Here is a 53,813-nt window from a genome sequence, read left to right on the forward strand (position 1 = left end):
CTGCGGCTGCATTCATCCCCCAGTTTCGGCCTGCTGTGGCTGATGCCGCGCCTCGAACAGTTTCGCCAGGGCCATCCCGACATCCAGCTCAACCTGTCGTGCTCCTACGAATCGCTGCATTTCAGTCGCGACAAGATTGATGTGGACATTCGCCACGGCATGCCCAACTGGCCCAGTTTCGAAGTGCGGACGGTGCGCAATGAGAAAATTGCGGTCATGGCGTCGCCCAAACTCCTGGAGAAACGCCCCATCCGGGCAGTCGCGGATCTACTGGACTGCAATCTGATTCTGTCGGAGGCGACGCTGATCAAATGGCCGCAGTTGTTTGCGCAACATGGTTTGTCGCGCCCTGAGAAGCCTTACACATTGAGTTTTGACCGGTCCTACATGACGCTGGAGGCCGCCAGCCACGGGCTTGGTTTTGCCCTGGAAAGCACGCTGCTTGCGCAGGACTATCTGGCGCGTGGAGCGCTGGTCGAGGTTGCGCCGGAGTTGAGTGCACCCATCACGGCACACCATCTGGTTTTCCCGAGAGCCCATGCGAACTTCCCTCGCGTGAGAAGATTCCTCGAGTGGATGCAGAAGGAGTTGGGGCATGACTTCAACTACTGATCCCGGTTTCGCCACAAGGACTTGAGGGCTCAATGCTGATTTCAGTCATCGCCAACGGCCAATCACTAACGCCTTCGGGGTCATTCGACCCCGTCGTGCCATGGTGGAGTTTTACCAAAACAGTGTTGGCCGCGACCGCCCTGACGCTGGTGCGAGACGGGCGGCTCGATCTGGATGCCCGGCTTCCTGAAAAGGCTTTTACCTTGCGCCAGCTGCTGCGGCATGAGGCCGGTCTCGCGGATTATGGCGAGCTTCCCGAATACCACGACGCCGTTGCCAATCATGAACAGGCATGGTCGCCGGATGAAATGATGCGGCGCCTGGATGGCCACCGGCTTCGGTACAACCCCGGAGAGGGCTGGCGCTACTCGAACGTTGGCTACATGTGGGTAGCCGAGCTGATCGAACGGGCTACAGACCTGCCCCTTGGACAAGCCGTCAGACGCCAGGTCTTTGTTCCGCTCGGCATCGCGACCGCGCGTTTCGCCACGGCGCGCACGGACCTTCACGGCGAGCACCTCGGCGGCTCGCAGAATTACGACCCCGCGTGGGTCTATCACGGATTGCTGATCGGTTCCGTTTCAGACGCCGCGCTGCTGCTGGATCGTCTGTTCAGCGGAACGCTTTTGCCCGCTAGCCTGCTCCAAGACATGCAGGCGACACGGGTCTTGGGTGGCCGAATGGCCGGACGTCCGTGGGTGTCGCCGGGATATGCGCTGGGTCTGATGCGGGGCCCTGTCGAAGGCGGCCTGATGCTGGCGGGACACACTGGCGGTGGGCCGGGAAGTACGGTGGCGGTTTACCGCGCAGCCCTGGGTGACGCCACGGCGTGTTGTGCGGTTTTTACGCCGGGGGCAAATGAGGGCGATGTCGAAACGCGCGTGGTCGAGCAAATACGTGAGGGGCTGGAAGCCTCGCGCTGAGGTCTCACCAGCCTTTCACGCCACTCATGTCGGGCAATTTGTGCGCAATGCCCTTGTGGCAGTCGATGCAAGTGGCCTCGCCATTGGCCAGTGCGGTGGAGTGCATGGCCGCCGCGCGTTTGCCCTGACGGGTAAAGTCCATGAACTCGAAGTTGTGGCAGTTGCGACATTCGCGCGAGTCGTTGGCCTTGAGCCTGGCCCATTCATGTTCCGCCAGTTCACGGCGCAAGGTGAGGAATTTGTCGCGGGTGTCGATGGTGCCGAACAGCTTGCCCCAGACTTCCTTCGATGCCTGCATCTTGCGCGCGATCTTGTGCGTCCATTCGTGGGGGACGTGGCAGTCCGGGCAACTGGCGCGCACGCCGGAACGGTTGGTGTAGTGAATGGTGTCCTGCAACTCGACATAAACGTTGTCGCGCATCTCGTGGCAGGAAATACAGAATTTCTCGGTGTTGGTCAGCTCCAGCGCCGTGTTGAAACCGCCCCAGAAAATGATCCCGGCGATAAAGCCGCCCAGGGTCAGAAACCCCAGGCTGAAGTAGACGCTGGGTCGACGGAGGATGCCCCAGTAATCCTTAAGCAGGGCGAACAGTGCTTTCATGGCGCCTCCTCAAGGTTTTTGCGCGGCGTTGGCATCGTCTTGCAGGATTTTGTCGATGGTTTCAAAGGTGTTGCCCACCAGCGGCAGTACCTCTTTTTGCGGCACGTGGCACTGGGTGCAGAAGTAGCGCCGGGGTGAGACCGCCGCCAGTGGCTGACCGTCACGGTCCATGTAGTGGGTGATGCTGATCATCGTCGCCTGGGTGCGCGCGCTGTTGGCCCGGCTGTGGCACGTCAGGCATTTGTTGCCGTTCTTGTCGATCTGGTAGCCGCGAATGCTGTGGGGAATGGTCGGCGGCTGGTCAGGGTAGTTGCGCTCGCGCTTCAGGTCCTTGTTTTCATCGTTGGCAATCGGTGGCGCGGGCATGCTCTGGGTGAGGGTGCCGCCGGGGCGGCGACCGTCGGGGCCGGACGCATCCAGCGGGTAATCGACCTCGGCGGCCAGCACTGCGCCGATTGTGGCAAGCAGGACCAGGGGCAGGATTCGAAAAGTCATGACGGTTCTCCTCAAGCCGCGCTGATCAACTCGATGCGGATGGCGCATTTCTTGTAGTCGGTCTGCTTGGAGATCGGGTCGGTGGCGTCGAGCGTGACCTTGTTGATCAACTTGTTGGCATCGAAAAACGGTACGAACACCAGGCCGCGGGGTGGTTTGTTGCGCCCACGGGTTTCGATGCGCGCGCGGATTTCGCCGCGGCGGCTGATCAGCTTCACTTCACTGCCACGCCGTGCCTTCAAGGCCCTGGCGTCTTCCGGATGCATGTACACCAGGGCGTCCGGCACCGCTTTGTACAACTCCTCGACTCGCTGGGTCATGCTGCCCGTGTGCCAGTGTTCGAGGACCCGGCCGGTGCTCAGCCAGAACGGGTAGTCAGCATCCGGGATCTCGGCCGGTGGCTCGTAGGGCAGGGCGAAGATGATCGCCTTCTTGTCCGGGTAGCCATAGAACTGCACTTCGCTACCGGCCTCGACGTAAGGGTCGAGGCCCTCGCGGTAACGCCAGCGGGTCTCCTTGCCGTCGACCACCGGCCAGCGCAGGCCACGCTCGCTGTGGTAGCGGTCGAAGGTCGCCAGGTCATGGCCGTGGCCACGCCCGAACTGGGCGTACTCTTCGAACAAGCCTTTTTGCACATAGAAACCAAAGGCCTTGGCTTCGTCGTTCTTGTAGCCGGCCTCGATTTGCTCGACGGGAAACTGGTCGACCTGACCGTTCTTGAACAGCACTTCGAACAGGGTTTTGCCTTTGTAGTGCGGCGCTTTCGCCAGTAACTCGGCGGGCCAGGTTTCGTCGGTGGTGAAGCGTTTGGAAAACTCCATCAGCTGCCACAAGTCCGATTTGGCGTCTCCCGGTGCGCTGACCAATTGATGCCAGAATTGCGTGCGACGTTCGGCGTTGCCGTAGGCGCCTTCCTTTTCCACCCACATGGCGCTGGGCAGGATCAGGTCGGCCGCCTGGGCGGAAACGGTGGGGTAGACGTCCGAGACGATCACGAAGTTTTCCGGGTTGCGCCAGCCAGGCAGGACTTCCTGCATGATGTTCGGCCCCGCGTGCATGTTGTTGCTGGCCTGGGTCCAATACACGTTGAGGACGCCGTCCTTGAGCATGCGGCTCTGTTGCACCGCGTGAAAACCGACTTTCTCCTGAATGGTGCCGGCCGGCAGTTTCCAGATCTGTTCGGCGGTGGCGCGGTGCTTGGGGTTGGTCACCACCATGTCGGCGGGCAGGCGGTGGGAGAAGGTGCCGACCTCCCGTGCAGTGCCACAGGCCGACGGCTGGCCGGTCAACGAGAAGGGGCTGTTGCCCGGCTCGCTGATCTTGCCGGTGAGCAGGTGGATGTTATAGATCAGGTTGTTGGCCCACACCCCGCGTGTGTGCTGGTTGAAACCCATGGTCCAGAACGACACGACCTTGCGTTTGGGGTCCGCATAAAGTTCAGCCAGGGCCTTGAGGCGTTCCGGGGCGACGCCGGATTCTTTCGCGGTACGTTCCAGGGTGTAGGGTTTGACGAACGCGGCGAACTGCTCGAAGGACATGTCGGTCCAGGTATTGGCCTTGTCGGCATTCTTCGCCCGTTTTTCCCGGGGATCATCAGGACGCAAGCCGTAGCCGATGTCATCGGCGCCTTTGGCGAAGCGCGTGTGCTTGCTGATGAAGTCCTTGTCGACCGCACCGTTTTCAATGATGTGGTTGGCGATGTAATTGAGGATCAGCAGGTCGGATTGCGGCTTGAATACCATGGGAATATCGGCCAGTTCGAAGCTGCGATGCTCGAAGGTCGACAGCACGGCGACTTTCACGTGCGGCTGGCTCAGGCGTCGGTCGGTGACCCGGCTCCACAGGATCGGGTGCATCTCCGCCATGTTCGAGCCCCACAGCACAAAGGCGTCGGTGGCTTCGATGTCGTCGTAGCAGCCCATCGGTTCATCCGCGCCAAAAGTGCGCATGAAACCCATCACCGCCGAGGCCATGCAATGGCGGGCATTGGGGTCGATGTTGTTGCTGCGGAAACCGGCTTTCATCAATTTGTTGGCCGCGTAACCTTCCCACACCGTCCATTGCCCGGAACCGAACATGCCGATGGATTCCGGGCCTTTGTTCTTCAGGGCCTGCTTGTATTTTTCTTCCATGATATCGAAGGCCTGGTCCCAGCTGATCGGCTGGAACTCGCCCTGTTTGTCGAACTGGCCGTTGGTCATGCGCAGCAGTGGCTGGGTCAGGCGGTCGATGCCATACATGATCTTGGAGAGAAAATAGCCCTTCACGCAGTTGAGTCCGCGATTGACCTCGGCCTTGATGTCGCCATGGGTGGCGACCACCCGGTTGTCGCGGGTCGCGACCATCACGCTGCACCCGGTGCCGCAGAAACGGCAGGGCGCCTTGTTCCAGTCCAGGGTGACCATGTCCGCTTCGGTAATCAGGTTGCTGGCGGACGTGGCAATCGGCAGGCCCGCAGCGGCGGCTGCGATGGCCGCGGCCTGAGCCTTGACGAACTCTCGGCGGGACATGCTCATTCGGTGTCTCCTGTGGGCTCAAGTAGTTCGTGATAGATCAACGCGGCGTTGAGCACACCCGGCAAGTTGTTGATTTGCTCGATACGTTGCAGGATCTGGTCTTCGTGGCTGGCCTCAAGCACGACCACCAGTTTTCCGGCGGCACTTTCGTGATGCAGTTCCAGGCCGTCCAATAGACGCAAGTTGGCTTTGACGGCGTCGAATAGTTCAGGTCGGGCAAGTACCACCAGGCTGGCTATATGCAGAGCTTCGTCCATGCGCTGACTCCAACAGACTCTGTAAGAGAACTATCAGTTAGGTGGCCCGGGCGGGCCGTAGAGCATTTGGAAAAACCAGATGAGGAAGCCGTAGCCGCCCACTATCGCGACCGACAGCAGCGGAAAAAGGCAGACGACAAGAAACACGAAGAGCCGGGCTTCCTTGCGGCGCTGTGGTTTTTGTTCTTCAGATAACGACATGAAGATCTCCTGTCGAAACTTGCGTTGATACTAGATCACTCGTTCAGGGGAGGACTTCTGCGCTGAGTTTTTCTCGACCAGTGGCTAACCTCATACCCGCTTCCGCGCCTCATACCGAAAAGAATGGCTGAACTATGCTTAGTTGCGCGCTGGTTAAAATCATCACCCAAGGCGCAGCATCGACACTCTCCAGCGCATCCAGCATTAGTTGCTCGTGGTGTCCTCGGCTTCACCTGTTTTTTCACGCCAGACATCACGCTTTCCTGAATCCACCCACGCGCAGGTAGGACCCATGAACGATATCCGGTCCAGGGAAACAGGCCACCCGCCGCGTCAACCCGCCTCAGCCCAACACGGCTGGCAGCGCTGGCTGCCGGGTGTGCGGATGCTGCGGGAATACCAGCTCGGCTGGCTGCCAAAAGATTTGGTCGCCGGGCTGGTACTGACGACCATGCTGGTCCCGGTCGGCATCGCCTACGCGCAGGCTTCGGGCGTGCCCGGCATCTACGGTCTTTACGCCACCATCGTGCCGTTGCTTGCCTATGCGCTGTTCGGCCCCAGCCGGATCCTCGTGCTCGGTCCCGATTCCGCGCTGGCCGCGATCATTCTCGCCGTCGTGCTGCCGCTATCGGGCGGCGACCCGATGCGCGCCATTACCCTGGCCAGTGCGATGGCGCTGGTTTCAGGGCTGGTGTGCTTCTGCGCCGGGCTGTTTCGCCTGGGTTTCGTCACTGAACTGCTGTCCAAACCCATTCGTTACGGTTACATGAACGGCATTGCTCTGACCGTGCTGATCAGTCAGACGCCCAAGTTGTTCGACATCAAGGTCGACAGCGCCGGCCCGCTAAGGGACGTCATTAATCTTGGAAGGGCGCTGCTGGACGGCCAGGCCAACTGGAGCGCCTTCGCCGTCGGCGCCGCTACGCTGGTGGCCATCCTGTTGCTTAAACGCTTCGAGCGTTTGCCCGGGATTCTCATTGCCGTGGTGGCCGCGACTGTGGTCGCGGGTAGCCTCGATCTGGCCGCCAACCACGGGCTCAAGGTGCTGGGCTCGTTGCCTCAGGGGCTGCCGGGATTTGTTGTGCCCTGGTTGCAAGCGGGGGACCTGGTCACTGTCGTGGTAGGCGGATGTGCCGTGGCACTGGTTTCTTTTGCCGACACCAGCGTGCTGTCCCGAACCTACGCGGCCAAGACCCGCAGCCAGGTCGATCCCAATCAGGAAATGATGGGGCTGGGCGTCGCCAACTTCGCAACAGGTCTGTTCCAGGGCTTCCCCATCAGCAGCAGTTCGTCGCGCACGCCCGTCGCCGAAGCGGCCGGTTCCAAAACGCAACTCACCGGCGTTTTCGGCGCGCTGGGTGTGACCTTGCTCCTGCTGCTGACCCCCAATCTGCTCATGCACCTCCCCAGCAGTGCGCTGGCCGCAGTGGTCATCGCTGCCGCCATCGGCCTGTTCGAGTTCAAGGACCTCAAACGCATCTATCGCATCCAGCGCTGGGAGTTTTGGCTGTCGATCACCTGTTTCGTCGGCGTGGCCGTTCTCGGTGCGGTGCCGGGCATCGGCCTTGCGGTGGTGGTGGCGGTGATCGAGTTTCTCTGGGACGGCTGGCGTCCGCATTACGCGGTGCTCGGTCGTGTCGACGGGATTCGTGGCTACCACGACATCAGCCGCTACCCGCACGCTCGCCTTGTACCTGGCCTGGTGCTGTTCCGTTGGGATGCGCCCTTGTTCTTTGCCAACGCCGAGTTCTTCCAGAACTGCATCCAGGAAGCGCTCGGCCAATCACCCACGCCGGTACGCAGGGTGGTGGTCACGGCAGAACCGGTCACCAGCGTGGACGTCACCTCGGCGGACATGCTGATTGAACTCGATCAGGCATTGCGCGCCGCGGGCATCGAATTGCGCTTCGCCGAAATGAAGGACCCGGTGAAGGACAAACTGCTTCGCCTGGGCGTCCTGGAACAGACCGGCAATGACATCTTCCATCCGACGGTGGGGGCGGCTGTTGATGCCTATCTGGATGAACACGGCGTTGACTGGACGCCGTGATCGTTTGCCCTCTAAAGACCAATGCGACCAGGCAATGAACCGGGAGGGTGCTTAGGGAACAGGGGCGATCACGTTGACTGGCTTTGTGCTGCCAAAACTGTGCTAAACCTAATCGTCGAACGGACTCAGAGGTTAGTGCGAGATGACTTCTACCTATGAAAGTAAAAACACTTCAAATGGCCTGACGTTAAAGCTGTACCGCGGCGAGGGTGCAGCACTTCTCGCCTTCGATCTGGCTCCGATTAAGGCAACCCCCGATTTTGTCGGCTTCACAATCGAGGTGCGGTACCCAGGCTCATCGACATGGGGAGCGCTTCGCAATCGGCTGCATTTTACATATCCACCCACCAGCCAGGCAGAACGGACGTTCAAGTCTACCGAGGCACCGTTTCAGAAATTTCGATGGATACATGTGCCCTCCGACACCCCAGAGGGAGACTTCGAGTACCGGGTGACAGCCCGCTACATGTCAGCAGATGGGAAGTTGAGTGAAAATGGGCCACAGGTGACGGGTAAGATTTCTCTCGCGCCGCAAACGATAGATGGCTTTGTGAACGTAGGTTTCACCCGGGGCTTCGCAAGCTCTCAGGCCTACGCCAATACTGCCCGTTTCAAGAACAACACAAAGATTCTTCCGCCGCATGGGTCGCCAGCCAAAAGTAGCCTCAGCCACAATATGGCGCCATTTGAGGAACACTATAAATGGCTGGGTTTTGAGGCCCGACGGTTGATCCTGGACCTGCTCCAAGAGGTTGAAAGTGATCAGACGCTTACCCTCGACGCGTTGGTTTACGAGTGCAAAGAGCCGGACATCCTTCAACGATTGGAGCGACTTAAAGATCGCCTGCGAGTCGTTATAGATGATCATGATGAACAAGGGGAGGATGACTCTTGCGAATCCATCAGTGCCCAGCGTCTCAAGGAAAGCGGGGCACAGGTGCAGCGCATGCACTTCGGCCGGCAACAGCACAATAAGGTCCTGATCGTCCGCAAGCGGGATGGTTCTGCAGTCAAGGTCTTGGCAGGCTCTACCAACTTCGCACTGCGTGGGCTCTACATCCAGGCAAACAATGCCCTGCTGTTCGAAGACCGCATCGTCGCCGAAAAATTTGCCGAAGTATTCGATGCTTACTGGACTGATCCCAAGAAATTCAAAAAGAGCCCGTTATCGAAACAATGGTGGGAGGTTCGCAATGAACCGGAATCCAAAGTGTCTGTGTGCTTTTCCCCACATACGGATAACAGTCTTTCCCTCGGTCCGGTCGCCAAGGCCATCGCAGAAGCCGATAGCTCCGTCCTGTACTCGATCGTGTTTCTGAACCAACTGACTGGGGTCGTACGTCAAGAGCTTGAGGCGCTCATGCATCGCCCGCTGTTCTCTTACGGTGTCGCACAGCGCACAAGCGGGCTATCCGTGACAAAACCTGACGGCAGCATTGGACTTCTGCCGTTCTCCTACCTGGCTGAAAAGGCCCCTGAGCCGTTCAAGTCGGAGTGGAATGGTGATACGACAGAGCGCTCCAACATGGTTCACCATAAATTCGTCGTAACGGATTTCAACGGCAAAAAACCCACGGTGTTCACCGGCTCCTCCAACTTGGCTGCCGGCGGTGAGCTTGATAATGGTGATCATTTGATTCGTATCGAGGATCGGAAAATTGCCATTGCGTATGCCATTGAAGCCCTTCGTCTGTTCGATCACTTCCACTTTCGAGTGAAAATAAAAAGTGGCGAAGTTTCAGGTCCAATTTTCCTGGCTAAACCGCCAACTGATGGAGGGCAACCCTGGTTTGCCTCCTACTACATTGAAGGGCACTACAAGGAGCGAGATCGCAAACTGTTCGTGCAGTAGTCCAAATAGCCGCGAAGCCACTGGCTGAATGTATCCATTACAATTTTTTGAATGTATTGGCTGTTCGATTTTAGGATGGGGCCTCACGACTTTCCTGGCCCGAGGCGCACCATGCACATCGCCATCCTTACTTTCGAAGGGTTCAACGAACTCGATTCGCTCATTGCGTTCGGCATCCTCAACCGGGTTCAAACACCGGGTTGGCGAGTGTCTATCGCCAGCCCCACAGACACGGTGGTGTCGATGAACGGCCTGAAGATTGAGGCGCAGGTGTCGTTGGAGGACGCCTGCGGTGCGGATGCGGTGCTGGTGGGTAGCGGGCGATTGACTCGGGACGTTGTCGCGGACGAGACACTGATGTCTCGCCTGAAACTCGACCCGGCTCGCCAGCTCTTGGGCGCCCAGTGCTCGGGCACGCTCATCCTTGCAAAGCTCGGCCTGCTGGACGACGTTCCGGCGTGCACGGATCTGATCACCAGGCCATGGGTTGAAGAGGCCGGTGTGGCGGTGCTCAATCAGCCGTTCGTGGCCAAGGGCAATGTCGCAACCGCCGGGGGCTGCCTGTCGTCGCAGTACCTGGCCGCCTGGTTCATCGCGCGTCTAGCGGGTGCGGAGGCTGCACGCAATGCGCTTCACTACGTTGCCCCGGTGGGGGAGAAGGACGTGTACATAACGCGTGCGATGGAGAACATTTCGCCGTTTCTTTAAGTCGGGCAATCCGGCCTGTCTCGGCAGCTCAGTGAAGATGCGTGAATCGCAGGTTGATCTCTTGACAGTGTCGGCGGAATCCAACTGACTCAACGACATTCAGGAGGAAAAAGCTTCCGCGCGTTGCGCCGGCATTGTGTACCTGAGCGGTTGCTGACGGGCCAGTTGTGCCCGGACTTCAGTGGCTGCCTGCAAAACTCTCTGCGCCCAGCGCTCATCATCCGGGCGTACGACCACGACGCGAAAACCGTGATCCTGGCCTTCGATCTGCACGCCCTCGGAATCATCGACATGCAAGTCGATATCGAATGCGGTTGGAAGTTTTGAGGGGGCGTTCGTCAGTCCGCGCGCTGTCAGGGCATGGTTGTGCCGAACGCTGTTGACCACACCGTCGACGTGGATGCCGTGCAGTAACAACCAGCGCCTGATGTAAGACGGTGTCCGGCCGGACGAGGTGTAGACCCAGATGCTGCATCCCTGGCGTCGTAGTTCCCGGGTCAGGTCGCGTGTGCCCTTGCGCAACGGCTCGCCCAGCCAGCGATGAACGAAGTCGGGCAGCCTGCTGTGCTCGACGGCGCAGTGATGGGCCTGACAGGCCAGGGTGTCATCGATATCGAACGAAATACGCAGGCGTTGGCGCCTGAACATTTCCGTCGGCACGGAACGCTTGATGGCTTGCCATGCTCGAGCGCTGGAACCCCGGCATCTGTCGAGCATCGGATTGGTTTTCATCGTTGGCCCCCCAGATAGACGGGCACGGGTTTGTCGCTCACAAAGAATTCCTTTGGATCGGGGGCTTGTTCTTCCAGGAAGGCGGCATATTTTTTCTTGATCTTGGGCAATTCGTAGAGCGCCTTGACGCCATGCTTGGCGGAGTTGCGGATGACGGATGACGGGTTGAAGTAACCCTCGGCGTTGTCCAGCGTCAGCACGAACGGCGGCAGCCCCGCGCGCATGAGCAAGTAACTGACGAGCAGCGATCCGGTGCGGTTGTTGCCTTCCAGGAACAATTGCGGCTTGCTGAGGATTCGTACATAGACACCGGCCGCGCGCTTCCAGACGGATTCGCTGCGATACGCGCAGTACCAGTTGTACAAGTCCTTTATCCCGCCTTCGACGTTGTTGAAGAAGTGTTCTTCGGTCGCCGCGAGGTGCTGAGCGTATTCCTCACGGCGTGCCGGGTCCCGCCCGCAGAGAACGGTGGCGTTGATTTCCAGCATCAGGTTCAGTTGCTGAAGATCGAACAGGTCGACGCCACGGGCGACGTACTCGTCAATCAGTGCGTAGCCCTCAACCACATTGCGCAGCACTTCGTCGGTCAACGGATCACGCTGCTCGGTAAAGTGCCTGCTGAGTTCCGCGAAGCGACCTTGCACCTTTCGCAGTGCACGTTCGATCGCTGGCAAGTCAAGACGACGCTTTGCAGACATGGGCAATCCTGATTGGAAGTGTGAGAGGTAAAAAGACCGAAGGCAGGCCAGTGGCGTTTGCCATTGGCTGCTTTCGGTCTAGACCGGACGTTTGTCGATCAGCTGAATTTGCCGCTGATGTAATCGCTGGTCATTTGTTCGCGGGGATTGTCGAAAATCTGGGCGGTAGGGCCCATCTCAACGAGATAGCCAGTACGCGTGCCCTGGGAAATATCCACCGAGAAAAATGCCGTGGTGTCCGCGACACGGATCGCCTGCTGCATGTTGTGAGTGACCAGCGCGATGGTGTAATCCTTCTTCAGCTCGACCATCAATTCCTCGACCCGGCGGGTGGCAATCGGATCGAGTGCGGAGCAGGGCTCATCCAGCAACAGCACTTCCGGCTCGGTCGCGATGGCGCGGGCGATACACAGCCGTTGCTGCTGGCCGCCCGAAAGGGACAGACCGCTGACCTTGAGCTTGTCCTTGACCTCATCCCACAACGCCGCGCCTTGCAGGGCGTGCTTGACGCGGTCGCCCAGGTCGCCCTGGTAGCGATTGAGGCGCAGGCCGAACGCGACGTTATCGAAAATGCTCATCGAGAACGGGTTTGGCTGTTGAAACACCATCCCGATGTAGCGGCGCACGACCACGGGATCAACGCCCTTGCCATAGACGTCTTGGCCGAGGAAATGCACATGACCCTCGAAGCGGAAGCCTTTGACCAGATCATTCATCCGGTTGAGGCTGCGCAGCACCGTACTCTTGCCGCAGCCGGAAGGACCGATGAACCCGGTGATCTTGTTTTTTTCGATCGGCACATGGCTGTCACGTACCGCCATGAAGTTGCCGTAGAAAATCTTGTCCAGCTTGCAGTCCATGACCACGGGTGCCGCGGTCTCGAGCGGGGCGACTTTTTGCGCAGATAATACATTCACACTATGTGCTCCCATTCTTAAAACTTTGGCTTGCCGAAGATACGGCTAACGATATTCACGACCAGCACGATCATCACCAACACCAGCGAGGCCGCCCATGCGAGCTCAAGCTGATTGTCGAACGGCATGCCGGAGAAGTTGTAAATCAGTACGGCGAGCGATGCGGTCGGATTCATCACCGCCAGGCTGCCGTCGTGGTAGATCCAGTAGTTACTGAACAGCGCAGTGAACAACAACGGCGCGGTTTCGCCGGCTGCACGGGCCACCGCCAGCATCACGCCGGTCAGGATCGCCGGCAGGCCGGTAGGCAGTACGATTTTCCAGATCACCTGCGAGCGGGTGCAGCCCATGCCATAGGCGGCATCCTTCATGATCTTGGGCACCATCCTCATCGACTCTTCAGCGGTCAGCACAACGATGGGCAGCATCAGTACCGCCAGCGCCACACCACCTGCCGGTGCCGAGTAGGTACCGGTGGTCATCACCACCAGGGCATAGGCAAACACCCCCGCCAGAATCGAAGGCAACCCGGTGAGCATCTTGGCGGCAAAGCGCGCGGCATTGGCCAGCTTGCTGTCCGGCCCCAGTTCAGCCAGGAAGATCGCCGCCATGATGCCGATCGGAACTGCGATGGCCGCCGCGATACCGACCATGACGAAGGTACCTGCCATGGCGTTGCCGAAGCCGCCGCCCGTCTCGAAGCCAGTCGGTGGCAGTTCGGTGAACACCTCCAGGCTGAGGCGGGCACCGCCACGGGTGATCAGCATGTAAAGCACGGAAATCAGCGGCACGCTGGCCACCAGGGCGCCCGCCCAGACCAGCGTCGTCAGCACCAGGCTGCGCAGGGCACGGCCTTCGAACCGGCGCTGCAGACTTGGCATTGCGGCCGTAGGTGAAGTGAGGTCAGTCATCATTTAGTACCACGCTGGGCATAGACCATGATCATGGAGCCGATGATGTTCACGATCAGGGTGATCAGCATCAGGACCAGTGCGGCATACATCAACACTTCGATCTCGGTCGGTCCCGCTTCGGGGAAGTTCAGCGCCAGCAAAGCCGCGAGAGTGTTGGCGGGGGCGAACAGCGAAAGGGAAATGTTGTTCGAGTTGCCTACCAGCATGGCAAGGGCCATCGTTTCACCCAGGGCCCGGCCCAGACCCAACACCAGCGAGCCAAAAATGCCGGTGGCGGCGGAGGGCACCATGACCTTGAGAATCGCTTCCCAGTGGGTGGTCCCCATGCCATAGGCCGCTTGCTTGGTTTTCATCGGAACGCCGGTGAGCGCATCCTGGGAAACGGCGGCAATGGTCGGCAGAATCATGATGGCCAATACCAGCGCGGCGGGTAGCAGCCCCGGTCCACTCAAGGTGGTGCCGAAAAAGGGGATCCAGCCCAGTTCACTGTTCAGCCAATCCGTGAGGGGGCGAATGGCCGGGATCACCACGTAGATGCCCCACAGGCCATAAACGACGCTGGGGATGGCGGCGAGCAATTCGACGATGGTGCGAAAAACGGCCGCGAGTTTCGCGGGGAGGAAATCCTGGGTCAGGAAAATTGCCATGCTGACGCCGAAAAATCCGGCGATCACCAAGGCGATGAAGGCGCTGTAGAGCGTGCCCCAAATGGCCGGCAGAATGCCGTATTTGCCCTGGTTCACGTCCCACACGGTGCCCAAAAGGACGTCCAGACCGTGCTTCTCCATACCTGGCACAGCCTTGCGTCCTACCTCGAACACCAAGGCAAAGACCAGCGCCAGAACGAGAACCACACCAATGCGCGCAACTGCGCGGAAGGTGCGGTCAACCAGGAAATCCTTGGTAGAGGGCGGACGGCAAGCGGAGTCCGGATTAACCGGTACGACAAATGGCTTGTTCATGGGCTATTCCGGCGTAGGGGAGAGCTCTTCGGCGCGGCTGGAAGCACACACCGAAGAGGCCTCGCGAGCGTCACTGGATATTGGCGGAAGCTTTGCGAACCTGATCGACAACCGATTGCGGCAGTGGGATGTAGCCCATCGAATCGGCAATTTTCTGACCTTCAGTCAGGCTGTACTCGACCATTTCACGCATGGCCTTGGCCTTGGCCGGGCTCTCGTTCTGCTTGCGGAAGATCATCCAGGTGTAGGAAGTGATCGGGTAGGACTTGGCGCCATCCGGATCCGGCAGCCAGGCCACCAGGCTTTCAGGCATCTTCACCGCGGCCAGGGCCTCGGCACCGCTCTCGGCGTTCGGCACTACGTACTGACCGGCCTTGTTCTGCAACTGGGCAAAGTCGACCTTGGCCAGTTTGGCGAAGCCGTACTCGATGTAGCCAATGGCGCCCGGGGTCTGGCGTACGGTGGCGGTCACGCCATCGTTTTTAGGCGATTTGATGAATTTGTCGCTGGCTGGCCAGTTGACGGTGTTGCCTTCGCCCAGGTCTTGCTTGAACGCCGGGTTGATGGCGGCCAAGTGCTTGGTGAATACAGCGGTAGTGCCGCTGGAGTCTGCACGTACGACAACGGTGATCGGCGTAGCAGGCAGTTTCAGCTCAGGGTTGGCGGCGACGATCTGTGGATCGTTCCACTGGGTGATCTTGCCCAGGAAGATGTTGGAGTAAACGTCGCGTGGCAATTTCAGCCCTTTAGGACTGCCTGGCAGGTTATAGGCCAGGACGATTTCACCCGCAGTCATCGGCAGCAGTTGCGCGCCTTCGGCAACCTTGGCGATGTCTTCGTCTTTCATCGCCGAGTCGCTGGCCGCGAAATCAACGGTTTTGTTCAGAAAGTCCTGCACACCTGCGCCGCTGCCCTTGGATTGATAATCCACGGTGACACCAGCGGTTTTCTTGCTGAAATCCTTGAACCAGGTGAGGTAGATCGGAGCCGGGAAGCTGGCGCCGGAACCTGTCAGGCGAACGCTTTCGGCAGCGAACGACACTGAGGTGGCACAAAGAGAAACCGTGATGGCGAGTGCTGCAGATTTCATCAAACTTTTCATCGGAAAAACTCGTTGTGATTACGGGCCCCCGGAACTCTGCAACATTCTTGTTACGGTTTTATGAAAGTCGAATGGCGCAGGATGGCCGGCCATGTAATTACCTCGTAACAAATTACGACTCACACTGAGGCAGACCCTTCCCGACGCGAGTTTCCCCCATGCTCTCAACCGAAGACCGCTTGATACAGCGCATCCACCGTGAACTGCTTGACCACAGTGACGAAGAGCTGGAACTGGAATTGTCCGAAGACGGCACGGACCTGAACGCTCTGTTCGATGAGCAATTGGAGGAGGGCAGTGAGAAGGAAGCTCGGCGGCTTTATTTCAGCGAGCTGTTCCGCCTGCAAGGCGAACTGGTGAAGCTGCAAAGCTGGGTGGTCAAGACTGGCCACAAAGTCGTGATTCTGTTCGAAGGTCGTGATGCCGCCGGCAAGGGGGGCGTCATCAAGCGCATTACTCAACGGCTCAACCCTCGGGTCTGTCGGGTTGCCGCGTTGCCAGCGCCCAATGACCGGGAACAGACGCAGTGGTACTTCCAACGCTACGTCTCGCACCTGCCGGCAGCGGGCGAGATCGTGCTTTTCGACCGCAGCTGGTACAACCGCGCGGGCGTCGAGCAAGTGATGGGCTTTTGCAACGCCGACCAGTACGAAGAGTTCTTCCGCACCGTGCCGGAGTTCGAAAGAATGCTGGCTCGCTCCGGCATCCAGCTGATCAAATACTGGTTCTCCATTTCCGACCAGGAACAGCATCTGCGCTTTCTCAGTCGCATTCACGACCCGCTCAAGCAGTGGAAACTCAGCCCCATGGACCTGGAATCCCGTCGGCGCTGGGAAGCCTATACCAAGGCCAAGGAAGTGATGCTCGACCGCACCCACATCGCCGAAGCGCCATGGTGGGTGGTGCAGGCCGATGACAAGAAGAAGGCCCGACTCAACTGCATCCACCACCTGCTCGGGCAGATGCCCTATGAAGAAGTGGAGATGCCAGTGATCGAGCTGCCGCAGCGCGTCAGGCACGAAGAATACTCCCGCAGCCCGACACCGCCGGAACTCATCGTGCCTCAGGTCTATTAAGACAGGCCGAATCGGGGCGTCTCCCACTTGGCGCCCCATCGGTCGACATGATTCTCGGCCTGTACATCGACGTGACTGAGCGTCAGTTCCATTGCATGGCTCCCTCCCGCCGAGCCGGCACCCATCGCTAAAGCCACGTATTCACGACCCGCCGGTCCAGTTCTTCCCAATCCGCCATGCCCAGCACTCGCGTGGTGTTCAACCCGCGCAAGTAGCCGCGCAACTGATTGGCGGTGGCGCGGACTAGTTCAGGGTCGGGCGTGTGTTCGCCCACTAGTACGCTCTCGTACTGCACCAGGTACTCGGCCACCCGGTCACGGAAGTCGGGCAGAACGGCATCGCGGATCAGGTCAAAAGTTCTCAAAAAGAGATCCTCATCAATCATTTCTAGTGGGGATTGAGTGTGTATCCGCCTGCACGGCGCACAACTATCGTTAGAAGTAATAGTGACCATCAAGAAACGCAAGTTCTCCTTTGTGGGCAATACCCGGAAAATCGCCTCCATCGAACACGCTTTAGCATTCAGGAAGAGAACGATGCGCTTTTTAACAGTGTCAGCCCTGGCGTTCGGATCGTTGTTGCTCGCCGGCTGCGCCTCGGCGCCAAACGACCCGACCCTGACCTTGCAGACCAGCAAGACCCCGGCCCAATACGCGGATTGCGTCGTGCCGAAATTGCAGGGCAGCGAGTTGAACCCAACGGTTTCGCAGACCCAGCGCAGCTACCGGATCGTGGTGCCGAGCAAGGTATCGACGGACAACGTGCTGGAGGCCTACAAGGCCGGAAACGGCGGCAAGGTGTTCATCTACGAGCGCCACCTGCTGGCTTCGAACCTGCTGCCTTCGAGTTTCCAACGCGCCGCACAGGATTGCATCTGACCCCGACCGGTCAACGTTTTTGACAGAGCTCCTTTGGTTGGCCGCAACCAACCAATTTCTTGCCCCGCAGCCCATTTGGTTGCGGGGCTTTTTTTTGTGCGTTATGACAGTCGCGACTCGCCTGTCGCACCGCTCAAACCCTCGGCCCTGACACCGATCCGCGAAAACACCAGCCACGCAAACAGCAGCACACTGCATCCAATCAACAGGGAGGCGGCGGCAATCAACGGTTCGACGGACGCGAAGCCCTTGAGGCGCAACGTCAGTGCGCCGAGCATCACCGGGACGCCAATGTTGTACGTCCAGAACTGTGCGGCGGCAATGCGCCCCTCGGTGATGGAGGGGTATGCGGTGCCGATGATGCCGAACAGGGCCATCGACACCCAGCCCAACAGATTGATGTGGGCATGCACTGCAAACAGGGAGTGGTCGCCAGAGGCGCCCATCGCCACGCCCAGCATGACGCCGATGGCGAAGTAGAGAGCAGCCAGCCGAAACCAGGTCCGCGAACGGGGGTTGTGATTCATGGCATTCACCTCATGCGCCGTGAGGCGCGTTTAGTTGCTGAAAACGACCTCTTGTCGGTGGGTTCCTGTGTGCCTATTATGAGACGCGTGTCTCACGATAGGACGGAGTATCATTTATTCCATGTCAATTCCGAAGTCAAGCCCGTCGATCCCGGATGGCGATCCGCAAGGCCGGGTCAACCAGAAACTGCGCACGCGTCAGGCGTTGATCGATGCCGCCATCGCCATGCGCGACGAGGGCCATCACCCGACGCTCGCGCAAGTGGCCGAGCGTGCGAGGGTGTCCCGTGCCACGGCGTATCGTTACTTTCCTTCGCTAGAGGCGTTGATCAGCGAGACGGCAGCCGATCGCGAGATGAAGCTGTTGGAGAGCTTCTGGCGGCCGGGGGACGATCCGGTCAAAGGCATCGGCCAGGCGGCGAATGCGTTGAACTCACTTTTGCTCGAAGACGAAATCGGCCTGCACGTGATGGAGCGTTCGTTCATGACCGTGTGGCTCGAAAACGAATCACATGAAACGCCCCTGCGGCCGGGCCGGCGGATGAGTTACATCGAGCCGATTGTCGATTCGCTGAAGGACGTGCTCCCGCCGCGTGCGCGCAAGCGATTGAAGCAGGCGCTGTCGATCGTCATCGGCACCGAAGCGCTGATTGCCGTGCGCGATATCAGTCGGGCGAGTGTCGAGGAGTCCCTCGACAGCGCGGCGTGGGCGGCGAGGGCGCTGGTTCGTCAGGCGCTGGCGGAGGAAGAGGAGGCGCGGCGCAAGCGTCACGCCAGGTAAAACGTGCTGGCGTGGCGGCCGGAGCAGGGGCGAGTCACCGTCCAGCGGCAGCATCCGCCAGTGCCGCGACCACTTGCCTCTCGATGTCCTTTTCATCCAGCCCGCGACCGAAATGCTTGAGGTAGCGGCCTTGGCTGTCGAGCAGGAACAGGAGGGTCGAGTGATCCATCATGTACTGGTCCGGTTTATCGCCGGAGGGCACTTTCTTGTAATACACATGGTAGGCGTCGGTAATGCGCACGATGTCCTGTGCCGAACCGGTGAGGCCGACGAAGTTGCTGGCGAAGTAGTTGACGTAGGTCTTGAGCCTGGCGGGCGTGTCGCGTTCCGGGTCAACGGTGACAAAAACCGGTCGCACGGTGATGCCTTGCTGTTGTTGCAGTTGCCGACTGATGCGGGCCATTTTTGCCAGGTCTGTGGGACAAATGGCCGGGCAGGTCATGAAGCCGAAATACAGCAGCGTCGGTTCACCAAAGCTGCGTTCGGTGACCCGCTGACCGTTCTGATTGGTCAACTGGAACGGCCCGCCGATATCGGTGCGGGGGGTGGCCATCGTGCCGGTGGCAACTCCCATTAACATCAGCGCTGCTAACCATTTCATCGCTCAATAACCTCCCGAATAGGTCAACGCCAGGCCTACCAGTTCAGACATCTGCCCGTCTTCTTTCTGGGTGCCGACGGAAAACCCGAGTTTGATCTGGCCGGTGATGTCGTAGGTCACGCTCAGCTCGTTGAGGTAATCCTGCCGGTCCGCGCCTCCCGTCGATTCCCGATGCTTGTCGGTCCGGGTCGCGCCCAGAGACCAGTCACCGAAATCGAAGGTCAGCGAGGTGGTCAGGTAGCGGGTGTCATTGCCCTTGATGCCGTCTTCATTGTCGACATCGGCGAATTCGACGAAGGGCACGATATCGAAGTAACGCCCGTCCAGCGTCGGCTCAAGGTCGGTGCTCGGTTCATAGGCCCAGATGTACCGGGCGGAGGCGATCTTGATGGTTTCGTCGTCTTCGCCGGGGGGAATGGCTTGTGTCGCGTCCTCGGCCTTTTTGTTGGACATGTAGCCCGCCTGCATTTCCAGATAAGGCACCGCCGGAATCGCGATCCAGTTCACCGTCACCGCATAAGAGTCGAGTTTGCCGGTATTCGACGGACCGCCGTCGCTGCGCTGCAGCTTCTCGCCATGGCGCAGATAGGGGCGACCAAGAAACGAATTGTCGGCGGTGTAGACACTCAGGTTGGGCTCGATCATGCCCAGTTGCTGGTCGAAAAACCGGTACGCCACGGTGCCGCCGAGCATGCCGTCGAGGTCGTAGGTGGCGACGTAATCGTTGGTGTAGAGACCGGGCGCCTGATCCTGCGCGCGCCCGAACGGCACATGATACTTGCCCACCGAGAACGCCGAGTTGGCGTTGTTCTGGTAGTAGTTGAGGTCATTGATCACCAGCCCCACGTCTTCGAAAAAGCGCTTTTGTCCGGGCTCCGGTCCGTCGATGGGATTGATCTCGGTGGAGAACCGGATCTGCTGGTCGTGGGAGAAACGGAAGTAGAAGGTGGTGTTGATGTCCGGGTAGGCGTCGGTGCTGTTGCGATTGCCGCCCTGGGGCGAGTCGGCGTGCACGTGGTCATATTGAAAGGTCGCGTCGTAATCCATGCCGACGTTGGGGTATTGCCCGTCATCGGCCAGGGTCGACTCGACGGCACACACCGATCCCACCAACAACACTGCCAAGCGATAGTTGCTCATGGCGCGCCCCCTTCAGTTGGTTCGCGGGATCAACGGGCTGGACGCTTTCGGGTCCTGACCGGTGTTGCGCAGGTAGGAGCACAACTGGTTGTTTTCACCGTACAGCCCGCCGAGCGGTTCGAGCTTGACCGCCTGCTCGTAGTCCTCGGGTTTGACCACCTGGATGGCCTGCATCATGCCGCCGTCTTCGTGTTCGAGGATGTGGCAGTGATAGACGAACTTGCCGAGGATGACCGGGTCGCGAAAAGGGATGCGCACGGTGATCGAGCCGGTAGCGGGGATGAATACGTTGTCCCGATAGCCACTGAACTGCACCGGTTTGCCGTTGATCTCGGTCACCTGGAAATCCACCTGGTGGATATGAAACTGGTGCAATTCCTGGGACGGGTTGAACAGGCGCCATTCCTCCACGTCGCCGAGCTTGACCGTGGTGTTGACCCGGTCCAGTTCGAAGCGCGTGCCGTTGATCAGGAACGCGTTGGGGTCAGTGTCCGAATCCTGAAAGGCGAACTGCCGCGTCTTGTTCACCGCGATCTTGCTGAAGTCCTCTGCGGACGGATAGGCGCTGGTGATCTGTTTGGTCGCGACCCGCTCACCGCTGGAGCGCAATACCGCCAGTCTGGCCGCCGGGTAACTGTCGCCTGCCGGGCCGGTATCCGCGTCACCCATCACCACATCGTGGGAACCAGCCGCAGGCCCCACGACCAGCACGCTGAAGCGCGCGGATGGCCCGATCAACACCTGATCATCGTCGACCCTTCGCGTGACGGTGTTGCCGTCTCGCGATAACACCTGCATCGACTGGCCATCGATGCGAATCCGGAAATACTGGTTGGCGGCAATGTTGATGAAATGCCAGAGCTGGGTTTCCCCCGGCTTGATGTCGATGATCGGTACTTCCTGGCCGTTGATCGTACGAATCGCCGGGGCGCTGGTGATGATTTCACTGGCGACTTTGCCGGTCAGGGTTTTCTGGAAATTGCGCAGGACCAGCACCTGTTCCTTGATGCCCTTGAGTTCGGGAAACGGATCAAGCATGCCGTCGACCAGGATCGGTCCGGCAATCCCGGCGGAGACCTGGCGCTGGGAGCCGCCATGGAAATGACTGTGATACCAGTAGGCGCCGGGGCTGTGATCGAGGGGCAGTTTGACGTTGTATTCGCCCACCTGATGGGGCTGGGTCATGCGGAAAATATTGTCGCCCTGGTCCAGAGGGGATACCTGCATGCCGTGGAAATGCAGGTTGGTGACTTCGTCCATGCGGTTGTCCAGACGGATCGCCATGGTCCCGCCCGGTCGGGTTCGAATCAGCGGCGAATCGTAATCGCCGTTGAACACCAGGGACACGTAGCGCTCGTTGCCGACGTTGACCTGTTGCTCGGCCGCCGTCAGCGTGGCGTGGGTCACGCCGCTGGCATCGTAGGTGAATTCGGGATTCTGCCGCAGTGGCTGGGACGCCGGTTCTGCGGAGTGCTGAGTCGCACAACCGGCCAGCGCAAGTACGAACATGCTTGCGCAGAGTGACAAGGGGCGGACGCTGAAAGCTCTGGGCATGATCGCGACCTTCGTGGCGTAGCGATGAACTGCAAACGCAGTCCGCCTGTGCGCTGCCCAAAGGTGATCAGACGCCACCGCGCAGCGTTACAGGCCACGGCCCGCGTGGCTTTGACAGGTATTGCGCGCAACTTCCGCAGTGTAGGACAGCACGGAAGTTGCGCAAGCCTTTGGATCCATGAAGTAACGTTCAACCGATGAAGTGCACTTAGTTGTTAAACCAGCGCTACAACATCACAGATGTTTCTTCTCTTCCTTATCGAGATGACGGTCTTCTTTGTGCCGTTCTTTATCCAGTTCCTTGGCTTCCTTATCGATATCTTTTGCGTCGCGATCGACATCTTTGTCCGCGTCACGAACGCCATCTCTGACATCTTTTGCAACATCGCCTTCGGCCTGTGTAAAGCCTGCATGACACATCAGGCCCGCTGCTAACAGTGAAGTAACCAGAATGGCTTTGAGGGCTCGCATTTCCAGACTCCTTCTTCATCTACGCTTTCGCGTAATTGCGAGATGAAAAAATAGGCGGGTTAAACGGAAGTTGCCAACCCGCTGGTCGCGCTCACCGACTATCTGATTTTCTTATTCACTGAATAGCGATTTTATTGGCTGGGCCTACGCTTCATCTGACCCAATAAAAGGCTCCTTACGGACTTGAAGACCACTCAATATTCAAAATTGATACGGTCTCCTGTAGGAGCCAGCTTGCTGGCGAAGGTCGTTAACGATAACGCGTACAAACTGGCTCACCACTGCGTACTTGAGTCCATCGCCAGCAAGCTGGCTCCTACAGGTTTTGTGTTTAACGGGATTGCGTGGTGAACCCTGAATTCAATTAGAGGATTCGTAATGAACAGAAAATGTCTGGTGATTGGCAGCGTTCTTTGCACCTCGTTGATCTTTGGCTGCGTCAGCCAGGCCGACCAACCCTTCGTGGACATCGGTGATCGCCACGGCAATCTGCGATCGGCCCAGGAGCACATCGTCCAGGCATGGCGAATGGTGGGGGAGGCCCAACGCGACAATAACTCCCACCTGGGCGGACACGCCGAGCGGGCCAAGGAGTTGCTCAGCCAGGCCAACGAAGAACTGCGCGCGGCGGCGGACTTTGCGAACGAGCACGAGCGGTAGCCATCCGTTCTCGTGACGAAGCGTCGCGAAAGACTCCGCTTCAGCGTACCGGCTCGGCCACCAACAGCAACGACTGCGGCACCGGACTTTGCGGGTGCTGCGGTTCTTGCAGGCCGGCCAGCCGAAAGCCGGCCATGTCCAGGGCGTTCAGCCAGCTGGACAAGGTGCGGAAATACCACGGCATGGGTTGCCACTGGCCTGTGAAACCGGCGAAGTTTTCGGTTCGCCAGCCGTCCTGATAATCGCCTGCCGCAGCAGTCCATGGATGCAGGGTTTGGATGATCAGCGCACCGTCCGGGGCGAGCAGGGTGTTCATGGCGGCGAGCAGCGGGATGATGTCCTGGTGCAGCAAGGCGAAGTTGGCGCAGATCAGGTGGTAGTCACTTCCAATATCGACGCTGGCCTCGGCCAGCGCTTCATAACTCCCCAGATGCACCACCGAAGAGCCGGCTGCCCGCGCGGCTTCGACCAGCGTCGCATCGCCATCCACACCGACCGCCTCGATGGAACGTTCCGTCAGTGCCCGCAACAGCCAGCCTTCGCCGCAACCGAGGTCGAGCACACGCTCGGGCTGGCGACCCAGAATCGCCAGCAGAATGGCTTGATCCGTGACCGTGTGACGGCTTTCTATGGCGCCGGTGCGGATGGCTTCGATCCAGGATCGGGCGTTGTGGTGCCAACTTTGCAGGAGGCTGGATTCCGGGGTGGACATAGCGATGGCCGATGTTATGGGGTGGATAAAGGATAGGTCAGTCGCTGAAGACGCTGCGAGGTTTGTACCAAATCGAACAAACCTGTTGAAAAAAAGCGTCATAAGCTTTAAACGGGAAGCTCACCGGCACAATGCTAGGGATCAGTCAGTGAGTATCGCCAGTTTTTGGCTCAGGGAGCGCTGATGAGTTTTTGTCCATTGACCGACTCCTCACGGCAATCGAACGATTGCGACGTTGTCGCATCACAGCAAAAAGGGAACTTGGGTACGGTCGGCATGGCTTACGCTGGCAATCAGGACACCATCGAACAATTACTGGACTCGGCACGCCACTGGGACCACACCACTGCGTGGGTGTTTTACCGTGCCGGCGAGCAACTGCATTGGGTCGGGCAGGGTGATCCAGGGCTGCAGTGGCCGGCCAGTGTGGCCCATGATGAGTTTGAAGCCTTCTGCCGAAGCCGTGGCTTGCACCGCTGGCCGACCGGCCAAGGCGAGGGCGTGCTGGGCTGGCTGCTCGCGCCCGCCGACGATGCCGCCGAACCGGCGCTGGCCGAGTTCGCCCAGCGCCTGGGCATTCAGGAACAGACCAATACCCTGGCCCGCGCGCAGATTACTCAGCGGGTGCTGTATGAAATCACCTACCTGGCCAGTTCGACCCGCGACCGCGCCGTGTTCCTGGTGGGCGTTCACAAGCTGCTCGCCAGCCTGATCGACGCCGAGAACTTCTACCTCGCGCTGTATGACCCGCACACCGGCAAGATCGACTACCCGTATTACGTCGACATCATCGATGTCGATGCCGTGGAATCCTCCCATTACGAATACCTCGACCCCACGCACCTGTCGCTGACCGGCCAGGTATTGACCTCGGCCCAGCCATTGCTGATCGACGCCGCCGGCATCATCGCGGCTCAGGCGGAAAAGCGCTTTTACTGCGTGGGTGATCGTCCTGAATTCTGGATGGGTGCGCCGTTGAAAAATGCCTCGGACGAGGTGTTTGGCATGCTCGCCATGCAGGTCTACGAAGTTTCCCGCACCTACAGCGCCGAAGACCGCGCGCTGTTTCTGGTGGTGGCCCGCCACGTAGCCATGGCGCTGGACCGCATTCTGCACCGCGAGGACCTGGAAGCGACGGTGATGCGTCGCACCCTGGAGCTGTCGGCCCTCAACGACGCCTTGCGGCAGGAAGTGGCCGAGCGTGAGCGCGCCGAACACCTGCAAAGCGCGCTGTTCCAGATTGCCGAACTGTCAAGCCAGCCGGGCGACATGGCCGAGCTGTTTCAAACCCTGCACGGCATCGTGGGTGATCTGCTGTTCGCGCAGAACTTCTACATCGCGCTGTTCGATGACGCGACCGGTGAAGTGACCTTTCCGTACTACGTCGATGAGCGGCAGACGACATGCCCGGCGGCGCGGCGCGGGCGTCGGGGCCTGACCGAGTACGTGATCCGCCAGCGTCGCCCTTGCCTGATTGACGTCGACGAGGCTGAACGGTTGGCGGCCATCGGTGAAACCGCCATGGCCGAAGAGTCTGTCCGCTCCTATTCGTGGCTGGGCATTCCGCTGTTCGATGGCGATGTGGTACGCGGCGTGCTGGCTGTGCAAAGCTACACCTCGCAAGTGAGCTACACACTACGCGACCAGGAACTGCTGACCTTCGTGTCGCGGCACATCGACACCGCGTTGTCGCGCCGCACGGCTGCCGAAGCGATCCATGCCGCGAACCTCAAGCTGGAAGCCCGGGTGCAGAACCGCACCCGCGAGCTCGATCACGCCAATGCCAAGTTGCAGCACGAAAACTCCCACGATGCGCTGACCGGACTGCCGAACCGCACCTACCTGCAACAGCGCCTCAATCTGGCCTGGTCGCGGTTCGGCAGTGAAGGCGGGCACCTGGCGGTGATGTTCATCGACCTCGACCGTTTCAAGATGGTCAACGACAGCCTCGGCCACCATTTCGGCGACCTGCTGTTGATGCAGGCCGCCCACCGTTTGCGTGGCTGCCTGCGCGACACCGACATGCTGGCGCGGTTGGGCGGTGATGAGTTTTCGGTGCTGGCGCCCGAGGCGCCGCTGGACGTGCTGATCGAAATCGCCGAGCGGATCCTCGTCGCGTTCGACCTGCCGTTCCTGATCAATGGCTATGAAGTGTTCTCGTCCTGCAGCATCGGGATCGTCAGCGCCGACAGCCAGTTCCATGACGAGCCGGCCGACTTGCTGCGCGATGCCGACGCGGCGATGTACCGGGTCAAGAGTGCCGGGCGCGACAGCTACGCGGTGTTCAACCAGGAGCTGCGCCGCCAGGTCTCGGACCAGGTCGAGCGGGAAGGGGCCTTGCGCAACGCGCTCAAGCGTACCGACGAACTGCTGCCGTACTTCCAGCCGATCGTCAGCGTCGAGACCGGCGAACTGCTGGCCCTTGAAGCGCTGATTCGCTGGCATCAGCCGGACGGCCGGGTGATCGCGCCGGGCGAGTTTTTGCCGGCGGTCGAGGGGTTGCGCATGATCGGTCGCCTGGACCTGTACATGCTGACCAGCGTCGCCGTGATCCTCGCACAACCCGAGCACGCCAACTGGCCTGCGGTGCACGTCAATTGCTCCAGCTACAGCATGACGCGTCCGGACTTCGCCAGCGATGTGCTTGCGCTGCTGGCGCGGCACGGGGTTTCACCGTCGCGGATCTGCTTGGAGTTGACCGAGGGGGCGCTGGTCGCCGAACCGGCGATTGCCCGGCTGACCATGCAACAACTGGCCGACAACGGCATGTCGGTGGTGCTCGATGACTTCGGGGCGGGGTTTTCGTCCCTGAGTTATGTGCATCAATACCGCTTCAGCGGCTTGAAGATCGACAAGTCGTTCATCCTCGAACTGACCACCAGCGCCCGCAGCCGCGCGATTGTCCGCGCCATTGTGCGGATGGCCGAATCGCTGGACCTCAGCGTGGTGGCCGAAGGGGTCGAGGATGAAGCGACGCTGCGCTTGCTGCGCGAAATGGGCGCGGGGCAGGCCCAGGGTTATTACTTCGCCAAGCCGATGGGGCTGGAGGCGTTGCTCGCGAGTTCGTCGATGAAGCGTGAGCTGTGTTGAAGTCAGGCCTTTAGATCAATCCTCAGCGGGAATGACGGGGGCCTGGCTGGCTTCAGCCTCCAGTTTCAAGCGGTCAGCCTTGCTGATGTAGGTGGACTTGTTTTTCGGTGCCAGTTTGGCACTGGCCTTTTTGGCTTTCGCCTTGAACAGCTGCTGCAATTTTTTTTGACGATTCATGTTTTCAACTCGGCTTACAGGCGATTCAGGTATTTGCTTTCCATGACGACGATGGCATCGGCCCAGAGGATATCCGCTGGGTCGATGGTTTTGCGTGCGTTCGGGCTTGTGCCCGTCGAGCGAGCATGGGGTGGAGCATGGTAAGCGCGAATCGGGAGCAGTGCTAGGTTGTAGGCCCCGCAACAAACCTCATTCGAGCGATTCAACGCCTTGTAAAAAATCGATTCGCGTCCGCAACGTGGCGGTTTTCATCCGTCATTCGGAAAACTAGCTAAGCAAATTAGCTATATGTTAGTTTCGCTCTCCTGATAACGACTACCCCTTGAGCAGACCCTGACGCATGCAGTCATCTTCATCTCCGCCGTATCCCGCCGAAGATCCACGCAGCTTGCAGATTGCCAGCGATGTCGTCGGCCAGCAGCTGCAACAGATCGCCATCCTGACGCGTAAGGCAGCCAGCAATCTCGGCACGGCTCTGGGCATCAATCAGACCGACGTGGCGGCACTGGAGCACTTGATCACCGACGGGCCGCTGCCGCCGACCGAGCTTGCAGCACGCCTGTCAGTGACCACCGCAGGCATCACCCAGGTCATCGACCGCCTGGAGCGCGCCGGTCACGTGGTCCGCGAGCGACAGGTCGATGACAAGCGCCGGGTGCTGGTGTGCCCGGTGCCAGAGTCGGTGGCTCAGGCGTATCGGCATATCGCGCCCATGCTCAATGGACTGAGCGCAGTGCTCGGCGCGCTCGACGTCCGGGATCGCGCGGTCATCGAGGCATTTCTGGGGCAGGTCGTCGAGGTCTACCGCAGCACCTTGCCGGGCAGCGCGGCGTCCCTCGTTGAAAGGCCGGACGCATGATGAAGCCACCAAAAGTACTGGTGACCGGAGCAAGCATCGCCGGGCCCGCACTGGCTTATTGGCTGTCCCGGCAGGGCATGGACGTCGCCGTGGTCGAGAGGGCGCCGGCGTTTCGCGATGGCGGGCAGACGATCGACGTGCGTGGCGCAGGGCGTGTGGTTGTGCAACGCATGGGGTTGGAGGGACTGATTCAGGCGAACACGACCCATGAGCAGGGCATCGCCTTCGTTGACCAGGCCAACCAGACCAAGGCATTCATCGGTGTAAATGCCTTCGACGGGGACGGGCCGATAGCCGAACTGGAAATTCTGCGGGGCGAACTTGCCAGGCTATTGATCCAGCACAGCCAGGACCGGGTCACGTACCGATTCGGCGACAGCATTGAAACCATTGAGGACGATGGCGAGCAGGTGCATGTGCGCTTCGAGCAGGGCGCTGAGCAGGTTTACGACCTGGTTATCGTGGCTGAGGGCATTGGTTCGACGACACGCAATCAAGTGTTCGGCGACGAAGTTCAACGTCGTCCCCTCGATCTTTATACGGCCTATTTCACCGTGCCTCGGCAGCCGAGCGATGGGCAGGTCATGCGCTGGTACAACATCCCCGGCGGCCGCTGTATCTGTTTGCGCCCCGATAACCTGGGCACCACGCGCGCCTTTTTGTCTTTTCAGCAAGCGCCGAGCGGCTACGAAAAGCTCACTCAGGCCGAACAGGTCTCATTGCTCAAGCAACTGTTTGCCGACGCCGGTTGGGAGGCGCCCCGCGTGCTCGCTGCGCTGGAGGATGTAACCGACCTTTATCTGGACGCGGTGGGCCAGGTCAGGATGGCTCGCTGGTCCAAGGGGCGCATCGCACTCGTGGGGGACGCGGCCTATTGTGCATCGCCCATCAGTGGCATGGGCACCAGTCTGGGGCTGTGCGGCGCCTATGTGCTGGCTGGCGAGCTGAGTCGCCATGCCGATCACACCCAAGCGTTCGCGGCTTATGAAAAGCGGATGCGTCCTTACGTCGCTCAGGCGCAGAGCGTACCCAAGTTCGCGCCCAGACTGGCATCGCCGCATTCGCGTCTTGGCATCGCACTCGGTCACGCAGTGCTGAGGATGGCCACCGCTCCGGGGCTCAAGACCTTGTTCGGGAAAATCCTTTCACCGAAGGCTGACGCCATTGAGCTGCCGAGTTATGACGAATTGAAGCGGACGTAGACGCGAATGTCCGTTGCCGGCCGATTGTTGCCTGTCACGAAGGACTGGTTCCGACCCAGAGCGGTCATCCAGAACAAGCGATTTTCCTGTGCTTACTTCAGCCCTTTCAAGCGCACATTCGCTCTTTGCACCGCGGCCATTTTTTCAGGGCGCTTCATGCGTTTCCATTTTCTGATGTCTTCCTTGCTCCGCCCACAACTCACACACAGATCCCCCTTCAGTTGGCACACCGAGATGCAGGGATTTTCGATTTCTTTAGCCATCGTCAATAACCCTTGGCCAGACGCTTCTGCCAGTCGCCACAATGAATGCGCTGGCATTCTTCCTCAGAGTCGAGGCGGACATTGCGATCTGAAAGGCTCAGGTCGATGGCGGCTTCATTCAATGCGATGGCCGTCAGCTCAAAGATGCGAGCCTTCGACTCAGCCTGGGCGAGTGTTCTGTCAGCCAGGGTTTCGAACACCCAGATCACCTTCAGGGTTTCAGCCCACGCGTTCAGGTCAGCAGTGTGGGTGAGCCAGGTAAAGCCTTGGATTTCACCTTTTGCTGTTTCGCACGCTTCGGTCAGCATGGTGACCAACCGGCGTTCGATTCGCGCCAGCTCACGTTTCCCAGGAGGCATCGCAGGTTCCTTTGATATTAATGGAGGAGAGGCGCTGAATCAGGCCGGCCTGTACTCGACCATCAGATGGCTGACTTCGTGAACCGGCTTGAGACGTACACGCATGGTGCCGACTGAACTTCCGTTGGCTGTAAGAGGCGCATTATGGACTCAACGCCAATTCCCGGGGAAACCAAACCGAGAATCAGCGCCGAAGCGAACCCGCCCAAATCTCCAACCTTTCCAGTACCGAAACCGCAACATGCTCCCGCGCGTGCTCCTTGATGATTTCCTCCATCAAGCCGTCGGATAAAGGGATCATCTATGGCCTGCTGCAGAAAGGAGAGACTTCAAATGTGAGGGGGCGTGGGACGACCGTCATGGCGGGAATCGGAAAGAGTGACGCAGGGGCGTTCAGGCTTCGACATCACCCATTTTCAATTGCGAAATGACTGCGCCAGAAACTCGGTGATCAGCGATGCAATCTGCTGCTGGATCAACGCCCGCGGTCGGGCGTTATCGCCATCACGGCAAATGATGCCATCACCTGGTGCGTCTTCTTCAAGCAACGCCACCGCACCGGGTTTGCACAGGGACAAAAAACTGAAGTGACTGGCGTCCTTGATCTCGACGTAACGGCTCGTCGCCGGGGGCAAGCGCTTGGTCAGGTCGGCGGACTCCAGCTGCGCGGGAAGATCTTCAGAGGGCGCGCCCGCCGCGATCACCAGGACCGGCACCGGCAAGGCCGCCAGACTTTCATCGGTCATGCCGCGTGACAGGCCCAAATCCAGGGAAACGATGGCAGTGACACGTTTGTCGCTCAGATCGGCGACCAACCGGGTTTTCGATGCTGGATCGCTGTCGGGGTTGATCTGTTTGTAAGTGCTGCAACTGGACAGCTGGGGGTGGGCGATGCAGTCCTGGATAAAACGCTCGGGATCGAACCGGGCTCCGGCGATCTCCAGGGCAGTCCAGCCGCCAAGTGAATGACCGACCACTGCAATTTTGCCCTTGGCCACTGACCCAAAGTGTTCCGGCTGAGCGATGACCGCATCGATGGCGCGCTGCAGGTCGACGGGGCGCTGCGATAACTGCGCCGCGGCTTTCGGGTTGCGATCACGGGTGGTCGTGCCGGGGTGGTTGACCGCCGCCACGATGTAACCCTGACGGACCAGTGCGGTGGCCAGCCATGACTGGTTCCCCCAATTACCGCGAAAGCCGTGGGAGAGCACCACCAACGGATGTGCGCCTGCGGCCGACGGAGCATCGCGGACGGCGAGGGCGCCGACAAACACCGGCGTATCGGCGATCAGTTGCGGTGTGGCAGTGGTTGCTGTCGGGTACCAGACGGCCAATTCCAGCGGTCGGTCGTTTTGCTTGTCCGGCAACGTCGAGGCCCGGAAGCCGATAGGGTTGTCGCCAGCGAATGCGTGGATGTTAAGACAGATAAGCAGTACGGCGCCGAGCACTGTTTTCATTGTTTTTATCTTCCTTGAGGGGGTCAGCTTCGATCGAACACGATCAGGTGCGCGGGAAACATATCAGCCATCGTGTGGGCGCATATAGTCATTTCAGGTGGTCATTGGTTCGAGTCTTTTTTCAGGTGCACACGGGTAACGGCTTGTGGCCGATTGCTGCCTGTTACGTCCTGTCAGGTAGGACTGCTTCCGACCCATAGCTGACGGTGAAGCAGAGCCAACTACTGGTACGTACTTGGACGCAAGCGTATTGTTCGATGCGCTTTCCCTCCCTTGGAAATCTTCAAAAAAGGACGACTTACATGGATGTTGAACTGGCACATCAGATTGAGGCCGCAGAAAGCGAGTATTTGCGTTCGCGTGTTCAGAACTTGGCAGGGATAAGTGGAAATCCTTATGGCGCACGTGTTTTTTCCAACGGAAACTTTCCGTGCTTTCAGGTGAACGCATCACCTAGCCCAATGTTCAACCGCATCTACGGCGACAGCGCCCGTGATCCCCAGGCACTGTTGAAATTGCTCAAAGATTCAGCGGAACACTCGGTCGTAACTCCGCTTATCGGGAAACCTGCTGCGTTGGGGCAGTACTCACTTGTGGGCGAAGCGCAGCTTGAGCGTCTGAGGGGCTGGACTCACTTGCAATTCGCGTGTGCCATCGAGAAGGTGGTCTTGAGTCGCCACTCATTCGAAATCGAGGAAGTCACGTCAAAAACTCTTGCTCAGTTCGCAGATGTGCATTCGGGTGGTTTTCATACCAAACCAGAGTACCAATTGCTGAATCAAGCATCGTTCGCAGAGCAGACGTCGAGCGGACGTCTGAAAATCTACGTCCTGAAGGCTGATGGGAAAGTCGTGGCAGGAGCCTCAATGTATCTGGCCAGTAATGGCATTGCCTACCTTGGAACGGCTGCCACCCGAAAGGATGCCCGGGGCTTTGGCTACCATGGAGCACTGATATCTCATCGAATTGAGCAAGCGAAGAAGCATAGCTGCCACTTGATCGCCGCGACCGCGCTGGCCAGCTCCCAAAGTCGCCGAAATCTGCAACGTGCCGGGTTGACGACATCTCATGCCCAAGCACTGTACCGCCTCGCAGATAACTAAGATAAACGGCTGAATACGACCGTCCGTTCTTGGCCGTTAGCGGTCCATCATGCCCAGCAGCTATCGGGCAGGACCAGACGCTTAGCGAGCGCCGTCGACCTGCTGATCACTATCAACGATCCACGTTTTGCCGCTGACTAATGACTCGCTGCGGCTGCCCCGGCGCGCGCGTTGTGGTCGTCCCGTGGCGAGCGGCCAAAGAAGGCTTTGTAGGCACGACTGAACGCCGCCTCGGATTCATAGCCCACCGCAAAACCTACGTCGCCAATACGGCTGGCTCTGGTGGCCAGCATGGTTCTGGCCAGCGTCAGCCGCCATTCATTCTGGTAGCGCAGGGGCGCACGCCCCACCAGGGCGTTGAAGCGTTCGCAGAAACTGGAGCGCGACATCCCCGCCAGCTTTGCCAGTGCCTCGATGCGCCACTGCTGCCTGGGCTGCTCGTGAATGGCGCGGAGCACACGGGCGATGCGCGCATCGGACAAACCGCCCAGCCATCCTGATGCGGCGCCTTGCTGTACCCAGGTGCGCAGCACGCGAATGACGGTAAGGTCGATCAGCCGCGACACCATCAACGCGCCACCGGGCTGCACGTCATGGGCTTCCAACAGCATGAAATGCAACAGACCTTCGGACCACGGTGCCGCGTCGGCCTGCTGGATATGAATCAGCCAGGGTAGGGCAAAGAGCATGGCGCGAAAGCTGCCGGCATCGAACCAGAAGCGGCAGATGGCAAGCGTGGTTGGTCCGTCGCCTGCGGTGAGCTGCAGGTGTTCCAGGGTGTGGGGCAGCAGGAACACATCGCCGGGCTGCACCTGCGCGGCAGGCTGGTCGTCGCGTTGAATGCGCAACTGGCCGCTCTGCAACAGGCAGACGTGGGCGCTGTTGCAGTCCAACGCCAAGTGTTCACCGGGGGCGAGGGTGGCGGAGTACACGCGATCGCCGGTCAGGCGCATATGTGCCAGCACTTGGGACAGCAGGTCGCCGTTGGCGAAACCCTCCAGCTGCATTTCCGGAAGAATGGTCAAGTGTTCCGGTGAATCGGTCATGTAGGCCTGGCCGCGCTTTGACTAACGTAGGGCCGCAAGCATAGCCCAGTGCCGTGAGTGGCCAGAAGCGTTTTGGCTCCAATGGCGGTGGTGACGAACTATGCCGATCATCCAACCTGAAGGAAGTGCTCAATGTTCGGAATCTCCGCCCTTGGCTGGCTACATACCCTAGGTAGCCTGCCCGCCATCCCCTTGGCCGCTTATATGTTCGTGCGTCACGGCCGCATTGTTCCCCGTTCCAGACCTGGCCTGGCGTACCTGGCGTTTATGCTGCTGGGCGCCGGCTCGGTGTTTCTTATCGCCAAGCAGCCGGTGAGCAACGCCATTGCACTGCTCACGCTGGTATTGCTGCTGGCCGGCTATGGGGTAGGGCGCATCCGCGCGCTGGGCCACGCCGGGGTATACGTGGAAACCATTTTGCTCAGCGTGACGGCGTTCTTCCTCATGCTGCCCACCGTCTCCGAAGTGCTGCGCCGTGTACCCGACGGCCACCCCATTGTCACGGACTTGCACGCGCCGCTGCTGATCGGTGCCCAGATCGGCCTGTTACTGGTCCTGGTGCTCGGCGTGACCGCGCAGGTGCTGTATTTGCGCAGGCAGGTGGCGCAGCGGCGAGCGGTGGCGGGCTAGGGGCTGGCGGCACCTCAGTAGTTGCCGAGCATGTCGCTGGCCAGTTCTGCCAGTGCACGCAGGCGGTCCAGGCGCCGCATGTCCTGATGGTAGCCCATCCAGATATCACGCGATGGCGGCGCTTCGCTGAGTTCAATGCGAGTCAGCGCTGGCAGTTGGTCGCCCAGCAAGCGCGGCAGTACGGCTAACCCCAAGCCCCGCGCGCACATCTGCGCTTGCACGGTGCGGCTGCTGCTGGTGAACACCGTGCGCGCAGCGGGCAGCATGCTCTGGAGCCACAGCACATCGGGGTAGTACGCCTGCGCGGTGTTCATCAGGATCAGCCTGCAGCCCGCGCCATCAACACCGGGTTCGAAGGGCTCGGCGGCGCTGGTGTAGAGGCCGTAGGGCATGGTCATCAGCCGGCGCTGCACGATGTCCGGCTGATCAAACGGCACAATGCGAAAGGCAATGTCCGCTTCGCGGCGGGTGAGGTCCGATAGCCGCTGCCCGGCTATCACTTCGGGTATCACGGCAGGATAGCGGCGCACCAGTTCGCTCAGCACCGGTGCCAGCACGTAGCCGGCAAACCAATCGGCTGAAGAAATGCGCAAGATGCCTTCGGGCTGTTCATCACTACCATCGATGCGCCGGGCGATGGCCAAGGCGCTGCTTTCCATTTCCTCTGCAAGGCAGAGGATTCCCTCGCCAATCGCGGTCGGCACCAGGCCTTCGCTGGTGCGCCGGAAAAACGCCTGGCCGCTGGCCTGCTCCAGCGCCTGCAAACGCCTGCCCACGGTGGGGTGGCTGACGCCCAGTTGCTTGGCCGCAGCACCCAGAGATCCAGCACGCGCTATCGCCAGGAAAAACCGCAAGTCGTCCCAATCCACCCCACCACCCCTTACAAAAATGAACGCGCAATGTACAGCGATGGCAGTCCCGCCAGCGCCTCCCAGCTTTCAAACTGCGGCCACGTTCAGCCTGGCAGAGTCGCCAGGTCCACCTCTCGCCGTTCAACAGTGTACGTAGCGGTGCGCTGGCCAGGCCAGGGACGTTTTCGAACCTGCCGGCCACGTGCCGTTTTCTGGAGGCTTTGCCATGAATATATCCACCCCAGCCGCAGCCGCAGCCACGGTATCCCGGCGCTGGTTGGCCTTTGCCGTGCTGCTGGCCGGAGCGTTCTTGCCGCCGCTGGATTTCTTTATCGTCAATGTGGCCCTGCCGTCCATTCGCCAGGGACTGGGGGCGACGCCGGCCCAGATCGAGTGGGTGATCTCGGCCTACGCGGCCACCTATGCGGTTTTTCTGATTACCGGTGGGCGCCTCGGCGATCTGTTTGGCCGGCGCCGGGTGTTTCTTGCGGGCATGGCCGGCTTTGGCATGGCTTCGTTGATCTGTGGACTGGCGACCTCGCCATCATTGCTGATTGTTGGCCGGGTATTGCAAGGGCTGAGCGCCGCTGCCATGGCGCCGCAGGGGTTGGCGTCCATCCATGTCTTGTTTCCCGAGCATGAGCGCTCGCGGGCGTTGGCAGTCTATGGCGCGGCGCTGGGCTTTGCCGCCGTGATCGCTCAGGTGCTGGGTGGCGTGCTGATTGCAGCCGATGTGTTCGGGCTGCAATGGCGAATTATCTTTCTGATCAACCTGCCTATCGTGGCGGCCGTTTTCCTGGCCGGCATTCCCTTTTTGCCCGACACCCGCAGCGCCACGCCGGCATCACTGGATCGCCTCGGCGTGCTGCTCTGCGCTCTGACGCTGGGGCTGCTGGTGGTGCCGCTGGTGCAAGGCCGCGAGCTGGGCTGGCCGTGGTGGCTATGCCTGATGCTGCTGAGCGCGCCGGTGGTGGCCGTGGGGTTCTGGTGTCATGAAGTAGCCCTGCAGCGGCGCGGCGGTACACCGCTGCTCAGCCCTCAGCTGGCACGTTCGCCGCGCTTGCTGGCGGGGCTGGTCAGCGCGCTGTTTTTCTACGTGGTGTCAGCATTCTTTCTGACCTTTTCGGTATACCTGCAGGACGCCCTCGGCGCTACACCGGTAGTCACCGGCCTGATGTTCGTACCTTTTGGCGTTGGCTACCTGATCGGCCCGCTGACCACCCCCGCCGCCGTCCGCTGCTTCGGCCGTTGGGTTCCGGCCCTGGGCATGCTGCTGGAGGTCCTGGGCTGCCTGATATTGAGCGCAGCGGTGTGGGCTGCGGCTGCCGGTGAACGGCCGGCCATGGTGCTGATGATCACAGGCGTCGGGCTGTTGGGCTTTGGTCAGGGTTGGGCATTGCCGACCCTGATTCGCAGCGTGCTCGATCGCGCCCCGGCCGGTGGCTCCGGAATGGTTTCCGGTCTGGCCAACTCGGCGTTGCAAATCAGTGCCGCCCTCGGTGTGGCGCTGCTCGGCGGCCTGTTCTATGGCGTCGCCGCGCCGGCCCACAACCCGGCCACAGTAGCCCATGGCTTTATTGCCGCGCTGATGGGCATCGCCCTGAGCCTGAGCCTGTCCGCGCTGCTCGCGCTCTACGCCTCAGCACCCCGTTCCAAGTCCCTCTAGATCACCCCAAACCCTTTAGTAAGGAGCTCCACCATGTCTGGCAGATTTTTCAATCAGGTCGCTGTGGTCACCGGCGGTTCAACGGGTATCGGCTTTGCCATCGCCCATGCGCTGCTAGCCGAAGGCGCCAAACGTGTTTACATCACCGGGCGCTCCGCCACCTCGCTGCATAGCGCGGTGGCCACGCTGGGCGAACGGGCGGTTGCGGTGATCTCCGACGTCAGCCGGCAGGCCGATCTGGATGCTCTCAGAGAACGGGTAGAGCAGGGCGATGGCAAGCTCGACATGGTGTTCGCCAATGCCGGCATCTGCGAAAAGAACCCTGTCGGTGAGACCCGCGAAGCCAGTTATTACAGCCTGTTCGATATCAACGTGAAGGGCGTTTTCTTCACCGTACAGACCTTGCTGCCGCTGCTCAAAGACGGTGCTGCCATCGTGCTGACGGCATCCATCTGCTCCAGCAATGGCATGGAAGGCTTGAGCCTGTACAACGCCTCCAAAGCGGCCGTGCGCTCGTTTGCCAGAACCTGGGCCAACGAACTCAAAGGCCGCAGGATCCGCAGCAACGTGCTGAGCCCCGGCTTCACCCGCACACCACTCATGGACAACGGCCTGAAGATGGACGAAACGCAAATTCAGGCGCTTACCGAACATGTGGCCGCCATCGTGCCCCTGGGCTACATGGCCAGCCCCGATGAGATCGCCAGCTCGGCCTTGTTTCTGGCCTCTCACGAAGCCCGCTACGTAAACGGCGTCGAGTTGATGGTCGACGGCGGCCTCTCGCAGATTTGATAAGGGCAGCGCCGGGGGCGCTGCTCCACTCCCGAGGATCAGGTAATACTCCGATCCGGTTCGGCAGTTTCCCCGCGACCGGCTGATACCGACAACAGAATGTTCCTGTTAAGCGCTTTCCGCCTCAGGCGCACGAAAGGCCTTGCTGTAATACCCGGACTGGTCAAAACAGCACACCTGCTTTTTGCCGGTTGCAAGCATATCGCAGGCATCACGAATTCGTTTTTCGCGCGTCTTGAGTTGCTTGGCGGAAGTCATCCAGTGAATCCAGTCCACTCGGGCGAGGGTCGTTGTCTTATTCCACACTTCACGAGCCTCCGGATTGGCTGCCAGTGCTTCCTCGAAATCTGCCGGGATATCAGGCTCGGGCTCCTTCTTCACAGGGGCTAGTTCGAGTGTAACGACATCCCCGACGGCCACACCGGCGGCGTCGAGTAACTCGCGACTGACCTTGAGCCAATGGCTCAGCTGACCATCGGGCTCGAGGGTTGCCTGGAAAGGATGGCCATTGATTGTGCCTTCAACAGTTGTCCTTCCTCGCCTCGGAAGCGGTTCACTCGCGTCTCTTGGCAGTACCGCGAACGCCCACGACGGATCATTACCGGGCTTGGCCGGACGAAGAAGCTTTGCTTCGAATCGGGATTTCACGTCGATTGTCGTCATTGCCACTCCTCCAACCCATTCGTCTAGGGTGACATCACCTCGTCCAGTGCCTGCTCAAGGGTGCTGACGGTGCGCTCGATACTGTGCAGTTTTTCGAGCCCGAACAGCCCGATGCGGAAGGTCTGGAAGTCGGCCGGCTCGTCGCACTGCAGCGGCACGCCGGCGGCGATCTGCAGGCCGTGGCTGACAAATTTCTTGCCGCTCTTGATGTCGGGATCATCGGTGTAGCTCACCACCACGCCAGGGGCCTGAAAGCCGGCGGCGGCCACGCTTTTGATGCCTTTGCCGGTCAACATCGCGCGCACTCGATCGCCCAGAGTCTGCTGTTCATCGCGGACCTTGTCGAAACCGTAGGCTTGCGTCTCTTTCATCACTTCGTTGAACCGCGCGAGGGAATCGCTGGGCATGGTCGCATGGTAGGCATGCCCGCCCTGTTCGTAGGCCTGCATGATCTGGAGCCACTTTTTCAGGTCGCAGGCGAAGCTGCTGCTCTGTGTCTGTTCGATGCGATCGAGGGCTAAAGAACTGAACATCACCAGGGCGCAGCAAGGGGAGGCGCTCCAGCCTTTTTGCGGTGCGCTGATCAGCAGGTCGACGGCGCTTTTCTGCATATCGACCCACAGCGTGCCCGAGGCGATGCAGTCCAGCACGAACAGGCCGCCCACCGCATGCACGGCATCGCCGACGGCTCGCAGGTAGTCGTCGGGCAGGATAATTCCTGATGAGGTTTCAACGTGGGGGGCGAAGACAATCTGCGGCCTCGAAGCCGCAATGGCTGCCAGCACTTCGTCCAGAGGGGGAGGAGCGTAGGCTGCCTGGCGACCCGTTTCGACCGGTCGGGCTTTGAGCACCGTGGTGGCCGCCGGGATGTTGCCCATCTCCAGGATCTGGCTCCAGCGATAACTGAACCAGCCGTTGCGTATCACCAGGCATTGCTGGTCGGTGGCGAATTGTCGCGCCACCGCTTCCATGCCGAATGTGCCGCTGCCCGGCACCACCGCAACCGCCTGGGCGTTGTAGACCTGTTTCAGGGTCCTGGAGATGTTCTTCATCACGCCTTGAAATGACTGCGACATGTGGTTGAGCGAGCGGTCGGTGTAAACCACCGAGTACTCGACCAGCCCCTCAGGATCGATGCTGGGGTATAGCTTTGACATGGAAAAACTCCTTTGGCAGAGATGTCAGTGGGATCGACCCGGCCCTGTCTTTGACTGCCCGATAGCGAGCGGTTGATTACGGCTTCTGATCCGCGGCAACCTCCTGCCAGCTGTCATCCGGATCAAACCGCGTCATGGTCTCCGCCAGCTTATTGCCCTCGGGTCCCAGGTCCTTCTCGAACACTTGGCCCTCGTGGCTGATCATGAAACTCATCACCCCGGTGTCGTCGTATTTCTCCGGCCAGGCGATGAGGGCAAAACCACGGCTCATCTTGTCGCCGATGAGGTAGCTGTAGGCGCCGCCAGGTGCCGAGGGGCCTTGTCCGTCGAGGATTCGGAAGTGGTAACCGTGCCAGCCTTCACCGGCGATGGCACTGCCGAACATCGGACCCAACGGGCTGATCTGATCGCTGTCGTCGTCCGCCCAATAGAGGCCGTCGTGCTTGCCGGGCGTGCTGAAGATTTTCTGTGCATATTCGAGAGCGCCGTCGCCGTCACGGTCCTCCGACGCATAGTCCATCTGGGCATCGTGGTAGGTCAGCACCGATTGCACCGCGTCCAGTTCGTTGCGGCCGATTCGGCGTCTGCGGATTTCGGCACTGCCCGCCTTGAGGTCGAAGCGCCAACCCTTTTCGGCTTTGACCAGGGGTATCGGCAGTGTCCAGTGGGTGCTGCCAACTGACAGCACCGCGTTGCGCTCACTGGTTTTTTCGATGGCATGTTGCTCGTGGTAAAGCTTCAAAAACGCATCCACGTCACTGCGCTGTACACCCCCTCGCGGGATGAACGTGCGCCAGTCGTCACCCAATAGCTGGGCCAGGCGTGCCTGATCGGCGTGTTCCGTACCCAGTGCTTCGACGAGCGCCTGGGCGGCTTTTTCCGGGGTTGGGAAGGCTTGCTGTGCCGTCGCCACGCATGACCATGTCAGGCTGACGATCATCAGGATGCGCGCGAGCATGCCCATGAAGGCTGGATATCGAGGATGATTTTTCAACGCCGGCCCCCCCCTCTTTGACGCGGAGCACTGGACGGCCTGCTGATCTGATGACCGGCGGATCGTGCAGCATTGGGGCGCGAGGCGGATGCCTGGCTGGTTCGACCACGGAGGGCCTGCGCGTTCGATTGGGACGGCGATCGTGCGCCCGCGAAAGCGTTATTGCGTGCGCTGCCGGGGCTGGCGGCCGGGCGCGTTCCCTGACGCGCCTGTGCTGATTCCTGGCGCCGCTGGCCCGACTGGGCGCCTTGTTGTCTGGCCGGCTGATTTTCCCGGATATTTCTGCCCGTGCCCTGGCCCCTGTCAGTGGCCCTCGCTCGGTCTGTCCCGGCTTGCATGCGATTATTGACCGAGGAATCGGACTGCGCTTTTCGCACTTGATCACGGGCCTGGCGATTGTTGGTAGCCGGGCGTTCGATACCGTGCCTGTCCATTGAGCTGCGGGCTTTTTCACGGGCCTGGGCGCGTTGGGCGTTATCCCCGCGAAAGGCATCGCGCTGACTGGCACCGTCGAGTTGGCGACCGTACTGTTGACGGCTCCTGTTGTCTCGATACGGCACGCCGTCGCGGTGAACCGAGTTGTGCTGCCACTTGTTCTGGTTCCGGTTGATCTGGGTGTTGCGATTGATGTTGTTGTAGCGGTCGACGTCGATGTCGATGTCGTTGTTATTCCAGTCACAGTCGCCCCACAGCGAGGCGACGATCGCCACGCCGGTGCCGAACGCCAGCCCGGCCACCAAGGCCGATCCGGGGTAATAAGCGGGGGGCGGCGGATAGTAGACCGGTGGCGAAGCAGGGTAGGCCCAGGTGCCATAAGTGGTCGTCGGATTGTAGGTGGGGACGTACACCACCTGCGGGTCGGCAGGTTCGATGATGATGGTCGTGGAGCTGCTGGCAGGGGCAGGGGCCTGAGTTGCCGGTGCCGGTGCTGCCTGGACCGTTACATTCTGGTACTGGTTGCTCTGCAAGTTGCCGGCTGCCTGTGCCTGACGACGCAAGCGTTGCACGCCGTCCATGACGTCGTCGGGTTGCGCCAGAAAGGCATCGCCCAGACGCTGTACCCACACGGGGTCCTGTCCCAAAGTCGCCAGGACCTGCGGGAAGGCAACCAGCGCCTGGACGCTCGGGTCCCAGGTCTGGCTCGACACCTGTTTGACCGCATCATCGCCCTTGGCATCCGGATTCGCTTTCGACCAGGTGACCGCTTCGGCAATTTCCCCGGGGTAGGTGCTGGCCATCAATACCTGCGCCAGCAGCGGGTCCGGGTACAGTGCAATGGGCGCCAGCATTTGATCCAGCTGTTCTTGGGTGAACACGACATCTTTGGCTGGTGCCGCCTGGGGCGCTGTCACCGCAGCATTGGCGGGCGCCGCCGGCGTTTGCGCCAGGCAGGTAAATCCACTCAGGGCCAGTACGGCGGACACCGCGTAAAGCAATGAAGTGTGCATCGCCCTACCTCATGTGGTCAGGCAAGCTGAAAGGGACCGGATCTTTTGTCCGGGAGTACAACAGCCGATCTCGATGACCCTACCAAGGTTAGCAGACACCCAAAAATTGGCCGGCCTCTGCTTGTCAGCCACATCAGCGCGAGGTTTTGATATTCATGACCTCGGTGTAAATGGCATTGATCGTCTGGCCCACCTGAAGCTTCTTCATGCGGGCCTGAAGCTGTGGGTCTTCAACCTTCAGGACCGTCAACTCACCTTCTGGAGGCAGCAAGGTCACTTCATGTTTTTTCAGGTCAATGCTTGTGATCTTTGACGTGACCTTGACCCTGCGAATCGCCTCGCCATCCGGCTCGGCATTGTCCGGACTGGCACGGACAGTCATGGATTCGTTGCTGACCCCTGGCGCTGAGTCGACATTCGTGTCGAGCACATAGGCGACTGAACGAACCACGTGGATATCCACCTCGTCGCCGACCTTGAGGTTGTCCAGGGTCCTGGCTTTTTCCGTGAGCTGGAGGGATACCGGGTTTTTGTTGGCGTCTTCGATGGTGACCTGATGATTCGCCGGATCCACAGCCAGTACTCGCGTAACGATGTGACCTTCCATGGATTGACGACCCAGCGGCACCTCGGCTGCATAGGCCGTAAAGCCTATGGCGGCTGCGAGGGCAACAACGGCAAGCGAAGGGAGCGATTTCATGGCCTGATTTTCCGGCGTTGGCGGTTAGAGCGGCGCTGGTTTGCACGTAGGGCAAAGCATAGTCACTGATTGCCGGGATGCCCGGAGAAACCACTCGTGGTTCGCTCGATCAATAACGTTTTTTTGCCTGAGGCTGGATGGGCTTTCTTCTGGCGAAAAAAAACCGGCTGATGAGGCCGGTTTTTTGTCGAGTGTTACGGTAGAACTCCGCATTCAGACTGCGCGGCGTTCGATCAGGCGGTGTGAACCATTTTCGGCAACGGCGTCGCTGAAGAGGGGATCGGTTTCAGTCGCGGCAACGGCATCGCTGAACAGACGGTCGCTTTCAGTCGCGGCGACGGCATCGCTGAACAGCCGGTCGCTTTCAGTCGCGGCAACCGCATCGCTGAACAGCCGGTCGGTCTCGGTCGCGGCAACGGCATCACTGAACAAACGATCCGAGCCGCGTTCAGCGACCACAGGTTGGGCAGAACTAACGGCGAAAGCATTCAGTGCGAAGATCGAGAAAGCGATGCCGAGGATGGTTTGGCGTTTCATGATTGTGCGCTCCGGGGGTAGTGGTTTGGAATGGAGCCGATCTTACGCCGCGTATCTGATATGAGAACTTCATTGAATTAATGGTTGTCATTGATGTAGTCAATGATTGGGAGATTAAGTAGCCGAAAGCGTTCAGGCAGAGATTAGTTGTCAGGAAAATGCAGCTTCTACAAATGCCCCCAGCGCCTTGTCTTCCAGGATTTCGATCGAGAAGTGCCCGAAGCGCTTGGGCAGCCAGATAATGCGTGTCCCGGACGGGGATTCCAGGTTCGCGCGGGCCAACTTCTTTCCGTTTTCGTCTTCAGGCTGAACACCGGCGGCGATCAGTTCGTCGTAGGCCTTCTCGATATCCGGCGTCGAATAGCAGTGGCGGTAAATCATCCCTTCTCCCGAGGCGTCCAATAGCTCCTTCAGGTTCCCCGCCAATGGCTGTACCAGCATGAAACGCTCTTGACCGATCATTGCAATCGCGTAGCGCACATGGAGGCCACCTCGTTCCCAGACGAGCACTTTGGAGATCCTGGCATTCAGTATCTGTGCGTAATAAGCGCAGGCTTCTTCGAGATTGTTAACCAGTACATCTACGTGACTGAACTTCAGATCCATGGCAGCCCTCCTGTTGAACCGACGTCCATGTTAATCCCGATACGCCCGGAATTCGATTGATGCAGTGTGTCGTTCACTACGCAGAAACGGGTCCGCTGATTTTTGCCAGTTCGCCTATTCTCATAGTCCCCCCAGCGCCATGGAATTCAGGGGGCCTTGAAAACCAGCCAGGGCCACGATCAGAGCGCGATTGATCATGCCCTCCATTTCATTCGGGAGATGCGAACATGGGTTATGTCACTACGCAGGACGGTGTTGAGATCTTTTACAAAGACTGGGGGCCACGCGATGCCCAGGTGATCTGTTTCCATCACGGCTGGCCACTCAGCGCGGACGACTGGGACGCGCAAATGCTGTTTTTCCTGGCCAACGGCTACCGGGTGATCGCTCACGACCGACGGGGTCACGGGCGGTCCAGCCAGGTGTGGGACGGGCACGACATGGATCACTATGCTGATGACGTCGCAGCCGTAGTTGACCACCTTGGCGTGCAGGGCGCAGTCCATGTGGGCCACTCCACCGGCGGCGGCGAAGTCATCCACTACATTGCTCGCCACGGTGAAGACCGGGTGTCGAAGGCGGCGATCATCAGTGCCGTGCCACCGTTGATGGTCCAGACCCCGGGCAATCCAGGCGGCCTGCCCAAGTCGGTTTTCGATGACTTGCAGGCACAACTGAAGGCCAACCGCGCGCAGTTCTACCATGACGTGCCGGCCGGACCTTTCTACGGTTACAACCGCCCGGGTGCAAAACCTTCCGAGGGCATCATCCTGAACTGGTGGCGCCAAGGCATGATGGGCAGCGCCAAGGCTCATTACGACGGGATCGTAGCGTTTTCACAAACCGACTTTACCGACGATTTGAAGAGCATCAAGATCCCGGTGCTGGTGATGCATGGCGATGATGACCAGATCGTGCCTTATGAAAACTCCGGGCCCTTGTCCGCCAAACTTTTGCAGAACAGCACGCTGAAAACCTACTCGGGCTTCCCCCATGGAATGCCCACGACCAACGCCGATACCATCAACGCCGATTTACTCGCTTTCCTGCGAGCCTAGCCAAGTGGGGGGCGGGGAAAATCCCGCCCCTGTCCACTGGAAATGACTTCCTCGCCATACCGACGTAATCTCGCCAGTTCGCTTTCCGCGACAAGAACAACAACAGGAGTCATTGATGCAACCGATCCGTCTCGGTCTGGTGGGCTACGGCAAGATTGCCCAGGATCAGCACGTCCCCGCGATCAACGCCAACCCCGCGTTCCAGCTGGTGGCTGTCGCAACACAAGGTCAGCCCTGCGCCGGGGTGGAGAATTTCCGCTCCCTGAGCGAGCTGCTGGAGAACGGTCCGCCCGTTGACGCGATTGCGTTTTGCACGCCGCCGCAAGGTCGATTCGCCCTGGTGCAGGAGGCGTTGGCCGCCGGCAAACACGTGCTGGTGGAGAAACCGCCATGCGCCACGCTAGGCGAGGCGATGGCATTGGTCGATCAGGTTGAAGAACAAGGCGTCAGCGGTCTGTTCGCCTGGCATTCACGTTACGCGCCCGGCATCCAGGCTGCCCGTGACTGGCTGGCGACCCGGACCCTGCAAAGCGTGCAGATCGACTGGAAGGAAGACGTGCGCAAGTGGCACCCCGGCCAGACGTGGATCTGGCAGCCCGGCGGCCTGGGCGTGTTCGATCCGGGCATCAATGCCTTGTCGATCGTGACCCATCTGCTGGCGTTGCCGCTGTTCGTCGAATCTGCCGAACTGCGTGTCCCCGACAACTGCCAGTCGCCGATTGCCGCGTCGATCAAAATGTCCGATGCGCGTCAGCTCGATGTCCGCGCCGAATTCGATTTCGACCACGGTCATGACGAGCTCTGGAGCATCGAGATCCGCTGCACCGAAGGCACCCTGCGACTGGACAACGGTGGCGCTCTGTTGAGTATCGACGGCGTGCGTCAGGCTGTCTCGGAGGAGGGCGAATACGCGGCGGTGTATCGGCATTTTCAACAGCTGATTGGCGACAAGGCCAGTGACCTGGACCTGCAGCCGCTGCGACTGGTTGCAGACAGCTTTTTTGTCGGGAGCCGGACGTTGGTCGAGCCGTTCTACGATTGACGACGCCGAAGGGGGCGGATCGCGAAAGCGTCCGCCCTTTTTTTGCGCGTTACTCTGCAGCCTTGAGCGTGCGGAGCTGAACCATGAGCGTTGAAGTTTCGGAGGTTTCCACGAACAGGTCGTAGGCTTCCAGATAGAGGTACGCCGTACGTGTCTTCAGCGCGTTGTCAGTGGTGCACGTCACCGTGCGCGCCGAGCCTTGCAGCGAGGCCACTCTTTGGCTGGCGGGAAAGGATTCACCCACCGCACACTCGAATTCCTGCACGAAAGGTTTACCCGAGCTTGCGATGAAGTGTCTGCTGTAGGCGATCTCACTGCCGGGCTTCAGGTTTTGCCAATCGCCCTCCAGATCGATTTTAGTCATCGTGTTTTGCGAGCCGGTTTTGCCGGCGAGCTGAGAGCTGCTCGTTGTGGCCAGTTCGATCATCCCGCGCCAGCGCAGGCTCACGCGCTCGCTGCCCAGGTCGCCCGCCGCCTGTTGGCGCCAGATCCCCCGTGCCGGACCCGGTTGCAGATACATATCCATTGGACGGTCGTTGACCACGGCGAGCGGAATCAGCGGTGACGAGGCGTTGTAGGAAAACTGCAAATGGCTGAGGCTGTGGGCCGCTTGCCCCTGAGGCAGTGCGCTGACCTGTGCCAGCAGTGTTGCGGGAACTTGCGGCGTCTGAATGTTCGGCGGCAGTTTTTTCCGGCTGACGGGCGCGGCGAGTTGCGCCAGGCTGGCGGGTTCGGCGCACACCGCGCCGATCAACCGGGCGCGTTGATCCTTGTCCAAGGCACTGTCGAGCGGCTGAACGGGTGGCGGCAGCAACACCTGATCGCCCAAGCGATACGCCAGGCGGGTGCTGGCCTGGTGGGCGTTACAGTCGACCTCGATACGCTCGAGTTGGCGGCCGTAGGGCTTGCCTTCGCTTTCATCCAGGCGAGTGCGACCGAAGTCGATACCCGCCCAGATCGAACGTCGCGAATGCTCGATCGCCAGAGTGCCCGGGTCTACCAGCAACAAGTCTTCGCTGTCGCCGGGTAACTGTTTCCAGACCCCGTTCGCAACCGCTTGGCACATCTGTTGTGCCATGTTGCGCGCCGTGTCTGCGGGCAGGACATAAGGACTGCTCCAGTCCTTTTCACGGCGATAGTCCATGGCGAGCGTCAGCCGATTGCAACCGGCGAACAACCGGACCTGAGTGGCGGGTTCGGCGCCTTCGGCCGGTACATCGACCACGACCATGGCGGTCTGGTCGAGTTTCAACGTGTTCTCCAGCGGTAGTGGCCGGGCTTGTATCCGGGTCGTCATGGCCTGGTTCTGCACGAGGCGTTCGGCCGCCGCGCGTTTGTAGTAACCGGCCATCCCGTTGCCTTGCAAAGCACAGCCCGACAGGGTCACAGCGAGGGCGGCAACCGCCAGGCGAAATAGTGAATTCACAGCAAACAGCTCCTTGGTTCGCCCGGAATTCATCGCGATATCGGGCGCGTATTCTTTAGGTTTATCAAGTCCATTTGAGTCGGCTAGAGGGCTGAAACCTTTAGTCTGAGAGCAAGGGTTGTGCAAAAAATTGATTACATTGCGTATCAACTGAAATGCACTATGCCGCCGTTATCATCAATGTCGATCTCAAATACAGTAGGGCAGACGAATCTATTTTTGGCACCGTTTCATCGCCATGGGCTTGCGATGGGAGGGTGGGGGGCTAATTCTCTGTGACTGAGTTGAGGTGTTTTTTATGATTAGAAATATTGTGAATATTGCGGGGTTGGCATCAATCATTGGCGCAAGTGCGGTGATGCCGTTAGTTCAGGCACAACCACTGCCCCTTGATAAAACCGGTGCCCTGCATAATGAAGACGTGGAATGGCGCAGCTTCCCGGCGTTTCCGAAAGAAGTAAAACTGGCTGTTATAGCGGGTGATCCCGGAAAACCCGCACCCTACGTGGTGCGGGTCAAAGTACCGAATGGCACAAAGTTGATGCCCCATACACATCCAGAAGATCGTATCTATACCGTAATGTCCGGTGTTTTCTATATTGGTTTCGGTTCTGTGTTCGATCCGGCCAAACTGGTGGCTTATGGTCCAGGCAGCGTAGTGATACTGCCGGCCAATACGCCGCACTTTCATTGGGCCAAATCAGGAGAATATATCTCTCAAGTGTACGGAACAGGCCCGCTGGGTCTTGAGTACATTGATAAGCATGACGATCCTCGCAACACATCGAAGTAAGGAATGCCTGCCCAAGGATGGGAATCTCGCTCAAAAAAGTCACCGCAGCAAAAGGTGGAGTTCTGCGGTGACTTGAAAAGGATTAATAAAGCCGGCGCGTGATCAAGCGTTGCGCCCGCGTACTAGCGCCGTCGCAATTTCAGCGATGTGACGACCCTGGAACCGTGCGCCTGCCAACTCGTTTTCACTGGGTTGACGCGAACCGTCCGGGGCGGCCAGCGCGGAAGCGCCGTACGGTGACCCTCCTGTCACTTCATCCATTTTCACCAGACCCGAAAACGAGTAGGGCAGACCCACGGTGATCATGCCGTGGTGCATCATGGACGTCAGAAGCGAGAAAAGAGTGGTCTCGACTCCGCCATGTTGACTGGCGGTGGACACGAAAGCCCCACCAACCTTGCCGATCAGTTTCCCTTCCGCCCACAGCCCGCCTGTCTGGTCCAGGAAGTTGGCCATTTGCGAAGAAACCCGGCCGAAACGAGTGGGTGTGCCGATAATAATGGCGTCGTAATCCACCAATTCATCAGGCGTCGCGATATCGGCACCTTGCTCCAGTTTCGCCCCGGCTTGACGCGCAGTTTCTGGCGACATGAGTTCGGGGACACGTTTTAGCGTCACTTGGGCGCTAGCGGAGCGGGCGCCTTCAGCGATCGCTTGTGCCATGGTTTCAGTGTGTCCATAGGTGGAGTAGTACAAGACCAGCACTTTCGTCGACACAGGAATTTCCTTGCGTGAATTTTCTACTGTAAAGCCTAAAAAGCGACTGATCCGCTGGGTCAGTGACGCCTTGGGCCGTAAGGACTGCGACATGCGTTTACCTCAAGTTAGAGCCGTGCTCTTTCGAAGCGCTTGCTCGTAATAATCCGCTGTTTGCGCGCCCGTGATTAATTGACGCTCGTTGAGCACGACGACAGGAACGGCGTGAATACCGCGGCGCGTGAAATGGAACTCACGTTCACGCACTTCTTTGATGTACAGGTCCGAAGCAAGCACCTTGCGAGCCTGGTCTTCAGGTAAACCAACAGTGCTGGCGATACCGGCCAGCGTTTCAGCTGAACTGATGTCCTGGCCCTGGGTGAAATAAGCAGCGAATAGTTCATGGGCAAGTGGACGTTGCAATCCCTCGAGACCCGCCCAGAACATCAGTCGATGCGCATCGAACGTGTTGTAGAAATGAGTTCTCTTCTCTAAATCGAAGTGAAATCCAACGCTCTTGCCGCCAGCCCGGATACTGTCCTGGCCTCTCGCGATGTCGGCGGCGGTACTTCCATACTTCTGCATGATGTGTTCAACCGCGTTCTGACCGCGGCGGGGCATTTGCGGGTTGAGTTCAAAAGGTTCGAAGTTGATCTCGACGACCACCTCATCGGCCAGCCGTTGAATGGCTTGCTCCAGGGCTCCGAAGCCAATTGCACACCAAGGGCAGACAATGTCGGAGATGAAGTCGATGCGTATCGGCGCGTTCATGGCGAGTCCTCTTCTTTAAGGGAGTTGTTCGGCCAGAATGCGACGGCCTTCCACAAGCTCTCGGGCCACGCGAGCTACACGGGCGCCCAGATGTTCTGCAGTCAGAATGTCGGGATTTTTTGGGGCGACGTCCGGGCCTTCGTCGAAGTTGGACTGGGCGCCCACGCCTATGAAGTAACTGTCTCGGTTGAGCATTTCTTCGGTGGTGGTGGAGCTGTTGTGGCCCGGCGGCAAGCCCAGGTTGACCCAATGCATGGAGTGCTGGGCAGCGAATATGGTGAGCTGTTGCAGCGTTGCCAGTTTGTCACCCGAACGCGACGCCGCGTTGGTGAAGCCGGCAGCCACCTTGTCCGCCCAGACACCGCCTTTGGCGAACACATGACGTGATGTGGCATCCATAAACGTTTTGAACTGGGCCGAAGCACTGCCCATGTAAGTCGGGGTGCCGAAGATAATGGCATCCACTTGCTCAAGTGCAGCCCAGTGCTGATCGATGTCTTCAACTTGAACAAGCAGGCTTTGGGTGTTTTTGACACTTTCCGCGCCACGCGCTACCGCGCTCGCAACATTGGCGGTGTGGCCGTATCCGCTGTGATAGATAACAGCAACTTTTATAGGCATGTGAGTGCTCAACTGTGAGGTATGCATCGACTGCCGGCCATTGAGGAGTGGTCGCAGAATTGTTTGATGAAGAGTTGCCGCTGGCTTACTTCTCGAAACTCTTGGGCTCACTATATTTATGTTAGGCACTTCGATAAATGTGCGATTTGAAACAACAGTTGATACCTGGTGTAACTAATCAGGGCGGCGTTTTTTTGAAGGCGCAGGCAGGCGGCACCAAGCGTTCTGGCTGAGGGGCATCGTCGGAATTAGGGGGGAGAGCAAAGCGGAAGCCACAGACAAGTAATCAGGCCCGCTACCAATCTGTAGAGGCCCGCTTGCTGGCGATTGCGGCCATCGTCAGCAAGCAAAAGAACAACTGGATCACTCTTGTAGGACAATGAAACAACAGGCGGAGTCAGAAAAACTTAATGTCGTAACCGAATCGTGAGGCTGCGCTGACAATATGCTGCCCCATGATCTGGCGCGCCGCGGCCGCATTCCGGTCGGTAAACGCCTGCACCAGCTCTTCATGTTCCCCGCGTGCGGCGTGGGGAATATTGCTGTACGCCGGGCCCCGGCGCGAAAAGGTCATCGTGATCAGTGCGCGCATCGGTTCGAGCACCGTGCGAATCATCGTCTCCAGATAATCGTTGCCGGACGCCGCGGCCACTGCCCGATGAAAGTCGAGGTCGGCATTGACAGTGTCCAGCGTCGGCTCGCCTTCGTATTGCATCCGCAAGACCGCTGCCTGAATCGTTTTCAGTTTTTGCGGTGTCATGTGCGACGCCGCAAGGGCTGCGGCCTGGCTCTCCAGCACGGCGCGCACTTCGAACATGTTGCGGATCGTATTGTCACCGTCCAGCGAGGGTTCGCTCTCGCGTTGCGGCAGGGGTTCCGGCGATGGGGTCGTGGCCGAGACGAACACGCCCACGCCCTGGCGTGACTGGATCAGGCCCTGCGCGCGAAGCGTTGCGATCCCTTCTCGTACCACATTCCTGCTGACGCCGAAGTTTTGCGCGAGAAATTGTTCGGTCGGCAAACGGTCTCCCGGTCGCAGGCGTCCAGAGGCAATCTCGTCGCTCAACGAGCGGGCGATGTGCTCAGCCAGGTGAGGTCGTCGCGCGACGGGTTGCACATTCATTTCACTCATGTTCGATCATCCCTCTCACTTGTCTTCTTAATCTACATCAGGAGACTTGTTCCTGACAGTTAAAACTGTATTTCATCAATCGCATAAAAAATAAAAACCAATAAAAACAAATAGATAGTAAAAAGTTAGACCAATGTCTGACAAAAAATCCCAGTTGTTCAGTTGAAGGACAACAGGACGTCATGTACGTTGTTCTCAACCGGACGGCGGGCGGACCTTCAAATCGCCGCGCCACCTTTGCCACCCGCTTGAGGCGCAGTGTTATGAAAATTGCCAGCATCGAAACCATCCCGCTTCGAATTCCCTTCACCACCGGCGGCCCGTCGGCCGGCGGCGTGTGGGGGCCCAAAGACCTGCAGATGGTTGATTCTCTCTTGGTCAAGATCACCACTGACGACGGAATCGTCGGTTGGGGTGAAACCTTCGGCTTCACGGCAATTCCTGCCGTGAAAGTTGTGATCGACACGATTCTTGCGCCCGAGCTGATCGGCAGTGATGTCACGCGACGCGAGAAATTGCAGGGCGATCTTCAGAAGAAGTTTCACGTCTTCGGTCGCAGCGGCGCGTTCATCTATGGCCTGTCGGCGATCGACATCGCGCTGTGGGATATCGCTGGCAAAGCGGCCGGCCAGCCGATCTATCAGTTGCTGGGCGGGAGTGAGGCCACTTCGCTTGCAGCCTATGCCAGCCTGATCCGCTATGCCGACCCGGAGCTCATCCGCGTCAATGTGAAGCGCGCGGTCGACAGCGGTTTTCGCCATCTCAAGCTGCACGAAGTTGATATCCACGTTATCCGCGCTGCGTGCGAAGCCGCGGGGCCTGGCGTGGAAATCACCCTCGACGTCAACGCCCCGTGGACGGTTCGCGAAGCGCTGGACATGACCGAAAAACTGCGCCCGCTGAATCTGCGCTGGCTCGAAGAGCCAGTGTGGCCGCCGGAAAACTATTCAGGCCTGGCGACCGTACGCCAGCAGGGTGGCATTCCGGTTGCGGCAGGCGAGAACGCGTCGACGCTGATGGACTTCCAGCATCTGCTCGAAGCCGGCGCGGTGGATTTCGTTCAGCCCAGCCCGGCAAAAATGGGTGGCATCACCGAGCTGCAAAAAGTCTATGCGCTGGCGAACGCCCACGGCGTCACCGTAATGGTCCACGCCTTTTATGACGGTCCCGGCCTGCTGGCCGCCGTGCATGGCAGTGCGGCCCTGGGTGGTGCGAAGTCACTGGTCGAATGGCGTTATTTCGACCTCGAAGCGCAACTCTATGGCGACGCCATCATCCCGCGAAACGGCCGCATCGACGTACCGCAAGGCCCGGGCCTCGGGGTCGAGCCCGATCAGGATGTCATTCGCGACTACCGCTTCAAACCCTGACCGCACAGGCCACCCGGCCTTGTTCCGTTGATCGAAGTCGGCGCGGCAGCCGCCGTGTCGGCCTCGATCAGTCATGACGACATTCTTGATAAAAACAAATACGAGGATTGAGGAAATGCTAGACAGAATCGTAGGGCCACTTTTACCCGTCGCGTTCGTGATCCTGCTCGGCTTTGTCGCCGGCAAGCGCGGACGGCTCACCCATTCGGACAGCCTGCTGATCAGCCGTCTGGTACTCGGCTGGATATTTCCGGCGCTGCTGTTTGTCGGGATGGCGAGCACGCCCCGTGAACAGCTCTTTGACTTCAAGTTCATCGTGGCTACGTTCATCGGCATCATGGGCATGTATACGATTGCGCTGGTGATCGGCTGGCTGCGCTTTCGCGATCTCAAGATTGCGACGCTCAAGGGGTTCGTCAACGGCTACCCCGACGCCGCCTTCATGGGCATCCCGATCCTCGGTGCGATGTACGGACCGGGCAGCAGCATCTATTCGGTGCTCGTGCTGAACCTCGTCGCCAGCCTGGTGATGATCCCGCTGACGACCATGTTGCTCACCATCGCCGATGGAAAAGGCAGCGGCACCCAGGCGTTTGTGTCGAGCCTGTCCGGGGCGGTACGCCGGCCACTGATGTGGGCGCCAGCGCTGGGCATTCTTCTGTCCTTGCTGCAGATCAAGTTGCCACCCCTGGCAGCGGAATCACTCACGCTGCTGGGCAAGGCGACGCCGGGCGTATCCCTGCTGTGCCTGGGTCTGATCATGTCGTCGGAGAAACTGAAAATGTCCGGCGAGGTGTGGACCAACCTCGGGCTGAAGCTGTTTATTCACCCGGTGCTGATGTTCGCCGCCACTGTTTTGCTGGGCACCCACGGGCTTTACGCCCAACAGATGATCCTGCTTTGCGCGCTTCCGTCGGCGACGATTCCGGCCATGTTTGCCAACCAGACCGGTGCCTATCAGAGTGAAGCCGCGACCTCCATTCTGGTCAGCACCGTGCTGTCGATCGTGACGTTTTCTGCTGCGATCTATCTGATTGATGGAGGACTGGCCGCCGCGTGACGGGGCCCGATACCATTGAGCTGCTTTTCACTGCCTGACTACGGACGGCGAGATTCTTGCCGGCTGGTCGCGTGGCACGGTGGGCGTTGATCACGAAGGGCGTACCACCCTGGCGTTCGTATGGGGCTGGTTATCGGGCGCAAGCGGGGCGGGGAGTCGAGCTACGTTGAGCTTGTCCCGTAGCGCTTGTGATTAAAGCGATTCACCGTCATCCAGCCGGGCAAGCAGTGCCTGGCCGCGTTGCCAGAGTGCGTCCTGCTTGGCGTCGGGCATGCGATCGAGGTTTTTGTAGAGCATGCCCATG

At 59.7% G+C, this 53,813-nt stretch carries 58 protein-coding genes and 2 pseudogenes (2 of these 60 only partly in view); 22 read left to right on the top strand and 38 right to left on the bottom strand.

The features are described from left to right. Window positions 1-612: the 3' portion of a LysR substrate-binding domain-containing protein gene (locus ACF6ZU_RS24040; protein ID WP_392887648.1), read on the top strand. It extends 303 nt beyond the left edge of the window; the window shows 612 of its 915 coding nt (coding positions 304-915); its start codon lies beyond the left edge, outside the window; the stop codon is at window positions 610-612. A 32-nt stretch (window positions 613-644) separates the two neighbouring features. Next, a complete protein-coding gene (locus tag ACF6ZU_RS24045; protein WP_392887649.1) occupies window positions 645-1,535 on the top strand; it encodes a serine hydrolase domain-containing protein in 891 nt (296 codons plus the stop codon). A 4-nt stretch (window positions 1,536-1,539) separates the two neighbouring features. On the opposite strand, the gene ACF6ZU_RS24050 is transcribed toward ACF6ZU_RS24045, so the two are convergent. From ACF6ZU_RS24050 to napE, 5 genes are read right to left on the bottom strand one after another with little or no spacing between them, the layout of a single operon-like run. Continuing rightward, a complete protein-coding gene (locus ACF6ZU_RS24050; RefSeq protein ID WP_392887651.1) occupies window positions 1,540-2,136 on the bottom strand; it encodes a cytochrome c3 family protein in 597 nt (198 codons plus the stop codon). A 9-nt stretch (window positions 2,137-2,145) separates the two neighbouring features. Continuing rightward, entirely contained in the window at window positions 2,146-2,631 is a 486-nt protein-coding gene (locus tag ACF6ZU_RS24055) for a nitrate reductase cytochrome c-type subunit (protein WP_392887652.1), read from the bottom strand. Between the two features lie 11 nt (window positions 2,632-2,642). Continuing rightward, entirely contained in the window at window positions 2,643-5,147 is a 2,505-nt protein-coding gene (gene napA, locus ACF6ZU_RS24060) for a nitrate reductase catalytic subunit NapA (protein ID WP_392887654.1), read from the bottom strand. Beyond that, complete coding sequence (locus tag ACF6ZU_RS24065; RefSeq protein ID WP_392887656.1) at window positions 5,144-5,404, bottom strand: chaperone NapD; 261 nt, start codon at window positions 5,402-5,404, stop codon at window positions 5,144-5,146. The genes napA and ACF6ZU_RS24065 overlap by 4 nt, the downstream gene beginning before the upstream one ends. A 33-nt stretch (window positions 5,405-5,437) precedes the next feature. After that, window positions 5,438-5,605, bottom strand: coding sequence for a periplasmic nitrate reductase, NapE protein (napE, locus tag ACF6ZU_RS24070; protein ID WP_392887658.1), 168 nt, complete (start codon window positions 5,603-5,605; stop codon window positions 5,438-5,440). A gap of 385 nt (window positions 5,606-5,990) precedes the next feature. Here napE and ACF6ZU_RS24075 point away from each other — a divergent pair, with 385 nt between their 5' ends. The 3 genes from ACF6ZU_RS24075 (at window position 5,991) to ACF6ZU_RS24085 (ending at window position 10,215) form a co-directional block, all read left to right on the top strand. Next, complete coding sequence (locus tag ACF6ZU_RS24075) at window positions 5,991-7,655, top strand: SulP family inorganic anion transporter (protein ID WP_392893898.1); 1,665 nt, start codon at window positions 5,991-5,993, stop codon at window positions 7,653-7,655. Window positions 7,656-7,797: 142 nt separating this feature from the next. Continuing rightward, window positions 7,798-9,507: a phospholipase D-like domain-containing protein gene (locus tag ACF6ZU_RS24080; RefSeq protein ID WP_392887659.1), complete on the top strand. Its 1,710-nt coding sequence runs from the start codon at window positions 7,798-7,800 to the stop codon at window positions 9,505-9,507. Window positions 9,508-9,618: 111 nt separating this feature from the next. Next, complete coding sequence (locus tag ACF6ZU_RS24085; RefSeq protein WP_392887662.1) at window positions 9,619-10,215, top strand: DJ-1/PfpI family protein; 597 nt, start codon at window positions 9,619-9,621, stop codon at window positions 10,213-10,215. A gap of 99 nt (window positions 10,216-10,314) precedes the next feature. Here ACF6ZU_RS24085 and ACF6ZU_RS24090 read toward each other — a convergent pair whose 3' ends face one another. The 6 genes from ACF6ZU_RS24090 to pstS all read right to left on the bottom strand — a co-directional run bounded on the left by ACF6ZU_RS24090 (window position 10,315) and on the right by pstS (window position 15,540). Next, window positions 10,315-10,863 (bottom strand): hypothetical protein, encoded by a 549-nt coding sequence (locus tag ACF6ZU_RS24090; protein ID WP_392893900.1) that lies wholly within the window; start codon window positions 10,861-10,863, stop codon window positions 10,315-10,317. 80 nt (window positions 10,864-10,943) lie between these two features. After that, window positions 10,944-11,645 carry a hypothetical protein gene (locus ACF6ZU_RS24095; RefSeq protein WP_392887663.1) on the bottom strand — a complete coding sequence of 234 codons (702 nt, stop codon included), beginning with the start codon at window positions 11,643-11,645 and terminating at the stop codon, window positions 10,944-10,946. A 98-nt stretch (window positions 11,646-11,743) separates the two neighbouring features. Continuing rightward, the gene (gene pstB, locus ACF6ZU_RS24100) at window positions 11,744-12,505 is read right to left on the bottom strand and encodes a phosphate ABC transporter ATP-binding protein PstB (RefSeq protein ID WP_218232072.1); all 762 of its coding nucleotides are present in this window, start codon (window positions 12,503-12,505) and stop codon (window positions 11,744-11,746) included. A 74-nt stretch (window positions 12,506-12,579) separates the two neighbouring features. Further along, a complete protein-coding gene (pstA, locus tag ACF6ZU_RS24105) occupies window positions 12,580-13,473 on the bottom strand; it encodes a phosphate ABC transporter permease PstA (RefSeq protein ID WP_392887665.1) in 894 nt (297 codons plus the stop codon). Then, on the bottom strand, window positions 13,473-14,438 hold the full coding sequence (gene pstC / locus ACF6ZU_RS24110; protein WP_392887668.1) for a phosphate ABC transporter permease subunit PstC: 966 nt from the start codon (window positions 14,436-14,438) through the stop codon (window positions 13,473-13,475). Before pstC ends, pstA begins: the two co-directional genes overlap by 1 nt. A gap of 70 nt (window positions 14,439-14,508) precedes the next feature. Continuing rightward, on the bottom strand, window positions 14,509-15,540 hold the full coding sequence (gene pstS, locus ACF6ZU_RS24115) for a phosphate ABC transporter substrate-binding protein PstS (RefSeq protein WP_392887670.1): 1,032 nt from the start codon (window positions 15,538-15,540) through the stop codon (window positions 14,509-14,511). A 158-nt stretch (window positions 15,541-15,698) separates the two neighbouring features. Between pstS and ppk2 the strand changes: the two genes are divergently transcribed. Then, a complete protein-coding gene (gene ppk2, locus ACF6ZU_RS24120; RefSeq protein WP_392887671.1) occupies window positions 15,699-16,616 on the top strand; it encodes a polyphosphate kinase 2 in 918 nt (305 codons plus the stop codon). Window positions 16,617-16,743: 127 nt separating this feature from the next. Here ppk2 and ACF6ZU_RS24125 read toward each other — a convergent pair whose 3' ends face one another. Next, on the bottom strand, window positions 16,744-16,980 hold the full coding sequence (locus ACF6ZU_RS24125; protein WP_392887672.1) for a hypothetical protein: 237 nt from the start codon (window positions 16,978-16,980) through the stop codon (window positions 16,744-16,746). A gap of 172 nt (window positions 16,981-17,152) precedes the next feature. On the opposite strand from ACF6ZU_RS24125, the gene ACF6ZU_RS24130 reads away from it, so the two are divergent. Next, window positions 17,153-17,494 (top strand): hypothetical protein, encoded by a 342-nt coding sequence (locus ACF6ZU_RS24130; RefSeq protein ID WP_392887674.1) that lies wholly within the window; start codon window positions 17,153-17,155, stop codon window positions 17,492-17,494. A gap of 101 nt (window positions 17,495-17,595) precedes the next feature. Here the strand turns inward: ACF6ZU_RS24130 and ACF6ZU_RS24135 are convergent, their stop codons facing one another. Beyond that, on the bottom strand, window positions 17,596-18,021 hold the full coding sequence (locus tag ACF6ZU_RS24135; RefSeq protein ID WP_392887676.1) for a hypothetical protein: 426 nt from the start codon (window positions 18,019-18,021) through the stop codon (window positions 17,596-17,598). Between the two features lie 121 nt (window positions 18,022-18,142). Between ACF6ZU_RS24135 and ACF6ZU_RS24140 the strand changes: the two genes are divergently transcribed. Next, a complete protein-coding gene (locus tag ACF6ZU_RS24140; RefSeq protein WP_392887678.1) occupies window positions 18,143-18,802 on the top strand; it encodes a TetR/AcrR family transcriptional regulator in 660 nt (219 codons plus the stop codon). Window positions 18,803-18,836: 34 nt separating this feature from the next. Here the strand turns inward: ACF6ZU_RS24140 and ACF6ZU_RS24145 are convergent, their stop codons facing one another. The 4 genes from ACF6ZU_RS24145 to ACF6ZU_RS24160 form a co-directional block, all read right to left on the bottom strand. Beyond that, complete coding sequence (locus ACF6ZU_RS24145) at window positions 18,837-19,403, bottom strand: SCO family protein (RefSeq protein ID WP_392887679.1); 567 nt, start codon at window positions 19,401-19,403, stop codon at window positions 18,837-18,839. Between the two features lie 3 nt (window positions 19,404-19,406). Then, window positions 19,407-20,543: a hypothetical protein gene (locus ACF6ZU_RS24150; RefSeq protein WP_392887681.1), complete on the bottom strand. Its 1,137-nt coding sequence runs from the start codon at window positions 20,541-20,543 to the stop codon at window positions 19,407-19,409. Window positions 20,544-20,555: 12 nt separating this feature from the next. After that, the gene (locus tag ACF6ZU_RS24155) at window positions 20,556-22,097 is read right to left on the bottom strand and encodes a multicopper oxidase family protein (protein ID WP_392887683.1); all 1,542 of its coding nucleotides are present in this window, start codon (window positions 22,095-22,097) and stop codon (window positions 20,556-20,558) included. A 234-nt stretch (window positions 22,098-22,331) separates the two neighbouring features. Next, window positions 22,332-22,568: a hypothetical protein gene (locus tag ACF6ZU_RS24160; RefSeq protein ID WP_392887685.1), complete on the bottom strand. Its 237-nt coding sequence runs from the start codon at window positions 22,566-22,568 to the stop codon at window positions 22,332-22,334. A gap of 378 nt (window positions 22,569-22,946) precedes the next feature. On the opposite strand from ACF6ZU_RS24160, the gene ACF6ZU_RS24165 reads away from it, so the two are divergent. Next, entirely contained in the window at window positions 22,947-23,228 is a 282-nt protein-coding gene (locus ACF6ZU_RS24165) for a hypothetical protein (protein WP_392887686.1), read from the top strand. Between the two features lie 40 nt (window positions 23,229-23,268). Here ACF6ZU_RS24165 and ACF6ZU_RS24170 read toward each other — a convergent pair whose 3' ends face one another. Beyond that, window positions 23,269-23,940, bottom strand: a complete 672-nt coding sequence (locus ACF6ZU_RS24170) for a class I SAM-dependent methyltransferase (RefSeq protein ID WP_392887688.1) — start codon at window positions 23,938-23,940, stop codon at window positions 23,269-23,271. Window positions 23,941-24,123: 183 nt separating this feature from the next. Between ACF6ZU_RS24170 and ACF6ZU_RS24175 the strand changes: the two genes are divergently transcribed. After that, window positions 24,124-27,030: an EAL domain-containing protein gene (locus ACF6ZU_RS24175; RefSeq protein WP_392887690.1), complete on the top strand. Its 2,907-nt coding sequence runs from the start codon at window positions 24,124-24,126 to the stop codon at window positions 27,028-27,030. Window positions 27,031-27,045: 15 nt separating this feature from the next. Here the strand turns inward: ACF6ZU_RS24175 and ACF6ZU_RS24180 are convergent, their stop codons facing one another. Beyond that, complete coding sequence (locus ACF6ZU_RS24180) at window positions 27,046-27,207, bottom strand: DUF2986 domain-containing protein (protein ID WP_392887691.1); 162 nt, start codon at window positions 27,205-27,207, stop codon at window positions 27,046-27,048. 340 nt (window positions 27,208-27,547) lie between these two features. On the opposite strand from ACF6ZU_RS24180, the gene ACF6ZU_RS24185 reads away from it, so the two are divergent. Then, window positions 27,548-28,066 (top strand): MarR family winged helix-turn-helix transcriptional regulator, encoded by a 519-nt coding sequence (locus tag ACF6ZU_RS24185; RefSeq protein ID WP_392887692.1) that lies wholly within the window; start codon window positions 27,548-27,550, stop codon window positions 28,064-28,066. Then, window positions 28,063-29,268, top strand: coding sequence for an FAD-dependent monooxygenase (locus tag ACF6ZU_RS24190; RefSeq protein ID WP_392887694.1), 1,206 nt, complete (start codon window positions 28,063-28,065; stop codon window positions 29,266-29,268). The genes ACF6ZU_RS24185 and ACF6ZU_RS24190 overlap by 4 nt, the downstream gene beginning before the upstream one ends. Window positions 29,269-29,360: 92 nt before the next feature. Here the strand turns inward: ACF6ZU_RS24190 and ACF6ZU_RS24195 are convergent, their stop codons facing one another. The 4 genes and pseudogenes from ACF6ZU_RS24195 to ACF6ZU_RS24210 all read right to left on the bottom strand — a co-directional run bounded on the left by ACF6ZU_RS24195 (window position 29,361) and on the right by ACF6ZU_RS24210 (window position 31,347). After that, a complete protein-coding gene (locus tag ACF6ZU_RS24195; RefSeq protein WP_392887696.1) occupies window positions 29,361-29,531 on the bottom strand; it encodes a DUF1289 domain-containing protein in 171 nt (56 codons plus the stop codon). Between the two features lie 2 nt (window positions 29,532-29,533). Continuing rightward, the gene (locus ACF6ZU_RS24200; protein WP_392887698.1) at window positions 29,534-29,890 is read right to left on the bottom strand and encodes a hypothetical protein; all 357 of its coding nucleotides are present in this window, start codon (window positions 29,888-29,890) and stop codon (window positions 29,534-29,536) included. A 113-nt stretch (window positions 29,891-30,003) separates the two neighbouring features. Further along, window positions 30,004-30,123, bottom strand: a pseudogene (locus ACF6ZU_RS24205) (cation transporter); the annotation flags it as partial. A 183-nt stretch (window positions 30,124-30,306) separates the two neighbouring features. Next, window positions 30,307-31,347, bottom strand: coding sequence for an alpha/beta hydrolase family protein (locus ACF6ZU_RS24210; RefSeq protein ID WP_392887700.1), 1,041 nt, complete (start codon window positions 31,345-31,347; stop codon window positions 30,307-30,309). A gap of 302 nt (window positions 31,348-31,649) precedes the next feature. Here ACF6ZU_RS24210 and ACF6ZU_RS24215 point away from each other — a divergent pair, with 302 nt between their 5' ends. Further along, a complete protein-coding gene (locus ACF6ZU_RS24215; RefSeq protein WP_392887702.1) occupies window positions 31,650-32,450 on the top strand; it encodes a GNAT family N-acetyltransferase in 801 nt (266 codons plus the stop codon). A gap of 137 nt (window positions 32,451-32,587) precedes the next feature. Here the strand turns inward: ACF6ZU_RS24215 and ACF6ZU_RS24220 are convergent, their stop codons facing one another. Then, complete coding sequence (locus ACF6ZU_RS24220; RefSeq protein WP_392887704.1) at window positions 32,588-33,496, bottom strand: AraC family transcriptional regulator; 909 nt, start codon at window positions 33,494-33,496, stop codon at window positions 32,588-32,590. 132 nt (window positions 33,497-33,628) lie between these two features. Between ACF6ZU_RS24220 and ACF6ZU_RS24225 the strand changes: the two genes are divergently transcribed. Beyond that, the gene (locus ACF6ZU_RS24225) at window positions 33,629-34,126 is read left to right on the top strand and encodes a hypothetical protein (protein WP_392887706.1); all 498 of its coding nucleotides are present in this window, start codon (window positions 33,629-33,631) and stop codon (window positions 34,124-34,126) included. A 14-nt stretch (window positions 34,127-34,140) separates the two neighbouring features. Here ACF6ZU_RS24225 and ACF6ZU_RS24230 read toward each other — a convergent pair whose 3' ends face one another. After that, complete coding sequence (locus ACF6ZU_RS24230; RefSeq protein ID WP_392887708.1) at window positions 34,141-34,995, bottom strand: LysR family transcriptional regulator; 855 nt, start codon at window positions 34,993-34,995, stop codon at window positions 34,141-34,143. 208 nt (window positions 34,996-35,203) lie between these two features. On the opposite strand from ACF6ZU_RS24230, the gene ACF6ZU_RS24235 reads away from it, so the two are divergent. Both ACF6ZU_RS24235 and ACF6ZU_RS24240 read left to right on the top strand, forming a co-directional pair. After that, window positions 35,204-36,643: an MFS transporter gene (locus tag ACF6ZU_RS24235; protein WP_392887710.1), complete on the top strand. Its 1,440-nt coding sequence runs from the start codon at window positions 35,204-35,206 to the stop codon at window positions 36,641-36,643. 33 nt (window positions 36,644-36,676) lie between these two features. Next, window positions 36,677-37,435: an SDR family oxidoreductase gene (locus ACF6ZU_RS24240; RefSeq protein ID WP_392887712.1), complete on the top strand. Its 759-nt coding sequence runs from the start codon at window positions 36,677-36,679 to the stop codon at window positions 37,433-37,435. Window positions 37,436-37,543: 108 nt separating this feature from the next. On the opposite strand, the gene ACF6ZU_RS24245 is transcribed toward ACF6ZU_RS24240, so the two are convergent. From ACF6ZU_RS24245 to ACF6ZU_RS24275, 7 genes are all read right to left on the bottom strand, one after another. Further along, window positions 37,544-38,098, bottom strand: a complete 555-nt coding sequence (locus tag ACF6ZU_RS24245; protein ID WP_392887714.1) for a YdeI/OmpD-associated family protein — start codon at window positions 38,096-38,098, stop codon at window positions 37,544-37,546. A 23-nt stretch (window positions 38,099-38,121) separates the two neighbouring features. Further along, the gene (locus tag ACF6ZU_RS24250; protein WP_392887716.1) at window positions 38,122-39,255 is read right to left on the bottom strand and encodes an alanine--glyoxylate aminotransferase family protein; all 1,134 of its coding nucleotides are present in this window, start codon (window positions 39,253-39,255) and stop codon (window positions 38,122-38,124) included. 76 nt (window positions 39,256-39,331) lie between these two features. Further along, on the bottom strand, window positions 39,332-40,219 hold the full coding sequence (locus tag ACF6ZU_RS24255; protein ID WP_392893903.1) for a DUF2950 domain-containing protein: 888 nt from the start codon (window positions 40,217-40,219) through the stop codon (window positions 39,332-39,334). A gap of 26 nt (window positions 40,220-40,245) precedes the next feature. Then, entirely contained in the window at window positions 40,246-41,697 is a 1,452-nt protein-coding gene (locus ACF6ZU_RS24260; RefSeq protein ID WP_392887718.1) for a DUF3300 domain-containing protein, read from the bottom strand. Window positions 41,698-41,830: 133 nt separating this feature from the next. Next, a complete protein-coding gene (locus ACF6ZU_RS24265; protein WP_392887720.1) occupies window positions 41,831-42,397 on the bottom strand; it encodes a hypothetical protein in 567 nt (188 codons plus the stop codon). A gap of 213 nt (window positions 42,398-42,610) precedes the next feature. After that, complete coding sequence (locus tag ACF6ZU_RS24270) at window positions 42,611-42,934, bottom strand: hypothetical protein (RefSeq protein WP_392887722.1); 324 nt, start codon at window positions 42,932-42,934, stop codon at window positions 42,611-42,613. Window positions 42,935-43,084: 150 nt separating this feature from the next. Beyond that, the gene (locus ACF6ZU_RS24275; RefSeq protein ID WP_392887724.1) at window positions 43,085-43,540 is read right to left on the bottom strand and encodes a VOC family protein; all 456 of its coding nucleotides are present in this window, start codon (window positions 43,538-43,540) and stop codon (window positions 43,085-43,087) included. A gap of 227 nt (window positions 43,541-43,767) precedes the next feature. Between ACF6ZU_RS24275 and ACF6ZU_RS24280 the strand changes: the two genes are divergently transcribed. Then, window positions 43,768-44,598 carry an alpha/beta fold hydrolase gene (locus ACF6ZU_RS24280; protein ID WP_392887725.1) on the top strand — a complete coding sequence of 277 codons (831 nt, stop codon included), beginning with the start codon at window positions 43,768-43,770 and terminating at the stop codon, window positions 44,596-44,598. Window positions 44,599-44,713: 115 nt separating this feature from the next. Further along, a complete protein-coding gene (locus ACF6ZU_RS24285; RefSeq protein ID WP_392887726.1) occupies window positions 44,714-45,640 on the top strand; it encodes a Gfo/Idh/MocA family protein in 927 nt (308 codons plus the stop codon). Window positions 45,641-45,689: 49 nt separating this feature from the next. Here ACF6ZU_RS24285 and ACF6ZU_RS24290 read toward each other — a convergent pair whose 3' ends face one another. After that, entirely contained in the window at window positions 45,690-47,066 is a 1,377-nt protein-coding gene (locus ACF6ZU_RS24290; protein ID WP_392887728.1) for a hypothetical protein, read from the bottom strand. A 298-nt stretch (window positions 47,067-47,364) separates the two neighbouring features. On the opposite strand from ACF6ZU_RS24290, the gene ACF6ZU_RS24295 reads away from it, so the two are divergent. Then, on the top strand, window positions 47,365-47,859 hold the full coding sequence (locus tag ACF6ZU_RS24295; protein ID WP_392887730.1) for a cupin domain-containing protein: 495 nt from the start codon (window positions 47,365-47,367) through the stop codon (window positions 47,857-47,859). A gap of 102 nt (window positions 47,860-47,961) precedes the next feature. Here the strand turns inward: ACF6ZU_RS24295 and wrbA are convergent, their stop codons facing one another. From wrbA to ACF6ZU_RS24315, 4 genes are all read right to left on the bottom strand, one after another. Continuing rightward, window positions 47,962-48,669, bottom strand: coding sequence for an NAD(P)H:quinone oxidoreductase (wrbA, locus tag ACF6ZU_RS24300; protein ID WP_392887732.1), 708 nt, complete (start codon window positions 48,667-48,669; stop codon window positions 47,962-47,964). A 9-nt stretch (window positions 48,670-48,678) separates the two neighbouring features. Then, a complete protein-coding gene (locus tag ACF6ZU_RS24305; RefSeq protein WP_392887734.1) occupies window positions 48,679-49,326 on the bottom strand; it encodes a DsbA family oxidoreductase in 648 nt (215 codons plus the stop codon). Between the two features lie 15 nt (window positions 49,327-49,341). Further along, window positions 49,342-49,947, bottom strand: coding sequence for a flavodoxin family protein (locus ACF6ZU_RS24310; protein WP_392887735.1), 606 nt, complete (start codon window positions 49,945-49,947; stop codon window positions 49,342-49,344). Window positions 49,948-50,344: 397 nt separating this feature from the next. Next, window positions 50,345-51,079: a FadR/GntR family transcriptional regulator gene (locus tag ACF6ZU_RS24315; protein WP_392887737.1), complete on the bottom strand. Its 735-nt coding sequence runs from the start codon at window positions 51,077-51,079 to the stop codon at window positions 50,345-50,347. Window positions 51,080-51,261: 182 nt separating this feature from the next. On the opposite strand from ACF6ZU_RS24315, the gene ACF6ZU_RS24320 reads away from it, so the two are divergent. The 3 genes and pseudogenes from ACF6ZU_RS24320 to ACF6ZU_RS24330 all read left to right on the top strand — a co-directional run. Further along, the gene (locus ACF6ZU_RS24320) at window positions 51,262-52,449 is read left to right on the top strand and encodes a mandelate racemase/muconate lactonizing enzyme family protein (RefSeq protein WP_392887738.1); all 1,188 of its coding nucleotides are present in this window, start codon (window positions 51,262-51,264) and stop codon (window positions 52,447-52,449) included. A gap of 73 nt (window positions 52,450-52,522) precedes the next feature. Further along, entirely contained in the window at window positions 52,523-53,509 is a 987-nt protein-coding gene (locus ACF6ZU_RS24325) for an AEC family transporter (RefSeq protein WP_392887740.1), read from the top strand. Further along, window positions 53,503-53,692: pseudogene (locus tag ACF6ZU_RS24330) on the top strand (hypothetical protein); the annotation flags it as partial. The gene ACF6ZU_RS24325 and the pseudogene ACF6ZU_RS24330, both read left to right, overlap by 7 nt. A 9-nt stretch (window positions 53,693-53,701) precedes the next feature. Here the strand turns inward: ACF6ZU_RS24330 and ACF6ZU_RS24335 are convergent. Further along, window positions 53,702-53,813: the final stretch of a cryptochrome/photolyase family protein gene (locus tag ACF6ZU_RS24335; protein WP_392887742.1), read on the bottom strand. Its footprint extends 1,427 nt past the window's final position; the window shows 112 of its 1,539 coding nt (coding positions 1,428-1,539); its start codon lies beyond the right edge, outside the window; it ends in the stop codon at window positions 53,702-53,704.

The organism is Pseudomonas migulae (genome assembly GCF_043225285.1).
GTDB lineage: Bacteria > Pseudomonadota > Gammaproteobacteria > Pseudomonadales > Pseudomonadaceae > Aquipseudomonas > Aquipseudomonas migulae_C.

Excerpts from the sequence above, each read along its gene's own strand:
- ACF6ZU_RS24045 (WP_392887649.1), top strand. The coding sequence starts at position 645 with ATGCTGATTTCAGTCATCGCCAACGGCCAATCACTAACGCCTTCGGGG.
- ACF6ZU_RS24050 (WP_392887651.1), bottom strand. The coding sequence starts at position 2,136 with ATGAAAGCACTGTTCGCCCTGCTTAAGGATTACTGGGGCATCCTCCGT.
- ACF6ZU_RS24055 (WP_392887652.1), bottom strand. The coding sequence starts at position 2,631 with ATGACTTTTCGAATCCTGCCCCTGGTCCTGCTTGCCACAATCGGCGCA.
- napA (WP_392887654.1), bottom strand. The coding sequence starts at position 5,147 with ATGAGCATGTCCCGCCGAGAGTTCGTCAAGGCTCAGGCCGCGGCCATC.
- ACF6ZU_RS24065 (WP_392887656.1), bottom strand. The coding sequence starts at position 5,404 with ATGGACGAAGCTCTGCATATAGCCAGCCTGGTGGTACTTGCCCGACCT.
- napE (WP_392887658.1), bottom strand. The coding sequence starts at position 5,605 with ATGTCGTTATCTGAAGAACAAAAACCACAGCGCCGCAAGGAAGCCCGG.
- ACF6ZU_RS24075 (WP_392893898.1), top strand. The coding sequence starts at position 5,991 with ATGCTGCGGGAATACCAGCTCGGCTGGCTGCCAAAAGATTTGGTCGCC.
- ACF6ZU_RS24080 (WP_392887659.1), top strand. The coding sequence starts at position 7,798 with ATGACTTCTACCTATGAAAGTAAAAACACTTCAAATGGCCTGACGTTA.
- ACF6ZU_RS24085 (WP_392887662.1), top strand. The coding sequence starts at position 9,619 with ATGCACATCGCCATCCTTACTTTCGAAGGGTTCAACGAACTCGATTCG.
- ACF6ZU_RS24090 (WP_392893900.1), bottom strand. The coding sequence starts at position 10,863 with ATGTTCAGGCGCCAACGCCTGCGTATTTCGTTCGATATCGATGACACC.
- ACF6ZU_RS24095 (WP_392887663.1), bottom strand. The coding sequence starts at position 11,645 with ATGTCTGCAAAGCGTCGTCTTGACTTGCCAGCGATCGAACGTGCACTG.
- pstB (WP_218232072.1), bottom strand. The coding sequence starts at position 12,505 with ATGGACTGCAAGCTGGACAAGATTTTCTACGGCAACTTCATGGCGGTA.
- pstA (WP_392887665.1), bottom strand. The coding sequence starts at position 13,473 with ATGACTGACCTCACTTCACCTACGGCCGCAATGCCAAGTCTGCAGCGC.
- pstC (WP_392887668.1), bottom strand. The coding sequence starts at position 14,438 with ATGAACAAGCCATTTGTCGTACCGGTTAATCCGGACTCCGCTTGCCGT.
- pstS (WP_392887670.1), bottom strand. The coding sequence starts at position 15,540 with ATGAAAAGTTTGATGAAATCTGCAGCACTCGCCATCACGGTTTCTCTT.
- ppk2 (WP_392887671.1), top strand. The coding sequence starts at position 15,699 with ATGCTCTCAACCGAAGACCGCTTGATACAGCGCATCCACCGTGAACTG.
- ACF6ZU_RS24130 (WP_392887674.1), top strand. The coding sequence starts at position 17,153 with ATGCGCTTTTTAACAGTGTCAGCCCTGGCGTTCGGATCGTTGTTGCTC.
- ACF6ZU_RS24135 (WP_392887676.1), bottom strand. The coding sequence starts at position 18,021 with ATGAATCACAACCCCCGTTCGCGGACCTGGTTTCGGCTGGCTGCTCTC.
- ACF6ZU_RS24140 (WP_392887678.1), top strand. The coding sequence starts at position 18,143 with ATGTCAATTCCGAAGTCAAGCCCGTCGATCCCGGATGGCGATCCGCAA.
- ACF6ZU_RS24145 (WP_392887679.1), bottom strand. The coding sequence starts at position 19,403 with ATGAAATGGTTAGCAGCGCTGATGTTAATGGGAGTTGCCACCGGCACG.
- ACF6ZU_RS24150 (WP_392887681.1), bottom strand. The coding sequence starts at position 20,543 with ATGAGCAACTATCGCTTGGCAGTGTTGTTGGTGGGATCGGTGTGTGCC.
- ACF6ZU_RS24155 (WP_392887683.1), bottom strand. The coding sequence starts at position 22,097 with ATGCCCAGAGCTTTCAGCGTCCGCCCCTTGTCACTCTGCGCAAGCATG.
- ACF6ZU_RS24160 (WP_392887685.1), bottom strand. The coding sequence starts at position 22,568 with ATGCGAGCCCTCAAAGCCATTCTGGTTACTTCACTGTTAGCAGCGGGC.
- ACF6ZU_RS24165 (WP_392887686.1), top strand. The coding sequence starts at position 22,947 with ATGAACAGAAAATGTCTGGTGATTGGCAGCGTTCTTTGCACCTCGTTG.
- ACF6ZU_RS24170 (WP_392887688.1), bottom strand. The coding sequence starts at position 23,940 with ATGTCCACCCCGGAATCCAGCCTCCTGCAAAGTTGGCACCACAACGCC.
- ACF6ZU_RS24175 (WP_392887690.1), top strand. The coding sequence starts at position 24,124 with ATGAGTTTTTGTCCATTGACCGACTCCTCACGGCAATCGAACGATTGC.
- ACF6ZU_RS24180 (WP_392887691.1), bottom strand. The coding sequence starts at position 27,207 with ATGAATCGTCAAAAAAAATTGCAGCAGCTGTTCAAGGCGAAAGCCAAA.
- ACF6ZU_RS24185 (WP_392887692.1), top strand. The coding sequence starts at position 27,548 with ATGCAGTCATCTTCATCTCCGCCGTATCCCGCCGAAGATCCACGCAGC.
- ACF6ZU_RS24190 (WP_392887694.1), top strand. The coding sequence starts at position 28,063 with ATGATGAAGCCACCAAAAGTACTGGTGACCGGAGCAAGCATCGCCGGG.
- ACF6ZU_RS24195 (WP_392887696.1), bottom strand. The coding sequence starts at position 29,531 with ATGGCTAAAGAAATCGAAAATCCCTGCATCTCGGTGTGCCAACTGAAG.
- ACF6ZU_RS24200 (WP_392887698.1), bottom strand. The coding sequence starts at position 29,890 with ATGCCTCCTGGGAAACGTGAGCTGGCGCGAATCGAACGCCGGTTGGTC.
- ACF6ZU_RS24210 (WP_392887700.1), bottom strand. The coding sequence starts at position 31,347 with ATGAAAACAGTGCTCGGCGCCGTACTGCTTATCTGTCTTAACATCCAC.
- ACF6ZU_RS24215 (WP_392887702.1), top strand. The coding sequence starts at position 31,650 with ATGGATGTTGAACTGGCACATCAGATTGAGGCCGCAGAAAGCGAGTAT.
- ACF6ZU_RS24220 (WP_392887704.1), bottom strand. The coding sequence starts at position 33,496 with ATGACCGATTCACCGGAACACTTGACCATTCTTCCGGAAATGCAGCTG.
- ACF6ZU_RS24225 (WP_392887706.1), top strand. The coding sequence starts at position 33,629 with ATGTTCGGAATCTCCGCCCTTGGCTGGCTACATACCCTAGGTAGCCTG.
- ACF6ZU_RS24235 (WP_392887710.1), top strand. The coding sequence starts at position 35,204 with ATGAATATATCCACCCCAGCCGCAGCCGCAGCCACGGTATCCCGGCGC.
- ACF6ZU_RS24240 (WP_392887712.1), top strand. The coding sequence starts at position 36,677 with ATGTCTGGCAGATTTTTCAATCAGGTCGCTGTGGTCACCGGCGGTTCA.
- ACF6ZU_RS24245 (WP_392887714.1), bottom strand. The coding sequence starts at position 38,098 with ATGACGACAATCGACGTGAAATCCCGATTCGAAGCAAAGCTTCTTCGT.
- ACF6ZU_RS24250 (WP_392887716.1), bottom strand. The coding sequence starts at position 39,255 with ATGTCAAAGCTATACCCCAGCATCGATCCTGAGGGGCTGGTCGAGTAC.
- ACF6ZU_RS24255 (WP_392893903.1), bottom strand. The coding sequence starts at position 40,219 with ATGGGCATGCTCGCGCGCATCCTGATGATCGTCAGCCTGACATGGTCA.
- ACF6ZU_RS24260 (WP_392887718.1), bottom strand. The coding sequence starts at position 41,697 with ATGCACACTTCATTGCTTTACGCGGTGTCCGCCGTACTGGCCCTGAGT.
- ACF6ZU_RS24265 (WP_392887720.1), bottom strand. The coding sequence starts at position 42,397 with ATGAAATCGCTCCCTTCGCTTGCCGTTGTTGCCCTCGCAGCCGCCATA.
- ACF6ZU_RS24270 (WP_392887722.1), bottom strand. The coding sequence starts at position 42,934 with ATGAAACGCCAAACCATCCTCGGCATCGCTTTCTCGATCTTCGCACTG.
- ACF6ZU_RS24275 (WP_392887724.1), bottom strand. The coding sequence starts at position 43,540 with ATGGATCTGAAGTTCAGTCACGTAGATGTACTGGTTAACAATCTCGAA.
- ACF6ZU_RS24280 (WP_392887725.1), top strand. The coding sequence starts at position 43,768 with ATGGGTTATGTCACTACGCAGGACGGTGTTGAGATCTTTTACAAAGAC.
- ACF6ZU_RS24285 (WP_392887726.1), top strand. The coding sequence starts at position 44,714 with ATGCAACCGATCCGTCTCGGTCTGGTGGGCTACGGCAAGATTGCCCAG.
- ACF6ZU_RS24295 (WP_392887730.1), top strand. The coding sequence starts at position 47,365 with ATGATTAGAAATATTGTGAATATTGCGGGGTTGGCATCAATCATTGGC.
- wrbA (WP_392887732.1), bottom strand. The coding sequence starts at position 48,669 with ATGTCGCAGTCCTTACGGCCCAAGGCGTCACTGACCCAGCGGATCAGT.
- ACF6ZU_RS24305 (WP_392887734.1), bottom strand. The coding sequence starts at position 49,326 with ATGAACGCGCCGATACGCATCGACTTCATCTCCGACATTGTCTGCCCT.
- ACF6ZU_RS24310 (WP_392887735.1), bottom strand. The coding sequence starts at position 49,947 with ATGCCTATAAAAGTTGCTGTTATCTATCACAGCGGATACGGCCACACC.
- ACF6ZU_RS24315 (WP_392887737.1), bottom strand. The coding sequence starts at position 51,079 with ATGAGTGAAATGAATGTGCAACCCGTCGCGCGACGACCTCACCTGGCT.
- ACF6ZU_RS24320 (WP_392887738.1), top strand. The coding sequence starts at position 51,262 with ATGTACGTTGTTCTCAACCGGACGGCGGGCGGACCTTCAAATCGCCGC.
- ACF6ZU_RS24325 (WP_392887740.1), top strand. The coding sequence starts at position 52,523 with ATGACGACATTCTTGATAAAAACAAATACGAGGATTGAGGAAATGCTA.